The 57,418-nt window shown below is 67.8% G+C and carries 55 protein-coding genes and 4 tRNA genes (1 of these 59 cut by a window edge); 16 read left to right on the plus strand and 43 right to left on the minus strand.

The window, feature by feature from the left end; translation table 11 throughout:
• On the plus strand, positions 1-315 hold a 315-nt coding region (locus H504_RS0115760; protein ID WP_026423549.1), incomplete at its 5' end, for an integrase core domain-containing protein.
• A 9-nt stretch (positions 316-324) separates the two neighbouring features.
• Here the strand turns inward: H504_RS0115760 and H504_RS35380 are convergent.
• The 10 genes from H504_RS35380 to H504_RS0115810 form a co-directional block, all read right to left on the minus strand.
• A complete protein-coding gene (locus tag H504_RS35380) occupies positions 325-3,030 on the minus strand; it encodes a lantibiotic dehydratase (protein WP_051385918.1) in 2,706 nt (901 codons plus the stop codon).
• Between the two features lie 80 nt (positions 3,031-3,110).
• A complete protein-coding gene (locus H504_RS0115770) occupies positions 3,111-3,335 on the minus strand; it encodes an FxLD family lanthipeptide (RefSeq protein WP_051385919.1) in 225 nt (74 codons plus the stop codon).
• The gene (gene fxlM, locus H504_RS35385) at positions 3,332-4,600 is read right to left on the minus strand and encodes a methyltransferase, FxLD system (RefSeq protein WP_051385920.1); all 1,269 of its coding nucleotides are present in this window, start codon (positions 4,598-4,600) and stop codon (positions 3,332-3,334) included. The genes H504_RS0115770 and fxlM overlap by 4 nt, the downstream gene beginning before the upstream one ends.
• A gap of 281 nt (positions 4,601-4,881) precedes the next feature.
• Complete coding sequence (locus H504_RS35390; RefSeq protein WP_169735401.1) at positions 4,882-5,490, minus strand: AAA family ATPase; 609 nt, start codon at positions 5,488-5,490, stop codon at positions 4,882-4,884.
• Positions 5,487-6,086 carry a 3'-5' exonuclease gene (locus tag H504_RS0115785; RefSeq protein ID WP_035304506.1) on the minus strand — a complete coding sequence of 200 codons (600 nt, stop codon included), beginning with the start codon at positions 6,084-6,086 and terminating at the stop codon, positions 5,487-5,489. Before H504_RS0115785 ends, H504_RS35390 begins: the two co-directional genes overlap by 4 nt.
• A 14-nt stretch (positions 6,087-6,100) precedes the next feature.
• Positions 6,101-7,285, minus strand: a complete 1,185-nt coding sequence (locus H504_RS0115790; protein WP_245614273.1) for a radical SAM protein — start codon at positions 7,283-7,285, stop codon at positions 6,101-6,103.
• A 144-nt stretch (positions 7,286-7,429) separates the two neighbouring features.
• Positions 7,430-7,897, minus strand: coding sequence for an NUDIX domain-containing protein (locus H504_RS0115795; protein ID WP_026423553.1), 468 nt, complete (start codon positions 7,895-7,897; stop codon positions 7,430-7,432).
• Positions 7,897-9,213 (minus strand): helix-turn-helix domain-containing protein, encoded by a 1,317-nt coding sequence (locus H504_RS35395; protein ID WP_084467766.1) that lies wholly within the window; start codon positions 9,211-9,213, stop codon positions 7,897-7,899. Before H504_RS35395 ends, H504_RS0115795 begins: the two co-directional genes overlap by 1 nt.
• 1,573 nt (positions 9,214-10,786) lie before the next feature.
• Positions 10,787-10,858: transfer RNA gene (locus H504_RS0115805), tRNA-Val, on the minus strand.
• A 50-nt stretch (positions 10,859-10,908) separates the two neighbouring features.
• On the minus strand, positions 10,909-11,319 hold the full coding sequence (locus tag H504_RS0115810; RefSeq protein ID WP_026423554.1) for a TIGR02611 family protein: 411 nt from the start codon (positions 11,317-11,319) through the stop codon (positions 10,909-10,911).
• A 395-nt stretch (positions 11,320-11,714) separates the two neighbouring features.
• On the opposite strand from H504_RS0115810, the gene H504_RS0115815 reads away from it, so the two are divergent.
• The 4 genes from H504_RS0115815 (at position 11,715) to H504_RS0115830 (ending at position 12,521) form a co-directional block, all read left to right on the plus strand.
• Positions 11,715-12,140 (plus strand): SsgA family sporulation/cell division regulator, encoded by a 426-nt coding sequence (locus H504_RS0115815; protein ID WP_018687187.1) that lies wholly within the window; start codon positions 11,715-11,717, stop codon positions 12,138-12,140.
• Positions 12,141-12,248: 108 nt separating this feature from the next.
• Positions 12,249-12,321, plus strand: a tRNA-Gly gene (locus H504_RS0115820).
• A 52-nt stretch (positions 12,322-12,373) separates the two neighbouring features.
• Positions 12,374-12,445 (plus strand) — tRNA-Cys (locus H504_RS0115825).
• 1 nt (position 12,446) lies between these two features.
• Positions 12,447-12,521 (plus strand) — tRNA-Val (locus H504_RS0115830).
• 50 nt (positions 12,522-12,571) lie between these two features.
• Here the strand turns inward: H504_RS0115830 and H504_RS0115835 are convergent.
• The 5 genes from H504_RS0115835 to H504_RS0115850 form a co-directional block, all read right to left on the minus strand.
• Positions 12,572-13,762, minus strand: a complete 1,191-nt coding sequence (locus H504_RS0115835; protein WP_026423555.1) for a tyrosine-type recombinase/integrase — start codon at positions 13,760-13,762, stop codon at positions 12,572-12,574.
• A 125-nt stretch (positions 13,763-13,887) separates the two neighbouring features.
• A complete protein-coding gene (locus tag H504_RS44040; RefSeq protein ID WP_084467768.1) occupies positions 13,888-14,340 on the minus strand; it encodes a helix-turn-helix domain-containing protein in 453 nt (150 codons plus the stop codon).
• A gap of 77 nt (positions 14,341-14,417) precedes the next feature.
• Entirely contained in the window at positions 14,418-14,912 is a 495-nt protein-coding gene (locus H504_RS0115840; protein WP_084467770.1) for an XF1762 family protein, read from the minus strand.
• Complete coding sequence (locus tag H504_RS35400) at positions 14,909-15,817, minus strand: DNA methyltransferase (RefSeq protein ID WP_051385923.1); 909 nt, start codon at positions 15,815-15,817, stop codon at positions 14,909-14,911. Before H504_RS35400 ends, H504_RS0115840 begins: the two co-directional genes overlap by 4 nt.
• Complete coding sequence (locus H504_RS0115850) at positions 15,814-16,821, minus strand: hypothetical protein (RefSeq protein ID WP_026423557.1); 1,008 nt, start codon at positions 16,819-16,821, stop codon at positions 15,814-15,816. The genes H504_RS35400 and H504_RS0115850 overlap by 4 nt, the downstream gene beginning before the upstream one ends.
• A gap of 487 nt (positions 16,822-17,308) precedes the next feature.
• On the opposite strand from H504_RS0115850, the gene H504_RS35405 reads away from it, so the two are divergent.
• The 7 genes from H504_RS35405 (at position 17,309) to H504_RS0115890 (ending at position 27,307) form a co-directional block, all read left to right on the plus strand.
• The gene (locus H504_RS35405; RefSeq protein ID WP_035304509.1) at positions 17,309-18,304 is read left to right on the plus strand and encodes a hypothetical protein; all 996 of its coding nucleotides are present in this window, start codon (positions 17,309-17,311) and stop codon (positions 18,302-18,304) included.
• Positions 18,295-18,705, plus strand: a complete 411-nt coding sequence (locus H504_RS0115860; protein WP_342668778.1) for a pilin — start codon at positions 18,295-18,297, stop codon at positions 18,703-18,705. Before H504_RS35405 ends, H504_RS0115860 begins: the two co-directional genes overlap by 10 nt.
• Before the next feature lie 146 nt (positions 18,706-18,851).
• Positions 18,852-21,146, plus strand: coding sequence for an ABC transporter permease (locus H504_RS38730; RefSeq protein WP_051385924.1), 2,295 nt, complete (start codon positions 18,852-18,854; stop codon positions 21,144-21,146).
• Positions 21,143-22,246, plus strand: coding sequence for a PrgI family protein (locus H504_RS35415; protein ID WP_051385925.1), 1,104 nt, complete (start codon positions 21,143-21,145; stop codon positions 22,244-22,246). Before H504_RS38730 ends, H504_RS35415 begins: the two co-directional genes overlap by 4 nt.
• The gene (locus H504_RS0115880) at positions 22,239-24,083 is read left to right on the plus strand and encodes a VirB4 family type IV secretion system protein (protein WP_026423559.1); all 1,845 of its coding nucleotides are present in this window, start codon (positions 22,239-22,241) and stop codon (positions 24,081-24,083) included. The genes H504_RS35415 and H504_RS0115880 overlap by 8 nt, the downstream gene beginning before the upstream one ends.
• Before the next feature lie 48 nt (positions 24,084-24,131).
• Positions 24,132-24,884, plus strand: a complete 753-nt coding sequence (locus H504_RS35420; protein WP_169735403.1) for a GP88 family protein — start codon at positions 24,132-24,134, stop codon at positions 24,882-24,884.
• 41 nt (positions 24,885-24,925) lie between these two features.
• Positions 24,926-27,307, plus strand: a complete 2,382-nt coding sequence (locus H504_RS0115890) for a type IV secretory system conjugative DNA transfer family protein (protein ID WP_084467784.1) — start codon at positions 24,926-24,928, stop codon at positions 27,305-27,307.
• A 46-nt stretch (positions 27,308-27,353) separates the two neighbouring features.
• Here H504_RS0115890 and H504_RS40145 read toward each other — a convergent pair whose 3' ends face one another.
• Entirely contained in the window at positions 27,354-28,592 is a 1,239-nt protein-coding gene (locus H504_RS40145) for a restriction endonuclease (RefSeq protein ID WP_084467772.1), read from the minus strand.
• Positions 28,593-28,802: 210 nt separating this feature from the next.
• Here H504_RS40145 and H504_RS0115895 point away from each other — a divergent pair, with 210 nt between their 5' ends.
• Together H504_RS0115895 and H504_RS0115900 are read left to right on the plus strand one after the other, a co-directional pair.
• Complete coding sequence (locus H504_RS0115895) at positions 28,803-29,756, plus strand: replication-relaxation family protein (RefSeq protein ID WP_245614277.1); 954 nt, start codon at positions 28,803-28,805, stop codon at positions 29,754-29,756.
• A complete protein-coding gene (locus H504_RS0115900; RefSeq protein WP_026423562.1) occupies positions 29,753-30,718 on the plus strand; it encodes a C40 family peptidase in 966 nt (321 codons plus the stop codon). The genes H504_RS0115895 and H504_RS0115900 overlap by 4 nt, the downstream gene beginning before the upstream one ends.
• Positions 30,719-30,779: 61 nt before the next feature.
• Here the strand turns inward: H504_RS0115900 and H504_RS40150 are convergent, their stop codons facing one another.
• The 7 genes from H504_RS40150 to H504_RS0115935 all read right to left on the minus strand — a co-directional run bounded on the left by H504_RS40150 (position 30,780) and on the right by H504_RS0115935 (position 36,581).
• Entirely contained in the window at positions 30,780-32,210 is a 1,431-nt protein-coding gene (locus H504_RS40150; RefSeq protein WP_157440451.1) for a hypothetical protein, read from the minus strand.
• Between the two features lie 162 nt (positions 32,211-32,372).
• The gene (locus H504_RS0115910) at positions 32,373-32,678 is read right to left on the minus strand and encodes a hypothetical protein (protein ID WP_026423564.1); all 306 of its coding nucleotides are present in this window, start codon (positions 32,676-32,678) and stop codon (positions 32,373-32,375) included.
• Positions 32,679-32,812: 134 nt separating this feature from the next.
• Positions 32,813-33,592 carry a M48 family metallopeptidase gene (locus tag H504_RS0115915; RefSeq protein WP_026423565.1) on the minus strand — a complete coding sequence of 260 codons (780 nt, stop codon included), beginning with the start codon at positions 33,590-33,592 and terminating at the stop codon, positions 32,813-32,815.
• Positions 33,589-34,467 (minus strand): DNA-processing protein DprA, encoded by an 879-nt coding sequence (locus H504_RS35425; RefSeq protein ID WP_084467773.1) that lies wholly within the window; start codon positions 34,465-34,467, stop codon positions 33,589-33,591. The genes H504_RS0115915 and H504_RS35425 overlap by 4 nt, the downstream gene beginning before the upstream one ends.
• 22 nt (positions 34,468-34,489) lie before the next feature.
• Entirely contained in the window at positions 34,490-35,716 is a 1,227-nt protein-coding gene (locus tag H504_RS35430; protein WP_157440452.1) for a hypothetical protein, read from the minus strand.
• A gap of 55 nt (positions 35,717-35,771) precedes the next feature.
• The gene (locus H504_RS0115930; protein WP_026423566.1) at positions 35,772-36,200 is read right to left on the minus strand and encodes a YkvA family protein; all 429 of its coding nucleotides are present in this window, start codon (positions 36,198-36,200) and stop codon (positions 35,772-35,774) included.
• Positions 36,201-36,203: 3 nt separating this feature from the next.
• Positions 36,204-36,581 (minus strand): ArsR/SmtB family transcription factor, encoded by a 378-nt coding sequence (locus H504_RS0115935; RefSeq protein ID WP_026423567.1) that lies wholly within the window; start codon positions 36,579-36,581, stop codon positions 36,204-36,206.
• Positions 36,582-36,707: 126 nt separating this feature from the next.
• On the opposite strand from H504_RS0115935, the gene H504_RS0115945 reads away from it, so the two are divergent.
• Entirely contained in the window at positions 36,708-37,772 is a 1,065-nt protein-coding gene (locus H504_RS0115945) for a cation diffusion facilitator family transporter (protein WP_084467775.1), read from the plus strand.
• Between the two features lie 77 nt (positions 37,773-37,849).
• Here H504_RS0115945 and H504_RS0115950 read toward each other — a convergent pair whose 3' ends face one another.
• From H504_RS0115950 to H504_RS0116000, 12 genes are all read right to left on the minus strand, one after another.
• Positions 37,850-38,764, minus strand: coding sequence for a hypothetical protein (locus H504_RS0115950; RefSeq protein WP_035304511.1), 915 nt, complete (start codon positions 38,762-38,764; stop codon positions 37,850-37,852).
• A gap of 99 nt (positions 38,765-38,863) precedes the next feature.
• Complete coding sequence (locus H504_RS0115955) at positions 38,864-39,289, minus strand: hypothetical protein (RefSeq protein WP_026423570.1); 426 nt, start codon at positions 39,287-39,289, stop codon at positions 38,864-38,866.
• A 314-nt stretch (positions 39,290-39,603) separates the two neighbouring features.
• Positions 39,604-40,038: a hypothetical protein gene (locus H504_RS0115960; protein ID WP_026423571.1), complete on the minus strand. Its 435-nt coding sequence runs from the start codon at positions 40,036-40,038 to the stop codon at positions 39,604-39,606.
• Complete coding sequence (locus H504_RS35435; protein ID WP_211239332.1) at positions 40,035-41,549, minus strand: hypothetical protein; 1,515 nt, start codon at positions 41,547-41,549, stop codon at positions 40,035-40,037. Before H504_RS35435 ends, H504_RS0115960 begins: the two co-directional genes overlap by 4 nt.
• A gap of 57 nt (positions 41,550-41,606) precedes the next feature.
• Complete coding sequence (locus tag H504_RS42560; protein ID WP_211239333.1) at positions 41,607-42,146, minus strand: hypothetical protein; 540 nt, start codon at positions 42,144-42,146, stop codon at positions 41,607-41,609.
• Positions 42,143-43,981, minus strand: a complete 1,839-nt coding sequence (locus H504_RS0115970) for a hypothetical protein (protein WP_211239334.1) — start codon at positions 43,979-43,981, stop codon at positions 42,143-42,145. Before H504_RS0115970 ends, H504_RS42560 begins: the two co-directional genes overlap by 4 nt.
• The gene (locus H504_RS0115975; RefSeq protein WP_026423573.1) at positions 43,978-45,417 is read right to left on the minus strand and encodes a tyrosine-type recombinase/integrase; all 1,440 of its coding nucleotides are present in this window, start codon (positions 45,415-45,417) and stop codon (positions 43,978-43,980) included. The genes H504_RS0115970 and H504_RS0115975 overlap by 4 nt, the downstream gene beginning before the upstream one ends.
• A gap of 215 nt (positions 45,418-45,632) precedes the next feature.
• Complete coding sequence (locus H504_RS43145; protein WP_245614279.1) at positions 45,633-45,809, minus strand: hypothetical protein; 177 nt, start codon at positions 45,807-45,809, stop codon at positions 45,633-45,635.
• A gap of 483 nt (positions 45,810-46,292) precedes the next feature.
• The gene (locus H504_RS0115985) at positions 46,293-46,604 is read right to left on the minus strand and encodes a hypothetical protein (protein ID WP_026423574.1); all 312 of its coding nucleotides are present in this window, start codon (positions 46,602-46,604) and stop codon (positions 46,293-46,295) included.
• Entirely contained in the window at positions 46,601-47,182 is a 582-nt protein-coding gene (locus tag H504_RS0115990; protein ID WP_026423575.1) for a hypothetical protein, read from the minus strand. The genes H504_RS0115985 and H504_RS0115990 overlap by 4 nt, the downstream gene beginning before the upstream one ends.
• 117 nt (positions 47,183-47,299) lie before the next feature.
• Entirely contained in the window at positions 47,300-48,100 is an 801-nt protein-coding gene (locus H504_RS35440; protein WP_051385928.1) for a class II glutamine amidotransferase domain-containing protein, read from the minus strand.
• Complete coding sequence (locus H504_RS0116000; protein ID WP_245614281.1) at positions 48,088-49,122, minus strand: amidoligase family protein; 1,035 nt, start codon at positions 49,120-49,122, stop codon at positions 48,088-48,090. Before H504_RS0116000 ends, H504_RS35440 begins: the two co-directional genes overlap by 13 nt.
• Positions 49,123-50,754: 1,632 nt before the next feature.
• Here H504_RS0116000 and H504_RS38735 point away from each other — a divergent pair.
• Complete coding sequence (locus tag H504_RS38735) at positions 50,755-51,168, plus strand: winged helix-turn-helix transcriptional regulator (protein ID WP_169735404.1); 414 nt, start codon at positions 50,755-50,757, stop codon at positions 51,166-51,168.
• A gap of 18 nt (positions 51,169-51,186) precedes the next feature.
• Here the strand turns inward: H504_RS38735 and H504_RS0116010 are convergent, their stop codons facing one another.
• The 8 genes in view from H504_RS0116010 to H504_RS0116045 are tightly spaced (at most 19 nt apart) and all read right to left on the minus strand, a layout consistent with a single transcriptional unit that may run on beyond the window.
• Positions 51,187-53,820 (minus strand): BTAD domain-containing putative transcriptional regulator, encoded by a 2,634-nt coding sequence (locus H504_RS0116010; protein ID WP_026423577.1) that lies wholly within the window; start codon positions 53,818-53,820, stop codon positions 51,187-51,189.
• A gap of 14 nt (positions 53,821-53,834) precedes the next feature.
• Positions 53,835-54,293, minus strand: a complete 459-nt coding sequence (locus H504_RS0116015) for a TadG family pilus assembly protein (RefSeq protein WP_035304513.1) — start codon at positions 54,291-54,293, stop codon at positions 53,835-53,837.
• Positions 54,294-54,295: 2 nt separating this feature from the next.
• A complete protein-coding gene (locus H504_RS0116020; protein WP_051385930.1) occupies positions 54,296-54,736 on the minus strand; it encodes a TadE/TadG family type IV pilus assembly protein in 441 nt (146 codons plus the stop codon).
• On the minus strand, positions 54,736-55,158 hold the full coding sequence (locus tag H504_RS0116025; protein ID WP_026423580.1) for a TadE/TadG family type IV pilus assembly protein: 423 nt from the start codon (positions 55,156-55,158) through the stop codon (positions 54,736-54,738). Before H504_RS0116025 ends, H504_RS0116020 begins: the two co-directional genes overlap by 1 nt.
• Positions 55,159-55,166: 8 nt before the next feature.
• Positions 55,167-55,352 (minus strand): hypothetical protein, encoded by a 186-nt coding sequence (locus H504_RS0116030; RefSeq protein WP_026423581.1) that lies wholly within the window; start codon positions 55,350-55,352, stop codon positions 55,167-55,169.
• A 19-nt stretch (positions 55,353-55,371) separates the two neighbouring features.
• Positions 55,372-56,265 carry a type II secretion system F family protein gene (locus tag H504_RS0116035; protein WP_026423582.1) on the minus strand — a complete coding sequence of 298 codons (894 nt, stop codon included), beginning with the start codon at positions 56,263-56,265 and terminating at the stop codon, positions 55,372-55,374.
• Entirely contained in the window at positions 56,262-57,149 is an 888-nt protein-coding gene (locus H504_RS0116040) for a type II secretion system F family protein (RefSeq protein WP_026423583.1), read from the minus strand. The genes H504_RS0116035 and H504_RS0116040 overlap by 4 nt, the downstream gene beginning before the upstream one ends.
• Positions 57,146-57,418: the final stretch of a TadA family conjugal transfer-associated ATPase gene (locus tag H504_RS0116045; protein WP_051385931.1), read on the minus strand. Its footprint extends 1,098 nt past the window's final position; 273 of the gene's 1,371 nt are visible here — the last part of the coding sequence; its start codon lies off the right edge, out of view — the gene reads right to left on this strand; it ends in the stop codon at positions 57,146-57,148. The genes H504_RS0116040 and H504_RS0116045 overlap by 4 nt, the downstream gene beginning before the upstream one ends.

Raw genomic sequence — 57,418 nt, forward strand, 5'->3', positions numbered from 1 at the left:
ATAGTGCACACCGACCGCGGATCGCAATTCCGATCAAGAAAATTCGTCCGCTCGCTCGCTCGCCACGGCCTGACCGGCTCCATGGGCCGGGTCGGCGCCGCCGGAGACAACGCCGCGATGGAGAGCTTCTTCGCGTTGCTGCAGAACAATGTTCTCGACCGGCACACCTGGCCTGCCCGCGATGAACTGCGGATCGCGATCGTGACCTGGATCGAACGCACCTACCACCGCCGCAGACGCCAGACCGCCCTCGGCAGGTTGACCCCCGTCGAATACGAAGCAATCATGACCACGCCAGCCAGCCAGGCTGCGTGACTACCACTGTCACCTACTCGTGCAGCAGACCCGGCCGCTCGCTTGGGGTAGGCAGCGGAGCAACGAGCGGTATCCGACCTGACGATCTGCCGCGAAGTATGCGGCCATGTCCGCCATCGAGACTGCCGCGAGGGCCTGGGCGGGGATATCGGAGTCCCTAGCTGATGCGATCTGGGCCAGGGCGGCAGCGGTGTCCGCGGCGAAGACTCTCTCGGCCGCAGTTGCAGCAGGACCGTCGCCATAGCGGGCCGGATGCTGCGGTGTTGAGGTCAAGGTGAGTTGGCCTGGTAGCCCGTTGCGCTCCAGCTCGGACGCGAACTCGGCGACACGAGTGGTGACGACGCTGAACTGGCCAGGGTCGGCGAGGCGCAGGAGCACGGCCAGGTGGTGATCAGCGTCGAGACGGATCATGTCGCGGTGTCGCCGAACCCACCAGTGGTCGACCAACTCGCCGAGGCTCGTGGCGAAGGCCGGTAAGTGGGTGGTCAGGATCTCGTCGAATCGCGCAGGGTTGCCGGTGATGCGGACTTGAACGAGCGTCGAGCCACCAGGCGTAAGGACCGCGGCCGGAGCGGTAGTGCTTGGCAGTGGGCGCGGGACCGGGTTGGTGGCAGTGAGTGGGATCAGCAGTTCGGCGGGTCGCCCGATCCAACCGTCGCTGTTGGGCGGGCCGTCTTCGTGCAGTTCGACGCGGTCGGCTCGGTCTAGTCGGCCCTGTAGTAGTGAGCGGTCGAGTGCGTGGTCGAGGTTCAGTGGCAGGCGAAGTTCGCCATCGACCAGCACGACGCGGTTCGGCACGCGCCAACGGTGTTGCCATGCCTGCAATGTGGTGTCGGTGAGATCCCTGGGGGTGAGTAGCCAGCGGGCGGAGGCGAGCACTGTGCGCCGGTAGCGGATGCGCGGAACGTAGGGCAGGGTCCGGGCGGCGCCGAGGTCGAAGCTGCGGAAGACCGCGGTGCGGGCGTTGGCGACTTCGGCGAGGAACCTGGCTAACGGCGGCGTCTGCGCGGTGGTGTCGAGGGCGTGCGTGATCTGGGGAGCCACGCGGCGGCCGGTGGTTTGGTGGACCAGGTACAGCTGGTCGTCGTCCGCAGTGACCGCCAGCTCGTTGATGCTGACCGTCGCGACTGCTGCGGCAGGATGCTCGGTGAGGTGCAGGACGGTCGGGAGTTGTGGCGCGACGCGGGTGACGTTCTCGTTGTGGGGGCGTCGGGGTGGAAAGGACAGGTGCACGGCCAACGCGTCGTCGGTGGTGTAGGTGGCTGCCAGCCGGGCGCGGTCTTCCTTGTCGAGAAGGTGAGCGAAGCGACCGGCCATGCTGGTGTGGGCGCGAGGTGCGGCGGTGACGCGGAGTTGAAAGTCACCGCGGTTGATCGCCTCAGTGGAAGGAGCATGGATCGCGACTCCGAGTTCGACCCGTTCAGGGGGAACTGCGGTGGTGTGGTCGCCAACGGTCAGCGTGTTGACGTCGGCTTCGCTCAGGACGACTTCGTCCGCGCCGGTGAGAGTGGCCTGTTGGATCAGGGCAAGTAGGGCGGCGTCGCGCTCGGTGAGGGTTCGCCAAGCCGGTCTGGCTCGTGGTGCACCGAGGTATCCGGATGGGTAGCCCAGCCCGGCATCGGAGACCAGTTCGAGAACGGGAACCAGCGCGCCAGGGCCGTAGCGAGCGCGGAAGCGTGCGTGGTAATCGAGCCAGGATGCAGATCCGAACGGCTGTGTTGTGGTGCGCACGAGGACGCTGGCGGCTGAGGCGGCTTCAGTCAGCACCGTCGCGGGGATGACAACTCGCGCGTCGAGTGCCACATCGACCGCCAGTACAGGCCCAGGCGTCCGCGCCACCATCCTGTCGGCGAGTTGCGCACGCAGCCCAGCGCAGTTCTGTTCGTTGTGGCTCCGTAGCAACTCATGGATCTCGCCCAGGCCAGAGTCCGCGCCTGCTGTGCGAAGTACCTGAACCAGGTGGGTCAGGCTGTCAACGGCGGTCATCGGTGCTCGGAGACTGGTGATCAGCAGGCCGGTGTCTATCAGCCCATGAAGCAGCGTGCGCACCTTCTCCAAAGAGGCCGTAGGGAACCGCGCACTCACCTCGTCGACGAGCGTTTCTAAGCCGATCGGTGTACCTGCCGCGGCGAGGGCGAACCCCACGGGCTGTGTCAGACGCACCGAGGATTCCCGCAGGGCACCAGGCGAGCTGGCGCCGATTGGGGCGCGCTTGTGGGTAATCACGCGGCCACTGCGAACGAAGCGGGTGTTGTCGGCGACCACTGTGAGGCGGTCGCGTAGCGCCGGGTGTTGTTCAAGCTGCTCGACCTGATTGAGGACCCACTCGGCGTCTGCTCGCAGTTCGACGCGGTGTTCGACCCCGACCTTGGCAACGGCCGGACCGATAGAGGCTGTGCCGACTCCCGCGAACAGACCGAACGGGGTAGCGCGGCGTTGCCAGCGGAGCAGGTACGAGGCCATGGACGTCACGGCCCGCCGGACCTGCTTGGGCGAACTGGGGCCTTGGAGAATCTGGTCAAGCCGGGCCGTCAAAGCCGGGCTCGCCAAGCGCAGGGCGTCTCGGACTTCGGAGCGAGCCCAGACTGCGGCGAGCCAGGTGCGTCCGCGCTCGATTGCTGTCGGGTCGGACAGGTCCAGGTCTGGTGGCGGGTCGAGGTCTCCGGGGTAGGTGGTGGCGCGGACCAGGACAACGCCGGTGTGCCGGTAGCGCATCGTTCGCTCCTCTCCGCTCGGCTGGTGGGACCGCCGTTGGCGCCCGCGTGGTGCCGGGCGCCAACGGCGGGGTCAGGGGGCTAGAACGGGTCGGCCGAGTTCGTGCTGCAGGCGCTGGTGCTGCAGGTGTTGCCGCACCCATCGCTGGTGTCGCAGGTGGTGATCACCAGACGGGTAGCGGACTCCACGACGCGCATGTCCAGCTCGAACTCCGTGTCGTCGATGACCGGGGCGTCGTCGACAAGGGGTTGGGCAAGGTCGAGGCCGAGCGGGGCGGCGGGTCGGTCGAGGATCAGGACGGTCATCGGTTCACCTCTCGTGGGGTTGCCTGGTCGGGTGTCGGCCAGGTGATCGTGAGCAGGCCGTGGGTCTTCTCCAGCACGGCCGTGTCGTCGCTGGCCACGGGGCGGGTAACGCCGTGCGGCCAGTAGGCGTAGGTGGGTTCCGGGCCGCCGCGAGCGAGCCGGTCCCAAGCCTGGATCTGTTCGACCATCGCCGCGGCGACTTCGGTGCCGTTCGGCCCGTAGGCGCGGGCGCCGAACTCGACGCCACTGTCGAGGCGGCGGATGGCGAGGTAGGCGAAGGAGTCGCCGCGGACGACGCCGAAGGGGAACCAGTTCTTGCGGTCGGCGGCCATCTCGGTGCCCTCGTCGACGGCGATCTTGCAGAAGCCGGGCAGGAATCCGGCGAACCACAGGTACATGTCGGCGAAGGACACCCCGTGGCTGATGGTGACCTGCGACCACACCTCGGTTCGTTCGGTGGCCAGGACGCCGTCGAGCTGGCTCATGTCCTGTGGCGGCTCTCCGTCGTCGAATCGCAGCTTGACGTTGTGTCCCTTGCCGTCCGGCAGCAGGAACACGCGCTCGTCCACCGCGCCAGCGCCTTGCATGGTGACGAACCCGCACACCTCCGACGAGGTGCTGACCAGGTGATCACCTTCGCGCCGGAAGGCGATCGACCGACTGATCCCGTTCATCCGCAGCGGGAGCACGATCGTGCCCGTTGGCGCCAACTGCTCCAGCCAGGCAGGGGCGAAGTCCCAAGCACCGACGGTCACGAGGATCGTGTCGAACGGCTCGTCCAGCCCGACCATTGGCCGTTCGGCGTCGGCGTGCAGCACAACGACCCGGTCGTCGTAACCGGTGGCCTCCAGTGCCGCACGAGCGCGCTCGACCACGTCGGAGTCGATGTCGACGCTGATCACCCGGCCGCCCGGACCGGTGACCTCGGCGAGCAGGGCGGCGTTGTAGCCACCTGAACCGATCTCCAGCACGGTCATGTCCCGCCCGAGCCGGGCCTGCTCGATCATCCGGGCTTGGATGAATGGCGCGCTCGTGGAAGAGATGATCACGCCGTCGGAGTCGCGCTTGATCGCCACCGAGTCATCAGCGTTGTAGGCGACCTCCAGCGGCGTGCCCTCGGGCACGAACCGGTGCCGCGGCACCGCGCGGAACGCTTGTTCCACCACCGGCAGGGTGATCATCCCCTGCGCCTTCAGCTTGTCGATCAGACCGTCGCGGAACTCATCCGCGCGCTCGTCGAGGTTGTCGTCTGGGAGTGTGTTCACCTGTTGCTCTTTCAGGGATTGGTTTCGTGTCTAACTTTGCGGCCAGAGGAGGGGATGCAAGTCCGGGGGAATGAGCACTGCGAGGCGGACGCCGGCGGCCTGTACTTGGCTGGCCGCGTCGTGGAATCTGGCGCATGGCCATACCTCGGCAAGACACAATGGACATGTCCGAGGAGTGCTCGCAGCGGGCAGATGTGCGGCGAGATCGTCGATCCCGCGGACAACTTGGCCCATTGGGCTGTCGACCGCGACTATGACCACTCGGCTTTCCCGCCTGCCGGTCACGGTCCCACCTGTAAGCCGGACAGGCGTGCGGTGGTGAACGCGACCGTGCGAGCCAGAGCGTGATCGTGGCCGTCGGCGGGGAGCAGTTCGTGGGGCAGGCGCATCTCGTGGAGTACGCGGTTGACGTAGTGGTCGGCCAGCACGCGGAAGTCGCTGTTGGAGTCCCGTTCTTTGTTGTCACCTATCGGGATCTCGGGGTCCAGGGTGGTGCGCAGCATCAGGTCGTAGTGCAGGCTGTGTGCCTCGACCAGAGGCTCCAGAGACGACAACGCGGCGGGATCGGGCCGCTCGTGTCGATAGGCCAACGCCGCTCGGTAGTAGCCGAGTGCGTCGGGCACGGCGCGGTCTACCAGGACGACGTCAGCGTGCAACCACGCCTCCAGCTCGTTGCTGATGCCGCGGGTGATGATCCAGAGGGTGGAGGCGTAGGTGTGGTTGAACAGGATCGGTAGCCCGATTCGCTGGGCCTGTTCTCCGAGGTCGGCGACGGTAGCGACCTGGATGTCCTGGCGGCGCAGTTCGTGGGCGAGGCGGGCGAGGAAGGTGGATTTGCCGGTGGAGTGCGTGCCGAGCACCGCCACGGTGACCGGGCGTTCGACGGTCACCACAATCCTTCCTCCTGTCGCTCGAATCCGGGCATCGCGGCGACTCGCACCAGTTCGGGCCAGTCGAGGTCGGCGTGACTGACGAGGGTGAACAGCAGTTGTGCGGTCATCCAGGTGTCGTATCCGGCGCGGTGCCGCTGGCCGGGGTACTGGTGCGTGTCGAGTTGGACGTCGTCGATGAGCCGGTCAAGGCCGTAGCCGCTGGTCGATCCGGGTCGGAGGTGCTTGGCCAGTCGAAGCGTGTCCAATACCAGGGAGGGTTGCCAGGTCGGCAGGTGAGCGGACAGAACGCGGTGTTCGACCGATGCGTTGTGCGCGATCAACACCCGGTCGGAGAGGGCTTCGGTGACCTGGTCGGCTACCTGGGACCACGTCGGGCAGTCGGTGACGTCGGCATTGCTGATGCCGTGCACCTTGCGGGTGACCAACGGGGTGATCGGAGATTGCGGGCGAATCAACCAGGTGGTGACGTGCTCGGGTTTCACGGGCTGGTCGAGGTGCAGGATGGCGATCTCCACGATCTCCGGCGGCTGTCCGCCGTTGCCCTCCACGTCGACCACCGCCAGCCGCCGACCAGCCAATGCCGCGGGGATCATGAGGAGACGCCTTCCTACTGGTTGCTGGGCCAACCGATGTCGGCCCGTCCGTGCTGATGCCGGTGGTGGGGCTTCGTGAGGTCGTGGACCTGGTAGCCGAGGTGGTGCTGCATCCGGTACCGGCGCTGTTCGTCCAGCCCGTCGACCACCACCGCGCGATCGGTGATCTCCACCAGCCTGCCGCCCAGTGCCTCAGCCATCGGCGCGACCCGCCCGACCGCTGGCGGAGACCACGCGGTCGAGCACCGCTGGAGTTGGGCGGCGGGGCAGATGTCGCATAGCTCGCGGATGCCGAAGTGGCCGTTGTAGTCCGCCAGGCCGTGGGCGTAGGTGACCGCGCAACTGGTCTTGCGGAACAGCGGCGACCCGTGTCCCCGTGTGGCCGCCGCTGCGAGGATGCGTCGTTCCAGGTCGCGGGGGAAGATTTTGCGGCGGGCCTGGTCCTCGTAGGGTTCGGGCAGACCGTGGGCGCGGTAGTAGTCGCGGATCTGGTCCTTGAAGAACAGACCGGTGAACACCGTCGCGTGTGCGTGTCTACTCAACTCCAGCGCCGACCGGATGTGGTGATCGGCGTCGTTGAGACCAGGCACGATCGGCCGCCAGTACAACACCACTCGGTATCGCTCAGCGTGCTCGAACGCCGTCTGCAACGACGCCGCGGCGATATCGGAGTCGACCGGCTCGATCCGGTCGTCGGTGATTCCCGACCGGGTGACCAGCAGGGTGACCTTGAGATGCCCGAACGAGTTGAGCACGGCGCAGTCCTCAGGCGTGACCCGCCACCGGGTGATCACCAGAACGTGGTTGGTCAACCCGCGCTCGTCCAGCAGCCGCAGAGTGTTGAACGTGTGCGGTTTGACCCGCGGCAACATCGGGTCGGTCGCCCGGTTGAACACCTGCACCGGCGTGACGTGCGGCTCGAAGAACCGGTGACCGACCAGCAGATCGACCGCGTCGGCGTCAGCCATCAACGCGCGGGGCACCTTCATCTCGTAGTTGCCGAACAGATGCCGCACGCAGTACCCGCAGTCCAACGGGCACCCGACCACGTGATTCAGGCTCAACCCGCTCTTGCGGTACTCGACGACCTCCAGCAACTCCGGCCGCAGCCCCGCCTGCTGCGTCGTACTCAGGATGGGCAGCGGGTTCCGTACGAGGTCGGTCTGTCCGTCCGAGTCCTGGCTGGTGGAGATCGTCACGGAAGCCTCCTGCTCCTCTGGCACGCAACCTTGCGTTGAGTGCCATCTGAACAGGGCTCACCGGGGCTCGGTCAGGGGGCAAACAGTCAAATGAGCGTGGACAGCATCGACTATTTGCCCCCTACCGACGATCAGGCAGGCCGGCTACCGGCCGGTGCGCGGCTGGCCATGTTCGAGGTACACAGGTGCGACTCCGCCGTGAGCCTGGAACGCCTCGGTCAAGCGGCGCTCCAGCCTCGGGATCACGAAGTCGCCGAGGCGGGAGACCGCGACCCACTCGACCTTGTCCAGCTCGACCTGGTCGAGCTGGATGCGTTGCTCGTCCTCGCCGAGGCCGCCGCAGTCGAACACGTAGAGGATCTTGTCGCCTTCTGCCCCGTTCGGCGCCCAGTCGTGGACCAGGAGGCGTTGGATCGATCTGGTCAGCCCCAGCTCCTCGCGGACCTCGCGCTCACACGCATCAGCGGGCGATTCACCGATGTCGACGTAGCCACCCGGGATGTCCCACCGATTCCCGTACGTCTTGCGCACCAGCAGGATCTTGTCGGCGTTGACGAACAACGCGCCCGCAGCGAGTCGGGGTGTGGCGAACTTGTCTGCTGGGCTGCCCATCACGCCATCCCGGTGATGTCGACTCGCTGCGCGAGCTTGTCGAGCTGCACCCCAGGCTTCCCCGGCGAGTTCTGGACCAACGTCATGACAACCCTTCTGGCTACGTGGTGCTTGCGTACGTGTTCGGGAGCCATTCGCTCCGCGCCCAGGAGCGTGCCGAGCGCGTCATCGCCTCTGCCGGTCAAACTCTGCGCACGGGCGAAGTCCAGCAGATACCGCACGCGGCGCTCGACCGGCACGTTCGCGGTGTCGATCGGCAGTCTCGTGCTGAGAACTGTCTGGAGATCACCCAGTTCCGCCGCTGTGTTGACCCGGTGGATGGCCACGTTCGTCGGTCCGAACGCCGTCCAGAGATCGTTGCCATCGCGCCCGAGCCGTCGCGCGGCCTGGGCGGCTTCGTCCAGGTAGCCAGTGGTCCGGACACCGTCACCAAAGCGTGCTGCCGCCATGGACCCGGCGAGGAACAACATCCCGTACACGGACACCGCCGCACTGCCGCGGGCCAGCTCGCCTTCCACACCTCGCGCGCCAGACTCGATGACCCGCATCGCGGCCTCGAAGCGCCCGTTCGACAACATCGCGAAGGCCACCGAGCGCATCAGCGACCCCCTGATCACAGGGTCGTCGGCCTGCTCGGCAGCGTTCAAACCGCGTTCAGCGGCTATCCACGCCAAGTCCGGATCTTGCGTCTTCGTCAGCACCGAAGCCGCCACCTGGTACGACAACGCCAGCACACCCTGAGCCGCGGATCGCCCCGAAATCGACGCCTCATGAACGGCTCGTTGCGCGTCGCCGAGCACGACCAAAGCTCTACCTGCCGCGACGGTAAAACGCGACTGCTGGTAAGCGTCGAACGCAGCTTTCAGGTCGTGCTTCACCGCCCCCAAAGTGGGTGGATCACGATCGTCACCCTGTCGCTGAGCCGGGGATGTCGCGTAACTGGTCAACGCCTCGCACAGCTCGGCCACCGAACCTGACGAGCGCCCTGCCAGCCGGGGCATCGATGAACCACGCCTGGGTTCCGAAGCGATGTACCCAACCAGCCGCGCACGCCGCTGGGTCTGGTCCTGCTTCGCCAGCTCACGGAGCCTGATCAACTCACCGCCGGCGCCCAGAGCCGCGTCCAGCGCACGAACAAGATCGACAGAGGGCAGGTTCCTCTGCGGTCGCTCAGCCAGCGACACATACTGGCGGGTGTACCCGACACGCTGGGCAAGCTGCGGCTGGCTCAGCCCGGCTGCTTTGCGAAGCCTGCGGACCTCACCAGCAAGGCGAGCAGCAGTCTCACTGGCTTCGCCCTCACTGCCGTGCGACACCCCGCCGACGCTACCAGCCGAGCCGCTACGGTCAGAAAGTCCGACAGACCTCTACGCGATCTCCAGCAGCGTCGAAGCGGCGGGGGCTACAGCGCTGCATGGGAGGGCTGCAACTCTTTAACCAGCGCTGAGCAAGATCGCGACCATCGCTCCTGCACCGAGGTAAGGCCCCAGAGGTATCGGTGAGGCTCGGTAGGCACATTTCGCCAAGCGGAGTACACCCCGGACAGCCGCCGCGATAAGCCAACCAAGGAGTGCAACAGTCAAACCGCCGTCCAGCCGTACCACCCCAGCGCGAGGTCTAGGACGTCAGCGAGTTTGAAGTCTCCGGCGCCGAGTCCACCGGTTGCGAGGGCGAGGTAGGACGCGGCGAGGCCGCCCGTTCCGAGCAGGGCACCTGTCAAGTTGGCGTGCTGCGGGTCGAGGACGGTGACAGCAGTGAGGCCGCGCCGAGTCGAACGGCCCGTACTCGTCCAAGCCGTGATCGGCGGAGCGGTGGGTCTTGTCCCCGTTCTGGTCGAACTTGAACGTCGGTGGCTCAAAGCGGTTCGACCGCACCTGCCGGGCGGCGTTGGACGAGTCCACCGGCGGCTCCAGCGTCGCCAGCAGGCCGTGCGCGATTGTCAGCGGCCCCCGGTCCGCGAGCCGACCGGCAATGTCGACCGTCTTCTCGAACCGGCTGAACGCACCGAGCAGTTCGAAGACCACAGCCTCTAACTCCTTGACGATTTGCGGCCGTCCGACCTCGCTAGCGTCATGACTACGTTGCTGAATGTCTCCCGGTGCCCCTCAACCACGCCTCAGCGAACGATATTCGCGGGTAGCGAACACCGTGGGCCTGCCGTGTGCGGCGACATCGGCGATCAACGTGACACCAGCGATCCCGGATTACGTCCTGGATACGACGTGGGTGTCCGCCAACTCCACGCGGAGGGCGGTTGAGGTGGTCGTTCTACTCGTACTTGACCAGTCCCCCGTTGAAGGACCCGTCGAGAAGACGACCGGCATGAAGTCGGACACGACACCGACACCAAGACCAAAGTGCTGGCTCGAGATTCGAGTCACCAATAGATCGCAATGAGTGACTAAGAGAGGTCGAGTCGATGGCCTAGGGGCACGCCGTTCTCGTTCCATCCTTCGGCCGCGTCCTGGTGAACCTAGACCTACCGAAGGTGGCGATGGCCGGATTGCGAGGTGTCGACCACGGTCGACGTGCCAGCAGTGTCGCCCCCAGTGAGCCGTTGTCATGATGAAGTCGAGCCCGTCGTGGCTGATCAACACCGCGTCCCCGCCTGGCCCGGCTCATCCACGGCCGCCGCCGCGACATCGACGACGACCACAGCCATATCACGAATCGCCTGGTCAAACACATGTTGATCACTTTGGATCATTGCCGGGAGCAGGGTGTGGACTGGGGGTGACCCGGAAACGACGCTGTACCAACGAAGACGGCCTGACCTCTTCGGTATGCGCGTTGGGGTCAGATCACGCTGCTCCCCACGTGCTCCCCGAAACGATCAACGCCCCACCAACGTGATCCGTTGGCAGGGCGCTGACCTGCAAATATAACCAGTGGGCGATACTGGGATCGAACCAGTGACCCCTTCGGTGTGAACGAAGTGCTCTCCCGCTGAGCTAATCGCCCGGTGTGGCCGTGGGCCACATCGACAGGGGAAGAGTACAGGATGGTCTTGGTCAGGTGAAAAGGGGGGACCCCAGCCACGGCCAGTGCACGCCGAACCAGCCGCCGACCAGGGAGAAGGTGTTGAGGAGCCAGAGGGTGGCCAGGACGACGGCGGCGGTAGCGGCGAGGACGAGGAGGCGGACGGCGAGGGGTTGGTGTTTGAGCCAGTCGGTCCAGGCGTTGTATTTGGTGCGGGCGTAGGTGAGGGCGCGGTGGGCCCAGGCGAACTCGGCGGCGAGGATGGCGAGGCCCGCGAAGACGATGAGCCAGCCGGGGCCGGGGTATGGGATCAAGACGACCCCCGCGACCAGCACGAGTCCACCGACGACGCCGACACCGGCGCGCCAGACGGTTCGGGTCGTGGGGTTGCGGTTAGCCCATTCGGGGCGCATGGCGCCTTTCTCACGGGTCCCTTCGGTCACGCTGTCACCACCTCTCGCAGACTGTTTCCCATTCTGCCGTTGGGCCGTTCGTGCGGCACGATCAAGCGTCTTGACTCACCTGTGACCTGCGGGAAGGGTGGGTCACACCACAGTCCTGGGTCACCTCCGCAGGTCAGCGCGGCATTGCCACGGGCGTGGAAAACAGGGAAGGAACATTCGTGCTCAGGGCGCTACCACGGCGGCCGAAAACCAGCCAGTATGGAGAAGCCCTACGTAGAATCATCACTCTGCGCAGTGGTGAGACAGCCCTCCGCACAGGAGTGGTGCACCGGACGGGTGATGTACGCCTGTTCCGCGTCCCGCTTGGTGCGTGGTGCCGTCACATAGAAGGGACTCAGTCGTTTGGCTGGGAGGGGAGAAGAAGGGTAGCGACGATGCGAAACGATCACGTCACGCTGCGGTCGACCGCGGTGTTCGACCTCTTGGCACCGAGGACCCCCGCGGTCCCGGTGAAGGTCGAACTGCGCTACGACACCCGTGATCCGTACGCGGTGGTCGCGGCCTTCCGCACCGGGCGCGCCGGTTGGGTCGAGTGGGTGTTCGCCCGCGACCTGCTCGCCGACGGCCTCATCGCCGAGGCGGGCGACGGCGACGTCCGCATCCGCCCGGCCGTCGACGACCCCGAGGTCGTGGTGATCGAGCTCAGCTCCCCGTCCGGCCACGCCGTGTTCGAGGCCTCCGCCCAGGAACTCGCGGACTTCCTCGACCGCACCTATGACGTGGTCGTCCCCGGCAATGAACACCTCTGGGTCGACGTCGACGAGGCCCTCACCCACCTGATCTCCACTGACCTGACCTGAGCGAACGCCGAACCGCACCCCCCGATTTGGAACCCGGTTCGGCCGTCCGATAGAGTTCTGCTCACACCACGGGGGACAACCTGAAGGCCTGGGAGCTCTCGGTGGCGTGCGGACGTAGCGCAGCTGGTAGCGCATCACCTTGCCAAGGTGAGGGTCGCGGGTTCGAATCCCGTCGTCCGCTCGGAAGCGGTTCGGCCTCTGCGCCGGCCCCCCGGGGCCACCCCTCGGGATCCGGCGGAGTGGCCGAGTGGCTTAGGCAAGGGCCTGCAAAGCCCTGTACGCGGGTTCGATTCCCGCCTCCGCCTCGGGCGATTAGCTCAGTGGGAGAGCACTACCTTGACACGGTAGGGGTCACTGGTTCAATCCCAGTATCGCCCACCAGTTATATACACTGGTCACAAGCCCCGTCCTCCACCTCGGAGGGCGGGGCTTCAGTGATCAAATGGAGACGATTGGGAGACGGCGGGATTCTTACCGTCGCGGTATTCGATCTCCAGCCTGGTGAACACCGGCTTCAGGTGCGGGAACCACGTCACCAACTGTGACCGCTCGGCGGTCGTCAACGCGATCAGGCTCGACTCCCATCGCGCCTCCAGCGCGTCGAGGATCTGCTTGCGCATGACCTCGGTCACGTGGTCGTAGGTGCGGCCGATGCCCTTCATCTTCTGCCCCAACCTGGCTCGGCGAGCGACCTCGGGAACACCGTCCTCGGTCAGCCAGGTGGCGTGGGTGTGGCGACCTTCGTGGAAGGTGAACCACGGCAGGATCGCGGGAACGTGATTCTCCGCGGTCGGAGCGTCGGGGTTCACGCCGTCCCAGGCCCTGCGCCAGAAGCGCTGGCGGAAGTTGGACCGCCGCCACGGGTGCCCTTCGGGAGTGGCGAAGGCGAACGCGCGACGGTTGCTGTCGAGCAGCAGTTCGTAGAACACCGCGATACTCGGCGGCAACTGCACCGATCGCATTCCGGCCGGTGTCTTCGTCCTGCCCTTGCGGGCGGAGAGCCCGCGGCGACGCCTGGCCGGTTGCGGCGGCGGGACGTCGACCAACGCCGTGCCGTGCTTCTTCAGCGTCCCGCCGACCTCCTTCAGCGGCGCCTGAACACTGATCTCCTTGCTCTGGTCGTCGTACTCGTGCCGCTGCTGTCCGGCCAACTCGCCCCACCGGGCGCCGGTGTAGACGTCGAGCAGGCAGAGCGTGAACCCGCCGACACCGAGGCCGGCCTCATACAGCCGCATCGCCGCCCGCAGCGCCTGCACCGGCGAGGCGACGAACCGCTCCAGCTCGTAGTCACCCGAGGACACCCGCACCCCGCTGCACGGACTGGCGGGGATGATCCGCTCCTTGACCGCCGCCTTCATGAAGGTCGAGAACGTGGCGAAGATCGACGACACCGTGGTCTGGGCGTACTCCTCGTGCAGCTCCGAAACCCACTTCTCGATCTCGACGTAGCTGTTGAAGATGCCGATCAACGGCCAATCGCCCCACTGCGGGATCAGATGGGTATCGAGATGCGACCGGTACTTCGCCGCCGTGCCCTCGGCGAGCCGAGGCTTGATCGCGGCCAGGTACCCCTCCGCGAACACACCGAACGGCGTCTCGGCCTCACGCGGGTCGATCCACATGTTCCGCCGGATCAACGCCTCTTGCTCGTCGCCGTAGTCCAGCGCTGCCTTCTCGGAGGAGAAGCCGGACTGGCTGCCCCAGGTGCCGTCGGGGCGCTTGTACCGCGATCTCCATGTTTTGCCGATTAACTCGCCATACGCCATGGGAGACCTCCCTTCCTTGTCGTTCCCGCTCTAGGTGATGCGGACTTTTGTGCTTGCTCCGCGAACCGGATGATCGCCGCGATGTCGTCGCGACTGAATCTGTAGTGCTTGCCGATCCGGCGATGAGGGATCTGTCCAGAGGCGGCGAGATCTCGCAACGTCCGTGGTGACATGTGGAATAAGTCCCCGACCTGATCGGCTGTGAGAAGTTCCTCCGCTGACACCGGTGATCTCGCCACGAGTGCGCGAACTGCCTTGGCCAACTCGTCGACACTGCTCACGAGTTCGTATCCCGTGGACTGCTCTCCCTTCTGTGTGGACGGACACGCGCAGGCATCGCTATCGGCACTGCCTTCCGGTGGTGTGGACATGACTGACTCGCCCTCGTCGGTGAAGCATCTGAAAAGGGCTGCGCCTGTACGGGAATCCGTCATCGTGATGGCCGGATTGCCAGCTGTACCATCTGTTTACCGTGCAGCGCAAACCCCAGGACCTTGCCGCCGGTCTTCCCTCAGGCGGCTACTGTGTAATCCCCCGCGCGGATCTCCCAGCGCACCCTCGCGATCCCGTCGACACCTCGGTCTTGTCGCGGTCTGCCCGGAGTGGACCACCCTGAGCGGGGGCGCAGTTCGTCGACGGCGATCAGTCCAGCAGCACGGAGACTTGCCCCGGTCTCGCCGTGCTGGGTGTAGGTGATCATGCGGTGATAGCCCATGGCGCGGGCCGCACGCCAGCAGGCGCCGTACAGCTTGGAGTTGGCACCGTGGTGGCCGAGAGTGCAGGTCCTGGTGACCTCGACGGTGCTGTCGTCGTCGAGCAACCGGGCGACGGGCCTTCCCACGGTGGCCACTCCGACAAGCTTGCCTACACGCTCCACTCCGACGGCGAACTTCATGCCCCGCGGCGGCCTGTGGTGACGGTGATGTGCCGCGATGAAGGCAGTCGCCTCCCGAAAGCTGACCGGGACGATCCGTAGCTGCAACGGTGCCGGTGCCAGGACACTCATGCGGCGGCACTTTCGGTGATCGGCTCAGCGAGTCGTCCGCTTCGCAGTCCACTTCGGCGGGATCGCGCAGCCCCGATCGCTGGCCCGCCACCATCGCGGACATCGCGAGCGGCACACGCAAGTACAGCCACATGAGCGGGGCGGAAGATCAGTACGTGGCGGTGAGCTACCAATGCGATCGGTCGACCGCTGGGGTGCGCGCGGACTCGGCGTCGTTCGGTGAGGGTGGCACGGGTGTGGACGCGGTCGTGGTGGAGCGCGGCGGTGAGGGCGATGGCGTGGTGAACGGGGACCAACCCCGTGGTGCGTCCGGCGTCGAGGATGGCGGTGGCGAGGTCGACGAGTTCGCCGCGGTCGTTGCGGGTGGGTGTGGCGACGACGGCGATGTGGCCGCCGGGGTGCAGGACTGCACGGGTGTGGTTGAGCGTGGTGGTGAGGTCGGTGACGGCGTCCGGTCGTGTGGGGTTGCGGAGGGCGGTGATGGCGAGGGTGGCGGTGCCGCGGGTGCCCGTGGCACGGATGTGGGTGAGGGCGGTGGCAGGTTGGTCGAGGACGCCGCCGTCGGACCAGGCGCCTGCGTGCTTGGCGGCGGTGATGTTGGTGCGGGCGAGTCGCCACCAACGGCGGTTTCTGGTGAGGCCGAGGGCGGGGCGTTGGTGGTGGAGGGCTTCGACGAGGGTGGTGCCTGCGCCGCAGTCGGGGTCGAGGACGAGTTCGCCGGGCCAGGTGTAGCGGGTGATGATCTCCGCGGCGATGGCGGGCGGGATGAGGTCGGGGTCGGTGGCGGTGCTGGGGTGGTAGCCGCCGTCGGTGAGTTGGGTAGTGAGGTCGATCTGTCCGGTGAGCCAAACCGAGCCGCCGCCGGGGGCCTGGTGGTCGGATGGGTCGAGGGGGTTCGTGGTCATCGGGCCTCGCCAGTGTCGGTCGTGGTGAACACGAGGAGGTCGGCGTGTTCGGTGGTGTCGGCGGGGCCAGCCGGGTCGAGGGTCCCGGGCCGGTGGCCGCGGCGTGCGGGGGCGCGTCGTGGGGTGGTGGTCAGGAGTACGACACGGTCCAGGAGGAGTAGTCCGGCGCGGATGGTCTGGGGGATGACCGTGGTGGCGGGGTCGATGAGTCGCCCGCCGTGTCTGTGACTGTGGGTGAGGACGGCGAGGGTGCCGGTCGGGGTCAGCATGGGCGCCCAGTCGGCGGGTCGCAGCCAGTCGGTGGCGCTGGGCGGGACCGTGGTGATGATCAGGTCGTAGCGGTCGACGGACCTGTCGGTCTGATCTCCGGGGCGTTCGGTCCGAGGCTCGTCGGCGGTCCGAGTCGAGTTACCCCCGCCGGTACGGGGGAGGTCCGCAGCACTCGGTCCGGGTCCGAACTCGGACTCGCTCGGGCCATCCCCGGCAGAGGCCCGACGCGAGCCAGCAACGCTGTGGCGGGTCGACGTCTCCGGCGACTTGGTGAGGTCGGCAGAGGTTGGTCCGATGAGGTGGGTCCGGGTGCCGCGGCCGAGTCGGAGGACGATCCAGGCGGCTTCGGTCAGGCCCGACAACGGGCTCGGGCGGGCCGGGCGTGGGACGCCGAGGTGGGCCTGGCCGGTGGGGTCGAACAGGTCGACGGCGCCGACGAGCAGGACCCTTTGGCCGGGTGTGGTGTAGGTGGTGACGATCTTGGCGGTGGCGGTCAGCAGCCACGGCGCCAGCCGCCCGAGATCACCCGCGGCGGCGGGTTGGGTCGGGCTGGAGGCGCAGGGCCAGACGGTCGCTGGGCGGGGCGCACGGCCGCGGACGCGGCGTCGGTGTTCCGGTCGCCGCAGCCCGGGAGGATCGGGAAGGGCGCGGTTTCGGTGGTCGGCTCGGTGTCGGCCTTCGGCCGGTGTGCGGCGGCGACGCCGGGGGTGTTCGTTGTCGGACAAGGCGGCCATGAGGATTCCTCTGCGGTGGGGTAGGTGAACGCCCCTGAACTCCGGAATCACCGCCGGTTTTGGACACGGCAGCCACGAAAATCTTGAACTATTTCAACCACGGGACACTTTGACCCGCCCAAGTAGTGCTTAGCGAACTCCCGGACCGGCCGACCGCGCCGGGACAATCTCAAGATTCTTTAGGACGTGGACGAACGATCTTGACGCGCCTGGTTGGACAGCGTGCTAGTGGGCAGTTCGACTGCGCATGAGTCGACTAGCGAGCTACTAGCGCCGCTGGTCAGCGGTGCTAGTCGGGGTGGCTGGGCGGTGCTGCCCTCGGTGGTGGGGTGATCTTGCCTGGTGGTCTGCGGTGGCGGGACTGGTCGTCTGCTAGTCGGGCGCTAAGCGTCTGCTATGCGATTGGTGGTTGTCGGCTAGCTGTTTGCTAGTAGTGGCCGTGGCTTGCTGGCGTCGTTGACTTCCTCTTCGACGCAAGGAGCCTCTGGTGTCAGACTCTCGACCCGGTTTTCGGCGGCGCTCGGGTGAGCGCAATTCACTCGATATCGCCCGTGAGACATTCGCCGCGTTGACCGCCGGACCCGGCCCGGTGTCGGTGGACTGCCGTGGGTTCCGTGGGCTGCCGGGGCGGCTGGTGCCGGTGGACGAGCTGCGGGACCTGCTGCTGGCGCGGCACTGCCCGCAGTCCACCCGGGACGCGATGTGGATGTACCTGGCGGGCCGCGCGCGCCGTGAGGGCGGCACGTGGACGGTGGTCGCCACGGGGGTCGCGCTGCCCGCGCTGACGTCGGTGGCCGCGACCCTGTCCGCTCGTTTCGCGGGTGACCCGAGTGAGATCCACGCGGAGGTGTTGCGCGGCTTCCTGTCCGCGTTGGCGGGTGTGGACCTGACTCAGCCGCGGATCATGGTCCGGCTTCGGTGGGCCGCCTACCGCGCTGGGCACCGCGCTCTGCGGGAGGCGCTGGACCGTCCGACCCCGGTCCCCGCCGGGCGCGGTTCACGCCCGCCGACCCCGCCGTGGGGACACCCGGATCTGGTTCTCGCTCGCGTGGTCGAGGCCGGGGTTCTGATCCGGCTCGAAGCCGAGGTGATCGGTGCGACCCGGCTCGACGAGATCCCGATCGTGGACTGGGCGCGCGAGCGCGGGGTCGGCGAGTGGGCCGCCTACAAGTTCCGCAGCCGCGCCGAACACCGCCTCGCCGAGTACCTGCGCGAGACCACCGTCGCCACCGACTCCGCCGACCCGGTCGCCGACCTGGTCCTCACCCGGACCACCACCGAGCCGAAGCAGGATCCCACCGACACGGCCGGAGACGAACCTCCGCACCCCGCCCCACTGTCACGCGTGGTGACCGGCAGCGAGGGCAGGTCGGTCGAAAAAGTTGGACCCGGGCTGTCCAAAAACGACCCGAAATCCGGAGTTCAGGGCCGCGGCGAAAGTCCGCGCTCCATCGACTCGCCGGAGGTCCCCCGATGCGCCTGACCAACCCCGCCAACACCCACTCCACCACGAGCCCAAGATCCACTCAGGACAGTGGTCGACCGACCGTGAAGTGCCGTCGCCTCGCCCGTGTCGCGGTCGTCGCGCTCGCTCTGCTCGTTCTGCTGGCTCCCGGTGTCGCGCACGCCGAGACGGTGGACATCGCGTTGGCGGCGAGCTTCACCGATGTGCTCAATAACATCCGCAACTGGCTCATTGGGATCTTGGGCGGTATCGCCACGGTGTTCCTGACTCTCGGCGGTGTCCGGCGGAGCATGGCCGGGGGCGACCCGGGCGAGCACGAGAAGGCCAAGGACTGCTTCAAGGCTGCCGGTCTCGGCTACGGGCTCGCGGCGCTGGCGCCGTTGGTGGTCGAGGCGCTGAAGACCATCGTGGGGCTCTGACGATGGCCGATCCCGACAACGCCCCGAGCGTTGCACCCGGCGCGCGGACGATGCTCACGCCCCGCGGACCCGCCCGCGGTCGACATCTGACACAGGCACTGCGAGGTCACGCAGGCACCCGCAGACTGCGGTGGACGGCGCTGCTCGTGATCGTTCCCCTGGCCCTGGCAACGATCTTGCTGTTCTCCGCCGGGCAGGGCACCGCCGCCTCGTCGACACCCGCGGTGAGTCTGGCCGCGGTCGCGCAGCCCGGTGGTCCCACCACCGCGCCCGACCCGTGCAATCCGTGGACCCCGACCTGCATGTTGCAGCCGCTGCCGACTTGTTCCCCGGACCTGCCGCTGCCGTCGGTGGATTGTGTTCAGCCACCGGCACCGAGCACCACGACCCGCCCGCCGTGCATCGGCCAGGACTGCATTCCCGATCCCACCGCGACCACCGCGCCGAGTGGTCCGAATCAGCCGGGACAACCCGGCACCGGCGAGCAGCCCAGCGATGACTGTGGCATTACCGATATCGGCGCGTGTATCAGTGAGGCGATCGACGGGTTCTTCCGCGGAATCGTCACCACGGCATTGAACCCGTTGTTCGACCTTCTAGGTCAGACGTTGTTGTCCACGCCGACGCCGTCGTCGATTCCTCGGGTCGGGGAGCTGTGGGCGCAGTCATGGGAAATCCTGCTTGCCTGCTACGTGGTCCTGGTGCTCATCGGCGGCATCATCGTCATGAGCTACCAGACCGTCCAAACCCGATACTCCATCAAGGAGATCGCGCCGCGGATGGCGGTCGGTTTCCTGATGGGCGCGTTGTCGCTGTTCCTGGCGACCAAGGCCATCGACATCGCCAACGGTCTCGCTGTCGCGATCCTTGACGGCGGTGTCGACCCGGGCTCGGCCGCCGGGACGTTGAAGACGTTGGTCATCAACAGTCTCACCGGCGGGTTGTGGATCATCCTGCTCGGGATGGTCCTGGCCGGGATCTTGATCGCGCTGCTGGTGACCTACGCGGTGCGGGTCGCGATCACGATCATGCTCATCGCCTCGGCCCCGCTCGCCCACATGCTCCACGCTCTCCCACAGACCGAGAGCGTCCCGCGTACCTGGTGGAAAGCCTTCGCCGGATGCCTGGCCATCCAGATCGGGCAGAGCTTCACCCTGGTCACCGGCCTGCGTGTGTTCCTCGCCCCGGGCGGGTTCACCGTGTTCGGGCCGACGGCGAGCGGGTTGGTCAACATCCTGGTCTGCCTGGCGCTGTTCTACGTGCTGTTCCGCATCCCGTTCTGGTGCCTGCGCCCCGCCCGCGGCGGTGGCGGTCGGTCGATGCTCGGCAGCCTGGCCCGCGCTTACGTCATGGGCAAAGCCTTCGGCCTGCTCCGCGGCGGCAGCTCTGCCGGCGGGCGACCGGGTCGAGGTGGACGCACGCCGGTCGGCTACGGCAGACCCCAGCAATCGGGCTCCGCGCGGACCAGTCCCGCCAGAGGTACAGCCCGGCCGCGCCGGGACCCGATCGAACGACTTGGTGCGCGGTTGACCGCGCAGCAGGCCCGGGAACGCCGCCGCGCTGGTCGACACACCGCGCCCGCGCAGCCGCGGTTCCTGCAATCCAGCCCCCAGACCCCGACCCGCGACCACGCCGCGTGGACCCCGCACCAGGACGACGCCGTGCTCACCTTCCGCCCCGCCACCCCCGACGACCCCACCACCAGCACACCCCTGTCCCCGCCCACCACCACGCCGAAACCGGCCGGGTTCAGCGCCGAGGTTCCCCCCGACATCGCCCGCCGCGCGAACCGACCGGCCACCCCGACCCGGTTCCGGCCAGAGCAGCCCCCGGTCGTGCCTCGCCCGGTCAAGGCCGACGGCGCACCCGCTGTGACCCGGTTCAGCACCGCCGTCCCCGATCACGGGCGTGAGCGCCGCGGCCACACCGCCGAGGCGGCCCCGGTGCTGTTCCAGTCCCCGGGCGGCCAGGCACGCCTGTCCCATTCCCCCGTCGATCCCACCCGCCCGGCTCGCCGAGTCGCCGCACGCAGGAACCCGGCCACGCCTCCCGTCACCCCGGCGCCCCCATGGGCCGCGGCACCTGCACCGCCCAACTCGAAGCCCATCCGCCAGGCCCCCGTCGCACCGGCACGACCTGCGGCAACCACGGCCCGACGTACGCCCCAGTCGACCAAGCCTCCAGCACAGCCGCCCACGCCCGCGGCCCCGCGGAGCCGACCGGCACCTGCCATACCTGCGGTAACCGCAGCCCGGAGCACACCCCCACCAGCCAAGCCAGCAGTACGGGCACCCAAGCCCGCGCCCCGGAACCGGCAGGCACCCCCGCCACCCACCTTCAGTTCACCCACGTCCGTCGCACCCACCCCGCCGCCAACGCACCCGGCACCCAAGCCCGCGTCCCCGACGTCGTCTCGCCCCACTGGAGGTGAACCCACATGAGCCAGGTCGTGCGTATCCCCGCTGATGTCGAGATGGCGGACAAGGTCCTCGGACCGTTCACCGCCCGCCAACTCCTGCTGCTGACCGTGCCCGGCCTCTTGCTGTACGTCTCCTATGGGGCCACCAGGTCGTGGTTGCCGCTGCCGATCTTCCTGGCGTTCGCCATCCCGGTCGCCGGGGCCGCGGCGCTGCTGGCCCTCGGTCGTCGGGACGGCATCGGCATGGACGCGTTCGTTCTGGCCGCGATCCGGCAGCGGATGAGCCCATCCCGCCGGGTCGCCGCCCCCGAGGGGGTGCGCCCGGCACCGGAGTGGGTGACCGCGTCCCAGGGGGACGACGCCGTGCCCGCGGTGTCGCCCGCGCCGCTGCGGCTACCGGCCGAGGCGGTGACCGATACCGGGGTCATCGACCTGGGTCGGGACGGGTTGGCCGTGGTGGCGGTGTGCGGATCGGTGAACTTCAGCCTCCGCACCGGCACCGAGCAGGAAGCTCTCGTGGCCACGTTCGGCCGCTACCTGCACAGCCTCACTGCCCCCGTGCAGATCCTCATCCGCGCTGAACGCCTGGACCTGTCCGGACAGATCAGCGAGCTGCACGAGCGGGCGGGTGCGTTGCCGCACCCGTCGCTGGAGGCCGCCGCCCGCGAACATGCCGACTACCTCGCCCACCTGTCCGCGACTACCGACCTGCTGCGCAGGCAGATCCTCCTGGTGCTGCGCGAACCCCTCGGCACCCTCGCCCAGGCCGACACCGACGGCCGGTCCGTGCTGGCCGTCCTCGGCGCCAGGCGGCGCAAGCGTTTGGCGCAGCAGTCCGAACAGGACGACGCGGTGCGCCGCGCCGCCGAGACGCGGTTGGCTCGCCGGTTGGCCGAGGCCGCGGAACTGCTCACTCCGGCGGGGATCACGGTGACGGTGCTGGACGCGGGGCAGGCCACCAGCGTGCTCTCCGCTGCGCTCAACCCGGACTCGCTACTCCCACCCTCCAGCGGCCTCGCCGGGGCCGACGAGGTCATCACCACCGCCGCGGGCAGCGACTGGGACGACCACGACGAGCACCAGGCGCACGGCGACTACGAGGGGAAGTACGGCCATGGCTAAGCGACACGGCAACACCACCAGACAGCAGCCTGCCAGCAGTGCGAGTGCGTTCACCCCGGACGCCATCTCGGTCGGTCCCCGGCACCTAGAGGTCGGGGGTGGTGACTTCGTAGCGAGCTTCGCCATCACCGGCTACCCCCGCGAAGTCCACGCCGGATGGCTCTCCCCGCTGCTGACCTACCCGGGCCGAGTCGACGTGAGCCTGCACATCGACCCGATCGACCCCGCCACCGCCGCGACCCGCCTGCGTAAGCAACTGGCCAAGCTGGAGTCCGGCCGACGGCACACCGCGGACAAGGGCAGACTGCTCGACCCCTACGTGGAAGCCGCGACCGAGGACGCCCACGACCTGTCCCACCGAGTCGCGCGCGGTGAGGGGCGGTTGTTCCGGCTCGGGCTCTACCTGACCGTGCACGCCGCCACCGAACAAGCCCTCGCCACCGAGGTCGCCGCGGTCCGCTCGCTGGCCGCGTCCCTGCTGCTCGACGCCAAGCCGACCACCTACCGCAGCGTCCAGGGCTGGGTCACCTGCCTGCCCATGGGCCTGGACCTGGTGGGCATGAAGCGCACCTTCGACACCGCCGCGCTCAGCGCGTCCTTCCCGTTCACGTCGCCCGATCTCCCGCCGCCGGACCCGACCTCGGTCGCCGCACCTGCGGGGGTGCTCTACGGCTACAACCTCGGCTCCTCGGGACTGGTCCACCACGACCGGTGGGCCTTGGACAACCACAACGGCGTCGTTCTCGGCCGATCCGGCGCGGGCAAGAGCTACCTGACCAAGCTGGAGATCCTGCGCTCGCTCTACCGCGGCGTCGAGATCCACGTGATCGACCCCGAGGACGAGTACGCCCGCTTGGCCCACGCCGTCGGCGGCACCTACGTGCACCTCGGCGCCGAGGGGGTACATGTCAACCCGCTTGATCTGCCCATCCACACCCGCGCCGACGGCAGGCGCACCGCGCCCCGGGATGCACTGCTGCGCCGGAGCCTGTTCCTACACACCGTGCTGGCCGTGCTGTTCGGCGAGGAACTGTCCGCGTCCGAGCGCGCCGCGCTGGACCGAGCGGTCGCGGCCACCTACCAGCAGGCCGGGATCACCGCGGACCCCCGCACCTGGACGCGCCAAGCGCCCCTGCTCGCCGACCTCGCCGCCGCCCTTGCCTCCAGAACCGAGCCGGGGGCGCACGAGCTGGCGGCGCGGCTGGCCCCGTTCACCGAGGGCGCGTTCTCCGGCCTCTTCGCTGGGCCGACCACCACCCGCCCGGAAGGGCACCTGGTCGTGCACTCCTTGCGGGATCTGCCCGAGGAGCTGAAGCCGATCGGGACTCTGCTGACGCTGGACACGGTGTGGCGGCAGGTGTCCAACCCTGCCATCCGCAAGCCCCGCCTGGTTGTGGTCGACGAGACGTGGTTGCTCATGGCCACCGAGGCGGGCGCCCGATTCCTCTACCAGATGGCCAAAGCCGCCCGGAAACGCTGGGCCGGTCTGCTTCTGGCCACACAGGACATCCTCGACTTCCTCCGCTCCCCGCTGGGTAAAGCCGTGATCGCCAACGCCGCGACCACCGTCCTGCTCCGCCAAGCGCCACAGGCCATCGACGAGATCGCCGAGGTCTTCAACCTCAGCAAAGGCGAACGCCAGTTCCTCCTCGCCGCCGACCGCGGCCAAGGCTTGCTCTCCGCCGGCCTGCAACGAGTCGCGTTCCAGTCACTCGCATCACCCACAGAGGACTACCTGATCACCACCGACCCCGCGCAGCTCGCCGCGTTCACCGACGGCGATGCGGAGTCCGAGTACATCGACGTCGCCGACGACGTCGAACTCGACGCCGCCTGACACCAGGCTCCTTCACTCCACTCTGCTTGCTCACTCCCGGGAGACTCCTTGCCACACGACGCCGCCCCACCACGGTTACTCACCCAGAACCGCCGCCTGCGCGCCGTCGGCGTGCACAACTGGACCCTGCCCGCCTGGGCCGGGCGGCTACCCGACGGGCGCACCTACAACACCTGCCCGTCCGCCGGGGTGTGCCGGCAGGTCTGCTACGCCCGCCACGGCACCTACACCTGGCCGGTCGTCCGCGCCCGCCACCAAGCCAACCTGTCGCTGGTGCTCGATGACCTGACCGGGTGGGAAGCCCGGATGATTGCCGAACTCGGCCACTTGCGCTTCGCCGCGGGCGCGTGGGTGCGTATCCACGACTCGGGCGACTTCTTCTCCGACCATTACCTCGCCGCCTGGCTGCGCGTCTGCCGCGCCAGGCCCGCGGTGACTTTCTACACCTACACCAAGGAGGTCGACCGATTCCGCAGGCTCGTCGAACCCGACCCGCCCCCGAACCTGCGATGGGTGTACTCCCTCGGCGGCACCCAGGACGCCGCGATCGACCCCGCGGTGGACAGGGTCGCCGACGTCTTCCCCGACGAAGCCGCCATCACCGACGCCGGGTGGCACTCCCAGAGTTCATCCGACCTGCACGCGGTCCAAGGGCCGCGACTGGTCGGCATCCCGGCAAACCGCATTCCCGCTGCCGTGAACCGCATGAACCGACGCAGGTTCAGCGAGTGGCAAGCCGAATCAGGCACGGGACACCTGCGGATCGTCCCCACCGAGAGCACCGAGCGGGAGGCCGCGTGAACTCCTGGCTGGGGCGCTACCTGCGCGACCCGTTCGGCGCTATGCAGCTCGTGCTGGCCCACCTGCGGGCGTGGGCGGTGGTATGGGGGCCGATCGCCGGTCCCGCGTTGGTCATCGCGGTCACCATCCTGGTCGCGGTCCGACGGCGGATGCGCGAGCGGTTCCACCAACGCCTGGTCGCCGACGCCCGGGTGATCACCATCCTCGCGCCACCCGTGGTCGACCCGCACGGCGCGACCGCCCTGTGGTCCAACCTCCTCGGCCTCATCCGCCCCGGCTGGCGCAGGGCACTGCGCGGGCAACCACACCTCGCGTTCGAGTACCGCTTCCGCGCCGACCAGGTCGACATCCGCGTCTGGGTACCCGGTGTCATCCCGCCCGGCATGGTCGAGCGCGCGATCGAAGCGGCCTGGCCCGGCGCCCACACCTCCACCACCCCCGCGAACCCGCCGCTCACCCACGGCACCGAGACCATCGCCGCGGGCGGCGAGCTGCGCCTCGCCCGACACGAGGGCTTGCCGTTGCGGGTCGATCACCCGGTGGACCCGATCCGCGCGCTGCTGGGCGCCCCGGTCGGTATGGCACCTGGTGAGCAGGCGTGCGTGCAGATCCTGGCCCGCCCGGTCGCCGGTCGACGGGTCACCCGAGCTCGTGTCCAGGCTCGCCGACTGCACCCTGGCCGCTCCACCAGCCGAGCGCGCAGAGTCCTGGACCTGATCACCCCAGGCGCCCGGCGCCATCCGGGCGCCCGGTCGACAAGCATCGTGGACGCGCAATCGCGGCTGGAGTTCGGCGCGCAGGACCGGGCGATCGTCGACAAACTCCGCGGCGCCCAATGGGAAACCCGTGTCCGCTACGCCGTCACCACCACCGCCCACGACCCCGACGCCGTCACCGCCGCCCGAGAGGTGACGGCAGGGCGAGCGCACGCCATCGCCTCGGCGTTCGCCGCCTATAGCGGCCACAACCGCTACCGCCGCGCCCGCCTCACCCACCCCTCCACCACCCTCGCCGCCCGCCGGATGAACCGCGGCGACCTGCTGTCGGTGCCCGAGCTGGCCGCGCTCGCCCACCTACCCACAGACGACGCCACCCCCGGCCTGCAACGCGCCGGAGCACGCGCTGTGCCCCCGCCGCCCGGTATCCCCACCACCGGGGAGCTGATCAAGCCGATCGGTCGCAGCGACTCTGGGCACTCCCGGCCTGTCGGCCTGCACGTCGCCGACGCCCGCCACCACGTCCACATCCTCGGCGCCACCGGCTCCGGCAAGTCCGAGCTGATGGCCCGGATGATCCTCGCCGACGCCGAGGCAGGCCGCGGAGTGGTCGTCATCGACCCCAAAGGCGACCTGGTCAACGACGTCCTCGCCCGGCTGCCCGAACACCTCGGGTCGAAGGTGACCCTGTTCGACGCCGACTCCCGTTCGCGCCCGCCGGTGATCAATCCGCTCCAGGGCGCCGACCGGGAGCGCACCGTCGACAACCTCGTGTCCATCTTCAGCCGCATCTACAGCTCGTCGTGGGGACCTCGCACCGAGGACATCCTGCGCTCCGGACTGCTCACCCTCACCGCCATGCCCGGCACCCCCGGACTCATCGACCTGCCTGGTCTGCTCACTGTCGAGTCCACCCGGGCCCGCGCCATCGCCCAAATCGACGACCCCGTCCTCGCCGGATTCTGGCAGTGGTACGACAGCCTCTCCGAATCCTACCGAGCACAAATCATCGCCCCGTTGATGAACAAACTCCGCGGCCTGCTACTACGCCCGTTCGTCCGCGCCGCCATCGCCCAGGGACAATCCACAGTCGACTTCGACCACGTTCTCGACGGCGGCATCTGCCTGGTCCGCATCGGCAAAGACGCACTCGGCATCGAAACCGCCTGCCTCATCGGCTCCATCATCGTCGCCCACACCTGGCAAGCCGCCACCCGCCGCGCCCGCCTACCCCAACACCAACGCCGCGACGCGAGCATCTACATCGACGAGTGCCACAACTTCCTCAACCTCCCCTACAGCCTCGAAGACATGCTCGCCGAAGCCCGCGGCTACCGACTCGGCTTCACCATCGCCCACCAATACCTCAACCAACTCACCCGCGACCTCGAAGAAGGCATCAGCACCAACGCCCGCTCCAAAATCATCTTCAACGCCTCCCCAGAAGATGCCCGCACCCTCGCCCGGCACACCACCCCACGACTCGGTGACCACGACCTGTCCCACCTCGACGCCTTCCACATCGCCGCCCGCCTAGTCGTCAACGGCGCCGAAACCCCCACCTTCACCGCCATCACCGAGAAGTTGCCGCCCGCCATTCCCAAGCGAGCCCATGCCATCCGCGCCGTTGCCAACAGGAGCAACCTACAGCCTGTACCGCCAGCCAACACACCTCAGAACATCAACGACCCACGCCGTGTTGCGTAGGAAAATTGCCCAGGGCGGTCGTGCCTTGGCGCTCGCGTCAAGCAGTTCATAGCGGTCGCGTCAGCCAGTCAAGACGTTGTGTCCATTGTGGGCCGAGATGTTCATTCAGAAGTACTGCCAGCCCAGAGCCGTCTACAAAGTCGAATCGAGCGTTCTCCTGGGCCAGGACGTGAACACCTCTCGTGCCGCGTCCGGTTGTGATGAGCACGCCACCCGTGGCGCCTTCGTTGGACACGACTCCCAATAGGGCTCGCGCCTCTCTGACTGCAACCTTGCCGCTGTACTGCTTGCATTCGATGAGCAAGTTTTGCTTACCGCCAGGTATCGCCTTTTCTGCCTCAATATCTCGTCCGCCGTCACGGCTTGGCGGCGTCAAAACAACTTCAAAGCCCATCGAGGAGTAGAGTCTGGCGACCAAGCATTCGAACTGTCGCGGAGTGATGCCGAATAGAGCCTCGCGCCATGGCGTCGCACAGTTGCCGATGTAATACGCGTTGATGACTGCCACGGCATCCAACAACCCCTCGACTCGCCCTTGTGGTAGACGGCCTTCGTGTGCTCGCACGTAAGACTCCGCAACGGAGGCGGCGCGAGACGGCGCTTCTGGGAGCAGGTCGATTATCCACCGGACGCCAGCATGGGCGCGCGTGTTGGGTCTTATCAGGTTTGAAAGTCGCCGGAAATACTCGGACCTCTCTTGGAGTTCTTCAAATTTGTTCCAATCCTTCGTCAACTCCATTAAGAGGTCCTCGTCAAACCCGAACGTGCTGACGTCGAAAAGGAGATGTCGAAGTATATTTCGGACATCACTTTCTGGGCGGCCGGCGATTGATTTCAAGTACTCGTCCAGTAGTCGACGGGTCGGAAATGACCATGCTTGGAAGTCTGTTGTCGCGCGAGGGTGGTCTGGATCTACTTCTAGAATAGTGGACAGCCATTCCTCTAACTTTCCGTCCCAGTAGACGCCGATGCGCATGGGTTTGGTTCCATCGGAGTCGTCAGGTCCCTGCCCAAGCCTGATTCCCCTCGTCCTTGAGGCCCGTATCGAACCAAGCTGACGACGGATCGGCCAGTCCTTGACCGCAGTCGGGGGCGTTCCCTCGATCCACCTCTGAAAGTCTTCATCGTCACTACAGTCTGAACAGATATGTGGGAAATCTTTGATCTGTTCGCTTCTGGCATGCGACATTGCTGGATACTGCTTCGTTCTACGTCCGCATCTAGGGCAGGCCCAGGATTTGCCTGCATCCAGAAGCCTGTACACATCCACTTCCGTTTCGGACATGTCGCAAGTCTGGCATATGCCCCCGACAGCCCCTGCTAGGCGGATGTCTGGTGCGCGATCGCCGAGTCCGTGGAATCTTCCTGCCCTTGTCCGCAACGTCTATACGGAGGAACCTTGATCACCAACGCCACGCCCCAACGCGCTCTGCGTGGCCACATGCTTCAACGACCGACACCCCGAACCGCGACCAGCGGCGAACATCACGCCCGATTGGCTAGACACCTCACCCTCCGCGACCGGTGGCTGACCCACATGTTGTGGGAGCACAAGGTCCTCACCACCCACCAGATCGTCGAGTTGGCCTGGAGCACCGCTGCCCGCCGCACTGCCAACGAGCGGCTCCGCAAGCTCTACCAGTGGCGTGTGCTTGACCGGTTCCAGCCGTTCGTCACAACCGGGTCGGCGCCGATGCACTACGTGCTCGACATCGCCGGAGCCGCCGCGCTCGCCTACGAACACGGCCTCGATCCCAAGGAACTGGGCTACCGCCACGATGCCGCGATCGGCATCGCCCACTCCCTGCGCCTGGCGCACACCGTCGGCTGTAACGGCTTCTTCACCAGCCTCAGCAACGCCGGCCGTACCAACGCCGACACCGGCCTGCTCACCGCCTGGTGGTCCGAGACCCGATGCAGGCGGCTGTGGGGAGACATCGTCCGCCCCGACGGCTACGGCCGCTGGGCCGAACACGGCACGGAGGTCGAGTTCTTCGTCGAGTTCGACTTCGGCACCGAGGCCCACCGCATCCTGGCCGCCAAACTCCACGACTACCACCGCCTCGCGGTCAGCACCGGCATCATCACCCCGCTGCTGCTCTGGCTGCCCACCGCACAACGTGAAGCCACCGTCCGGCGCGCACTCGCCGACGCCCACGCCACCCTGCCCCGGCCCGAACTCGTCCCGATGGCCACCAGTTCACCGCAGCAACCAGCCACCAGCGACGACCCCGCCGCCGACCGGTGGCTCCCCCTGCCCGCCACCGTCGGCTCCAGCAGGCGAGTCCGGCTCGCAGAGTTCGCCAGTCGGTGGCCCCGCCGGACTCCCGCCGCCGACCTGGTGCACCGGCTGACCACCGCGGTACCGAACCCGGCTCGGTCACGACTCGACAGCCCACCGCCCACCCCACCGGACGGCCAAGACCGCCAACACTGGAGTGCTGCTTGAGGTTGGCGCTTATCGGGGCCGCAGCCGTCATCGCCATCCCCGCGATCATCGGCGCCATCGGCAACGGCCTGGTCACCGCCCTGTTCGGCGGCGACGACCAGCCCAACCAGCAAGCCATCGTCGACATCCCGTCCGACTACCTCGACCTCTACCTCGCCGCCGCCCCCACCTGCCCTGGGCTGAGCTGGAGCATCCTTGCCGCGATCGGCAAGATCGAAACCGACCACGGCCGCAGCCGACTGCCCGGCGTGCGAGAAGGAGAAGAGAACAACAAGGGTGCGGGCGGCCCGATGCAGTTCCTCCAAGCCACCTTCAGCAGCGTCACTGCCCGCTACACCCTGCCCCCAGGCGGCGCCACACCACCCTCCCGCTACAACCCCCACGACGCCGTCTTCGCCGCCGCCCACCTGCTCTGCGACAACGGCATCAACCGCGGCGACCTCAACGCCGCCATCTACTCCTACAACCACGCAGACTGGTACGTCGCCCAAGTCCTCGCCCAAGCCCAGACCTACTCCAGCACCATCGGCCGCGGAGCCGACACCTCACCAGCTTCCGCCGCCCAACAGGCCATCAACTACGCCACTGGCCAGCTCGGCCTGCCCTACCAATGGGGCGGCAACGGACCAGACGCAGGCGACGCTGGATTCGACTGCTCGGGTCTCACCACCGCCGCCTACGCCTCCGCCGGGATCACCCTGCCCAGAACCGCCGCCACTCAGTACCGCGCAGGCCCTCGCGTCCCCGACGGAGAACCCCTCATCCCCGGCGACCTCGTTTTCTACGGCACCCCCAGCCGCATCCACCACGTCGGCCTCTACATCGGCAACGGCCAGATGATCCACGCGCCAGACTTCGGGCAGAAGATCAAAACTGCTCCGTATCGCTGGCGAGGAGACGACTATGCTGGCGCTACTCGACCGCAGGCGCCAAGGCCATCGGCCAACACCGCACGTGATTGAGTGATCGACAGGACGACGTCGACTGAACCGCAAAATGTCAGACGCTAAGAGCACTTGTCTTCTACGGCTTCGGCCTGACTTGCGGCGGGTTGGCCATCTGCATGATTCGGACGTTCGACCGTAGCTCATGGGGACGCCCAGGGAACTCTCTCACAGCATCAAACAAGTCGCGGTCTTCACGCCGAGTCAACTTTGGCTCAAGCAGAGTGAGTAGTTCCTGCCATTTCCCTTGGGCGACGGTTGTCTGTAGCCGACTGGAGATGGTCTGATCGGTGAAGGCTCGCAACGCTAAACGAGCCTGACGGGTATCCAGCCGCTCCAGCAGTCGCCGGTAGATTGGGTCCGCCTCCCACGATACGCCGCTTCCGTTGCTGAGAAATACTTCAACCAGCGCCTTTGCATACTTTGTCGACACGGGAAGGGGGACCAGTCCTAGGTCGCCAACCAACGCCTCTAGCTGTCGAGCCGGTCCAGGTTCGGTGGAGAAGTTGTTCCAGCCGTGATGCGCCTCCAACAATGCGCCTAGTGCCATGTCGATTTCGGCTGCACGTACCGGCTCGGGCAGATAGGAAGCACCGTCCACCAAGTCGAACAGTTGACGACCCCGTGCAGACTGCGCGAGGTCCGCATTCGCGACGAAACGACCGATGCGCACTCCAAAGCCGTATCGAGTGTCATCAGACATGTACGGCCATAGTTCAGGCCATAGCGTTCGGACATTGTCGGCGATATCGGGCGTAGTCGATGGGTTGGTGTAAATGCCGAACAGTCCGGCCGCCAGGGCGTGTGCTCGGTCGCCTGGAAGCTGGTCGAAGAACGCCGAGGTGGCCGCCACTTCGTCTGCGCTGAGACGTTGCTGCTTGATGTTTCGCAGCAACTTCCCGGTTTCGGCAGTCACGGTGTCAAGCGGGAGGGTGATGACCTGGAGAATGCAGGTCTCCAGCCAAGTGACGAGTTGCAATCCAGATATTTCGGCCTGGTTCGGATGCGCGGCACTAGCGTGGTTGCGCATGTAGCGCACGCCATCCAATTGTGCGTGACCGATGTCGCTGAGCAGCCCAATGTCGCGAGCTGCACGCAGCAGGTCGATATCCTGAACCAAGGCAAGGTCGTGGGCATTGCTCAGATGCTTGCGCTTCTCCGGCGCGGGGACAGCCACATCGAAAAAGTAGGACAGATCGTAGTCGGCAACTCGCCGTCGAAGCTCTGCGATCGTCTCGTCCCACAGATAATTGAGTGCTGCGTCGAATAGGCCAGCAGCAGCGACGGCGATCATTTTGCTGATGTAGTAGGAGCGCGCACGTTCTGCATCGCCCAGTCGATCCAAGGCGCCGTCCAGGTTGGCGAGAACTCGCCGACGCTGAGTCATCTCCACGAGAACACCGTTGGTAGGAAGTCCTACTGCCTCAATGTTCGCCAGCAACGCATTCTCGAACCGTTCTAGGCCCGCGACAAGGGCACCAGTGTCGGCGGGGTGCTCCAACTCGCTCATGGGGACATGATAGCCGTCGATCAAGCCGAGAAGGCCGAATTACGCTCATTAGAACGACTAGCAACGGGCCCGGTCAAGCTGGTGATAGGCTTCACCATCGCGAACCAGGCCAGTGCCACCGCGAACGGTGAGGTGCGCAGAGGTCGCCGTAGCTGCGTTCGCTTAGGTGTCTTTGCCTTCGAGCAGCTTGTAGAGATTGGTGCGGTCCATGCCCAATCGGCTGGCTGCGTGGGACTTGGGAATCTTGGCGTCGAGAGCTGCGGTCAGACGCTTGTACCGCAAGTCGCGTGCCTCCTTGAGGTCAGCGTGGATCTCAACCCGCTCAGCCTGAAGCGCTGCTTCCTTCTTGCGGATCCTGTCCAACCGGTCCAGGAGCGTCTTGATCTCGGCTGCGCTCGTTTCGAGCAGTACGAGGTGCTGGTCCTTGGTCAGCTCGTGCTCGTCGGGGTCGTTCGCAGAGCTGGTCATGCATCCCTCACACCGTGTCGAACCATGCCGTTGACGACAACACTCCCGTTCCACACGTGGCGGGCCTCGTGCCGAACCAGTCCGATGCTATCTCGTTCGGCCCGAGACCCGCCTGGATGGGCAGTCCGTATGGCTTATGACCTGCGGTTCCAGTTGCCGAGCCACGCGTGGCGGCCCACCTCCTCCAGCTCAGACTGGCGCAGTTGCCAGTCGGGCATCCACAGGCTCATCCGTCGTTGCCATGGGCGCCCGTGGGCCGTGCCTGCGGGCTGGGTGGCGTGGGCTTGCTCGTGGACCAGCACGTACTCGATCAGCCTGGTCGGCAGGCCGAATGCCGCCCAGTGCAGAGTGGTGGTGTGGACGGAGGACGAGGTGTAGATGCCCCAGCGACGGCGTCCGAGGTCGCGGACGGCGTAGCTGAGGCCGATGATCCGGCCGTTGACCTCGTAGCGACGACCCTCGCGACGCAGCCACGCGAGTCCGACCTGCCGGTACAGGCCGATGACCGCGCGACGCACCAGCTCCGGGCGCTGCGTCCGCGCGTACAGGACACCATCCGCGGTGATCGCCGGGAGCTGGTCGACGCCCGGGGGCGGCGTTGTGACGAGACGGAGTCGGTAGCTGCGCCCGAGTAGGTTGAACTCCTCTCCGTCGATGAAGTCCTTCACCGCGTGGTTGGGAGCGAGACGCGTGGCTGTGTCGACGTGCTCGGAGATCCGGTGGCGGTGCCGGTCGACGAACCGGGCGATGTCGTCCGGTTCGGCCGTCGGTGGGACCAGGATGACGACGGTGCCTCCGGGGTGGATTTGGATTGCCGCAGTGCGGCGCCGTGGGCGGATCGTCACGTCCATCCGCCATGCGGCGGGCAGGTCGAGCGCTGCTAGCGCGGTGTGGAAGTGGTGGGGGTTGGTCATCGGAGTCCGTCCTGGTAGTTGATGTGTTCGACGGAGCTGGCCAGGGTTGCGGCGCCGGTGCGCAGCAGCTCGTGGACGCCTACCGACGTGGCCGAGTTGATGGGGCCGGGCACGCCGTAGGCCCGGCGGCCGAACTGGGTGGCGGCTCGGACGACGGCGAAGGCACCGCTGCGCTGGCCCGCTTCGACGATCACGGTCGCCGCGGTGAGGGCGGCCAGCAGTCGGCACCGGGTGTGGAGTCGGACGCGAGATGGTCGCGCACCGAGCGGGTACTCGCTGACCAGTAGCCCGCCGTTGTCGATCACGGACTGGAACAACTGGGCGTGTGCGGAGGGGTAGGTCTGGTCGACCCCGTGGGCCAGGACGACGATGGTCGGCCCGTGGGCTGCGAGGGCGCCGCGGTGGGCGGCGGCGTCCACACCGAACCCGCCGCCGCTGATCACGGTCACCCCTGCTTCGGCGAGGTCGTAGCTCATCTCCGCCGCGATCGTCTCCCCGTAGGAGGAGGCGGCGCGGGCGCCGGTGATGGTGACGGCGTGGTGGGTGAGTGCGGCAAGGGATGCGTCGCCGCGCATCCAGAGGGCCAGCGGGGCGCCGCCACCTGGCAAGGAGGTCAGGCGACCGGTGGGCCAGTCGTTGTCCTCGGGGGTAATGACGCGTGCCGTGCCCGCGTCGAGTGCGCGTAGGTCGTCGCCTATCTGCGCTGCCGGGCGGGTGATCTCGTTGAGGACCGCGGCGGGGGCGCTGCGATCCCAGATGTGTTCGACCGTTTCGACCACTCCGTGAACGGCAACGTACTGGTGAAGGGCAGGCGCCGGTGGTTCGGCAGCCCGGAGGAGAAACAGGCGGGCGCGTAGGTCGTCGAGAACGGTCATGGTCGGTTCCTTGCTGGGTGTTTCAGGCCGCGGTATGGCGGGCTTGATGTACGGCGGTGATGGCCACGTCCGCGCGGTGTTCCAGCCGCGCGAGGACGGGGTCGGTGTGGTTGGCCCACGTGGCGGCGAAGGTGGGCAGCTCCTTGTCCTGCGCTAGGGCGGGAGCGACGGTGTAGAACTCCTCCAAGGTGGGGAAGGTGCTCTCGCTGCGTCTGCGCAGCCAGAGGCGCGGGTGGATGTCGCGATCACCGTCACGGACGGGTGCTCCGGCGATCTGTTCGTTCCTGGTCAACGCGATACCCGCGAGTCGGCCGATCTCAGCCAGTTCGGTGTGGATGGTGCAGTGTCCCGCGAACAGAACCCGGTCGACGGACCGGATCGCATTCGCGGGAGCGTGGTAGAGGCGGCGCACGCGGTAGATCGCCCACGGCATCGTCTTCATTCGCGCGACAGCAAGGGTGATGGGCTCTGTCACCTGGTCGCGGCGGAGCCGCGTGATGAGCGACTTGCCGGGGCCGAACAGGCCCGACCGCGGGTTGAGGGCCAGGCACACGTACTCGTCGATGACGTGCTGCGCCGCTTCCGCGGGCAGCGCGGCGAACCGGGCACGTTGTTCGGGCCAGCCGAGTCGGTTGCCCGCGTACGGGCAATGGCGGCAGCAACTCTTCGGCCACACCACCCCCAGCTCTCGCAGGAGGTAGTCGACACAGTCCTGTCGGGTCCATCCCCACTCGTGAATCGGATAAGTCGGGATGCGCTGTCCGCCCATGGAGTACGCGGCATCGCGCGTGATCCTGGCGCCTTCATCGGCGTTGAACCCGATGGCGTGGAGGTAGGGCTGGTCGCCGAACTCGCGGGCGCGCCACGCGTCCAGCGGGGAGCCCTTGGCCTTCTGGCTGCATTTCCGAACCCCTCCGAGCTGAGGCATGGTGCCGGTGACGCGGTTCTCGCGCGAGAGCTTGTAGAACCCATCAAGGTGCAGCCGGTAGGGCTGGCGGGTGTCCTGGAGAACTGCGACACCGTCCGCCTTCCTGGGGCCGCTGCGGGCGACCTCGACCAGGCGGACGTGGCGACGGCGCAGCAACGGCAGGATGTAGTGCTGCACGAGCCTGCCCGTGGTGCTCCACTCGTCCCCGGTTTGGGCGATCACGACGATCAGGTTCGAGAAGTCCGGCGCGATCGTGTCGGGTCGCGCGGTGGGATCGGTGAGCATCCGCAGGAGTCCCGCTGTTGTTATGTAAACAGTCAAGCTGTCGCAGTTGAGTCGGTGTCGCAGTGCGGCCAGCGCCGCCGGGTAGTCGCGATTATTCGGAGTCGACGGGCCGGGCCAAGCCGGTGAGTCTGACCAGGGCGGTGAAGCCGTCATCGGTGCCGGGCCAGTGTGCGTGGACGGCGTCGAGTCCGGCTCGGCGGACGACGCCGCGCAGGACGGCGGTGACGATGATGGCGTCGTCGGCGTAGCCGAGCACGGGGATGAAGTCAGGAATCAGGTCGATGGGCATCGCCAGGTAAGCCAGTAGCAGCCCGAATCGGAGCCGGACACCACGCGGCAGGGTCTTGTCTCCGGCGAGCTGGTGGATCAGGCGCAGCACGTCGGGCAAGATCCGTAGCGCTTCACGCAGCAGGCCGTCGCGGGGCCGAATGATGGCCAGCACGGCCACGAGGACCAGCCATGTGAGCAACAAGGCGACGGCGATCCCGATGAGCAGATCCAGCCAAGGCAGACCGGTCACGACTCAGGTCCCGGTCGGGCGGTGCGGCAGGGCCTGCGCCGCGGCATGCTCGGAGGGGATGTCGCGGTCGATGTGGTCGGCGTGGAACAGCGCCTGCGCCAGCAGTGTCCGCACGTGGTTGTTCGCGGCGGAGTAGTAGACGAAGGTGCCCTCGCGGCGGCCTTTGACCAGGCCGGCGAGCCGGAGTTTCGCGAGATGCTGGCTGACCGCGGTCGGGGCAGCGCCCGCGAGCTCGGCCAGACACGCGACCGAGGATTCCCCTTGCAGCAGCGCCCAAAGGACCTTGATGCGGGTCGGGTCGGCCAGCAGCCGGAACGATTCGGCCGCGAGGTGGACCTGTTCGTCTCCGGGCATGTCGAACTCCGGCAGCGACGTGTGCATGTCAGCGAGCATACCTGCTTGCCCTGCTGACTACGTATCTGCATGCCTACGCAGATACGATGCTAGCCTGGTCGTTGGCTGTCGTGTTTGTCGGCGCCGTCACGTGAGCACGAGGTAGGGACATTCATGACCGAGCAGCACGACCACGCCGAGCACCACGGCCACGGTCATGGCCACGCGCACGGACACGGTCATACCGGCCGGTCGGGTGTGCTGGCGTCGGTGTGGAGGCATGTGCGGCATGCGGTCACCCCGCACAGCCACGACAGCGCCGATCGGCTCGACACCGCCCTGGAGACCAGCAAACGCGGCACACGCACGCTGATCTGGTCGTTCGCCGCGTTGTTCGTCACCGCGATCGCGCAGCTGGTGATCGTGGTGTTCACCGGCTCGGTGGCGTTGCTGGGCGACACTATCCACAACTTCGCCGACGCCCTGACTGCCGTGCCGATCGGTATCGCGTTCGTCCTCGGTCGCCGCGTGGCGACCCGGCGCTATACCTACGGCCTGGGTCGTGCCGAGGACCTCGCCGGCGTGGTCGTGGTCCTGATCATCGCCGGGTCGGCCGCGTTCGCCGGGTACGAATCGGTGCTGCGCCTGATCAATCCGCAACCGGTGAGCCATCTCTGGGTGGTCGCCGCGGCCGGGGTGATCGGGTTCGCGGGCAACGAGATCGTCGCCCGCTATCGGATCACTGTCGGGCGCGAGATCGGCTCGGCCGCGCTGGTTGCCGATGGCCTGCACGCCCGCACCGACGGGTTCACCTCGCTCGCGGTGGTCCTGGGTGCCGCCGGGGTCGCGCTCGGGTTCCCGCTCGCCGACCCGATCATCGGATTGGGGATCACGGTGGCGATCCTGTTCGTGCTGCGCGACGCCGCGAAGGAGGTGTTCCGGCGCCTGATGGACGCCGTCGACCCCGCCACCGTCGACCTCGTCGAGCGCACGGCCGGTGAGGTCGACGGCGTGCTGGGCGCGGGGCAGGTCCGGATGCGGTGGATCGGGCACAGCCTGCGCGCCGAACTCGCCGTCACCGTCGACGCCGCACTGACCGTGGACCGGGCGCACCATCTCGCCCATGAGGTCGAGCATCGCCTGGTGCACACCGTGCCGCGACTGACCGCCGCGATCGTGCACACCGAACCCGGCGACGGAGCACAGGAAGCACACGACACCCTGGCCCGTCACCAGTGAGCGACTGATCGGGCCGACCCAGCGCCGGATACGGAGACACGGGGTGGATTCTCCCGGCGCCGGGCCGCCCCCGATGCTCAGGCGGTCAGGGTGACCGTCGCGGTGCGCAGGGTGCCCCCGGTCTGGAACTGCACGAACAACCGCCAGTTCCCCGCCCTCGGAAGTTCGGCGTGGAAGGACAGCGTCGGGCCGCCGTGATCCCCGTTGACCGTGCCTTGCGGGTGCAGGTGGGCGAAGGCGAGATCGCCCTCGTGGAAGGCGGTCAGGTGCGCGTAGGTGTCCAGGTAGGGCTGCAGGTCGGTGACCGGCTTCCCGCCCTGGGACACCGCCACGGTCAATGTGCCGGCCATGCCGCTCTTGACGTCACCGGACAGCGTCAGGGTGTAGCCGTCGACCTGGGTGGTGGTCGATGCCGCTGGCACAGGCTGTGTCGAGGCTGACCCGGGCACGGTGATCTGCTCGCTGAGCACCAGCGGCACCGCCTTGCCCGTGCTGTCCTTGGTGATGAACGACGTGTAGGCCCGGTAGGTACCGGCTTGCAGCGGCGCGACCGGCGCGGTCCAGGTGCCGTCCGCGGCCATCTCCGGGTGGATGTGCTGGAAGCCGGTCAGGTCCGACCGGACGAGGTAGAAGTGCATCAGCTTCGTCTGATCCGACTCGAAGGCGGTCACCGGCTTGCCGTCGGCGCCCTGGATCTGGAACCGCACCGACGCCGCCTGGTTCGCGGGCAGCGACGACACGCTGGGAGCGAAGCGGAAGCCGGACGCTGAGGCGGTCAGCCCATCTCCGGTCGGCATGTCGCCGTCCATGCCAGGCATTCCGGGCATGGAGTGCTGGCTGGCGGAGGTGGAGGGGTTTGTCGAGCCGTGGTCCATGCCGGACATCCCGGTGGACGAGTCGCTGCCGCAGGCGACCGCGGCCAGGCCGACGACGGCTGCGAGGGTGGTCGTGGTGATCGCGCGGCGAACGCGCAGGGGTGATGACGTGTGCATCAGATCAGTGCTCTCTCGGACGGCGCGCAACAGACGCGCGCAGTGAACGGGGGACGTCGTGGTTGCCCGGCCGGAGAAGGCCGGGTCACCGAGTCCCTGTCACGTCCGAGACACGCACAGGCTGATCAGCAGGGCGGGACCGGCACGGGGTACCGCGCCGCCCACTCGCGGCATCCCCAGGTTGGATTGTCCGAGGACGATCGGTTCCGTCAACGCGGTGGCAGAGGGCGCCGCTGGGGCGGCCAGCTCGCCCCGCGGGGGTGTGGAGACACACACCGCGCCGTGCCCGCCCAGGTGGGGCGTCGTCGCCAGGAGAGCGGGACCAGGCGCGGTCGAGGTGGTCTCGGCCATCAGTGCCTGGTGCCCGGCCGCTGGTGCGGCGGCCGGGTTCATCGGGGCGGTACCGCCGGAGCAGCCGGTGCCCATTGCCGGGCCGAGACTGTGCATGAACACGAGCCCGAGCAGCACGGCACACGCGGTCAGCGCGCGGGCTGTCACCCGCGCCACCGCGCTCACCTCGCCCACCGCGTCGCTCCGCTCATCACTTGGCCGGGTTTCTCCCGCCACCCTAGCCACGAGGAGGTGTTACCACTGGCCAGGGCGTCCCTCTGTGACGGCGGGGACGCGACGACCATTCCCCGCTGGCAGGCTCCCTGACGAGCACACCGTGTTGTCACTGACACGATTCGCTGCGGTCCGTGGTTGACCTTCTCGGCCCCGGGGGTTGCCGAGCCGCTGCCACGAACAGGGGCAGCGCAACGAAGATTCGAGCGCTGGTCCATCGACTCGCTGCGGGTCTCCTCGCACGAGTTGATGTGGTGATCGTTCTGTCGATGTGGTCAGGAACGGTCGGGCAGTGGGATCACATCGGGATCGGCGTCGGCCAGCCGGCGGTGGAGTTGCCGGGCCTGATCCTCCAACTCCGAGTTGCGCAGGGCAAGGACCTGGATCTGGTTGGCGTAGACCCTGTTCGTCTCCTCCAGTTCCCGCGCGGTCGCGGCGTGGTCGCTGGCAGCCTGTTTGCGTTCCCGCTTGAGGGCGGCGATCTCCTCGCGCAGCGCGACGAGTTCAGGTTGCTGGGCTTCTCGGTTCGCTTGTGCCGCAACAACGGCGTCCTTGAACTCCGGGGGCGAGCGGTAGAACGAGTCACGGCCCACTCCGGCTTCCCGGCAGAGGTTGGAGACCGTCAGCTCGCCGTCGGACGCGGTCGGCTGGCCGGCGAGCAGCCGGGTCAGCGCCTGCTCCAGGCGGGCTTGGGTGGCGGCGCGGGTCACGCCTGCGCCTCCTCGCTGTCGAGATCACCGATGAGCTGGTCGAGCTCGGTGATGTAGCCGGTGAGTGCGACCTGCTGGAGTTTCGGGACCGGACCGGCCTTCTCGCAGGACGACTGGAGATCCAGGGCCTGATCGCGGGCGGCGGCCAGCCGGGGACGGTGCACTGTGGACCGTCGGGCGTTCGGACAGCGCAGGCACATGTTGTGCTGCGGAACGGGCTGGCCGACGATCTTGGCGCGCTTGACGCAGACCGCGGTCGCCGCGTTGAAGAAGCAGTCGTTGAGCACGCCGGGATGCAGCGTCTTGGTGAGGTGGCGCAACATCGTCCGCAGCCGCAGCTCGTCGGACACGACGCCGGCCAGGTCACCCAGTTCGCGTCGGATGCGCTGGAATTCGGCGTTGATCCGCTCGGCGGCCCCACCGCCGGACTGGGCGCCGGTGTTCCAATCCCGGTAGAGATCCTCCACGTAGTCGAGCATGGCGACCGCCTCCTCGGCGGCGACCTCGGCGGCGAACCCGGAGGCTGAGGTTCCGGCATAGCCCTCGAACATGGTCACCTTGGCGTGGTGGTACTGCCGGGCACCGGCGACCACACCGAAGGGCTGGTGTGCGATATGCCAGGCCAGACTTCGCCGGAACTGCCTGGTGGTGAACACCCACTGCTGATCCCCGTCGGCGGGGATGAACGCTTCGGCCACCCCGCCGGACGAGTGGGTGCCGAACAGGTCGTTGACGTGGTCTCGGAAACCACCGAGGCGCTCGGTGAGCTTGTTCGCCAGCCGTGGCTTGCTGGTGGGCCAGAGCCGGTAGCCGAATAGATGCGTGGGGTCGTCGTTGATCTGCAGCAGGACGTCGATCGCCTCGTGAACGTGGTCGAGCACGACCCACTCGGCCTCGTCACCGGTGAGCTTGCGGCCCTTGAAGACCCGGCCGCGCAGCTTGTGACGGGTCCGGCCGTCCACAGCGGTGGTGGTGACCGCGCAGTCCCGCGCCAGCTCCAGGACCTCCATGTCCCGAAGTCCTGACAAGTACGCCACCAGCACCCAGCAGGCGGTGCGCAGGTGGTGCAACTCGTCATGCAGGCTGCGGTGGTTCAGCCGCCCTCGCCAGGGCCGCCCGGTGTCCGGCCACGTCGAGATCGGTGTGTCCAGGCCACCCTCTTCGTAGCCGAGCTCGGCGCCGGCCTGCTCCATCAGTCGTGTCGGATGTCCCTGGAAGCTGTTGGTTCCGCTCATCAGGGCGACGAGTGCGGCGTTCGGGGCTTGCACGACGCCGTCGACAACCGGCGCGGTCGGGCGCTGAGCCAGGCAATACGGCGGCAGTGCGGGAACGCCCCGTCCCTGCTGGCGGCGGCGGTCCAGGAACGCCTCGATCTTGGTGACGGCCTCGCCGTGCCAGCACCGGCCGCCTGCTCGGGCCTGTTCCAGGTCTGCGATTTCCCGTTGGGCGGCCAGGAGGTCCCGGCTGGCGGTCTGGACGTAGAACAGGGCGGCGCGCAGCAGTGGAGCCATGATCGGCTCGGGGATGCGCGGGGTGCTGTTCTCCTCGTCCGGTCCCCGCCCGGCGACCTAGGTGGCCGGGCGTCCCTTCCAGGGTACGACGGTGAGGCGGTCCGCGGTCAGGTGCGGGCTGTGCGCCTCCAGGTGCTGGATGACGCCGATCCGGACGGCCAGCGTGTTCGGCACACAGGTCTCACCCCAGGCGCGTGCGGTCGCGTCCAGGTGGGATTGGCGGGCCTGCGCCAAGCGCGTCACGCCCTGCTTGCCGAGCTCGGCGAACAGTTGACGCACGATGATGAAGTCCTTGTAGGTGTTGGTGATCTTCATCGGCCGGGCGGTCCGCGATCCGTAGGACAGCGGGACCACGCGATGGATGCGGGAGTAGATGAACTCCTTGGCCGTGAGCGTCGCGATCTCGTCGGGTAACTCGGTGAAGTCCAGCCGGAGGTAGCCGTTGCTGCGCGGCGCGAACGGCCGGAAGTCCCAGATGTCGTCGCTGAACCGGGGGCCTCGGCCGGTTGTCTCGGTGGTCAGGGACTCGGGCAGCACCCAGGGATCGGCCGAGGGCTCCGGCGCGGCGGACGGGCGTGGTGCGGGGGCGCGGGTCACGCGACGGCCTCCCAGAACTCGGGCGGCAGCAGCAACCGTGCCCCGCCGCTTTCGGCGATCGTTTGCGCGGTGGTGATCTGCTCGTCTCGGAACTTGGCCCGGATGCCGCGCACGATCCGGTCCCAGGCCAGGCCGTAGCGCACGTTCCACTCGGCGACGGGGTACTCCTCCCGCTGACGCTCGATGAAGTCCAGGAAGGTCAGCACCTGCGGCAGATGCCGGGTGGTGAACACCGCGTTCGGGCACTCCAGGCAGCCCCACAGCGACACCGGGCACGGCTTGCCCTTCGCCCCGAAGGGCGAGTCGTAGAAGTCGCGGCAGGAGGCCAGGAACACGTCGCTCTCGCGCGACAGCAGCGCCTGCACCTGCTCGGGCGGCAAGTCCTCTCCGCCGGCATCGAGGCGGGTGCCGTCCTCGTCGAGTACCACCGGCGGCGGCAGCGCGACATCCAGCGCTTCGCGCAGGCCGTTCTCCACGGCCTGGTCGTGCACCTCGTCGTGGGCGGGGATGTTGGCGTAGTGCTGGGCGGCGACGTCGGTGGTGTGGCCCTGGGTGAAGTCGGCGAGCACACCGGTGGCTTTGAGGTATTGCTGGGACTTGTAGGTCTTGCGCAGCCGCCGCAGATCCAGCCGTACCAGGGTGCCGTCGGTGTCGGTCATCTGGTCGATGCCGTGTCGTTTCTGCCAGTTGTCCACGTGACCCCACGGCCCTTGCCCGCCGAGCGGGAAGGAGTCGCGCAGGCCCTTGTCTCCGTAGTCGACCCACAGATCGGTGCTGCCACTGAACTCGCGGGCTCGCGCGGTGAGCCGCAGCGCCAGTCGGATCAGGCCGCCGGGATGGTGCAGGGCACCGCCATCGCTGACCCGCGTGGATTTGGAGATCCGGCGCCCGTGTGCTCGTCGTTTGACGTAGTTGATGCTCACGAACCCGCGGGCGGGGTTGGTCAGGCAGTCGGCCTGCAACCGCTTGGCGCATTCCGGCTCAAGCCCGGTCATGCAGATGAGCAGGATCAGGAACACGACGTTGTCCTCGCGGGTGAGGAGGAGCGCCGCGTTGAGCGGGCGCCCGTTGCCCAGTCTCTTGCCGACCATGGGGCGCAGGAACTGCATCGTGACGGGCCCGTGACGGGCGATGTGCCACAGCACGTTCTCGATCACGTCCCAACCGCCGACGTTCGGGTCCTGGCCCGTGGCGGCACGAGCTTCGCCATCCTGTATCCGGCGCGCGATCGCGCGGACATCCGCCAGCGCCGCGTTGCGGATCGCCTGGAAGACGTTCTGCGGGTAGGCATCCAAGGGTCTGATCTGACGGGCACGGGTTTCCCGTCCGAGGAACCTCAGCCTGATAGCCAGGTCGGGATCGAACGTCGTGGGGCTGGCGTCGAACGCCACGCGGAGCAGCCGGACCACCACGCCGATACTGATGCGCGGCTGGTCGCTGTCCGATCCGTACTCGGCGAGCAACGCCTGCTCGAAAGCGTCGATGTGCTCGGCCTCCAGGTCACTGAACTCGACCTCGGTGGCGTTCTGCGATTCGGCTCCGGCGATGAACCGCACGAACTTCCGCACCGAGAACAGGTTCACCTTGAACGCCTGGTAACTCGATCCGGGTCCGTCGGCGGCCACCGTGCGCAGCGTCTCGGCGAGCTGGCGGGTCAGCCGCGGGCACGGCCACGCGGACATGTCGAACGTGCGGTCGTCGCCATCCAGGTGCAGCCGGAGCACCAGCGGACCGATGTCCGGGACAGGAGCGGGTGGCGCGGGCATCTGCTCCTCGGTCGGGAAGGACGCCCAGCGGCCACGGCGACCGGAGCCGGCTCCCTCGATGCGGCTCACGCGGCAGCACCGTCGGAAAGCCGGACCCTGCTCAGCGCCTCGGCTTGTTCATCCCATTCGCGCAGCGCGGACAGCACGATCTCCTGCGCCTCGTCCAGGACGTCGAGGTAGACGAAGACCGTCTCGCGCTGGCGATGGCCGAGCAGTAGCTGCAACTTGCGCAGCGGGTCGCCGACCAGCAGACGTTTCACCTGCTGGCTCATCAGGGTCTCGCCGGGCTCCATGCGCAACGCGCGGACGGTCTGGCGCAGCAGCAGCCCGAGCATGTGCACGGCGAAGGTGTGACGCAGGGCGTGGGGATGGACCACCAGGTCAAGGCCGAACCGGGCGCACCGTTCGTTGGCTCGTCGAAACACCGCCTGCCAGGTCGACCGCGACAGCGGCAGACCGTCCTCACCAAGCCATAGCCACAAAGGACCACCCAGACCGTCATCGCCAACCCGGCACAGTCGCTGCCGTTCCTCGATCGTCACCCGCGAGTACGGCCGCGAGCGGCCATCCTCGACGAGGGTCAGTGCAGTCTTGCCGGCGGAGCGAACTCCCATCCAGTCGTCCGCACACCCGTAAGCCCCTGCTGCCCGGCGGCGCTCGACCAGCTCGTCGCGTTCGATGTCGACGTAGTGGTGCAGGTCGCGCAGCACGCGCCGTGACACGAACACCGTCCTCGGCCGGCTGCGCTTGGTGATCGTCGCGGGCAGGTTCAGGTCTCCGGTCAGCCGCCGCTGCGCCAGCGGCGGCACCTCGGTGACCAGCAGGCTCGACGCCTCCCTCAGCCGCATCCCGGTGCAGACCAACAGGTCGGCGAACACCGCGTTGCGTTCGCCGTGCCGACCGCGCCAACTCGGGTCCGGCGAGCCGTCGGGTAGTTGGCCACGCAACCCGACGTCCCGCCACGCCAGGTAGTCCTCGTAGGCCAGGAACCGCACCGGCCCGGCGCTGTCCTCGACCTCGCGCTCGGCATTGAACAGCACCCGTACCAACCCGCGGGGCGTCAACACCGTCTTCTCCACCATGCGGAACGGCTGGGCCTCGATCAGCTCCTCGTGCATCGCCCACTTGACCCACTTGTCCAGCGCCGCGATGAACCTGTTCCAGGTCGACGCGGACACCGTGAAACCCTTCGTCCGCCGACGCGCCCGCTTGTAGGCGCGCAGATCGTCCTGGCTTGCGTCCCTGATGGACCGTCCACCACGGTGCTCATGGAGAAAGCGGCCGAACAGCATCAGATCACGCGCGTACGCCTCCCTCGTGTGCTCCGAGCGCACACCCCACCCATCCAACTCGCGCACGAACCGGTTCAACTCCAGGTCGTACGAGCCGTCGGGGCCGAGCAGGAACGGCAGCCCGTCGCCTACACCGGCACGACGGAGCACTTGGGCTTCGTCACCGCCGAGCCCAGGCACGTCGAGAGCTCTCACCGGTGACGTCTTGTACATGAGCAAAGTCGAGATCCTCCAGGATCTAAACACGCCGAACACGCCGAACCTGGCGTTGGCTAGGGACTTCTGCGACAGCAGTGAAGTGTCACCATAACTGTCGACTCGGCGCCCATCCCGTAGGACCAGACGTAGAACCTCGGGTAGCAGCGGCTGGCGGGTGTTCGAGTACAGGTCATGCCGCTCTCCGCGGTGATGTCGTTGTGGTTCAGCGGCTAGAGCATCGGCGGGAATCGCCAGGTGATGGGCCGGAACCGCAGGGGTGTCGTGCCCGCGTAGGAGGCGGCGAGGTTCCCGTGGTCGGTGATCACTCGGTATCCGGCGATCCACACCGCGAACCACGGTTCCGCGGCGGCGCCGTGGCGAGCCGCCGCGTCGGGGGCGGACACCATGTTGGTGTCCAGCCGGGGCGCGGACGAGCGGTAGTGGTCAGGCGGCCGTTGATCATGGGGCAGGCTTGGATGGTGTAGGCCGCGCACCAGGGGTGCAGGGCGGGTTCACTGGAGCACTGGCGGACCACGTCGGACATGCGCATCATCAGCACCGCGCGGTGTTCCAGCGGCAGGCCGCAGACCCCGCACAGCCGTCCGTGTAGGGCGTGGTCCACGCGGTCGCGATCGACCGATCCGAACAGGAATCGCCCATCGGCTGTGCGGGGCGTAACCCAGGGAACCACCAGCCCGCCCACGGTGGGGAGCTGTCGCAAGGGCTCAGGGATAGGCGGGACGGCAGAGGTAGTCATGATCTTCTTCTTGCTGTGTAGTTGGTCGACCACGTGCACTGACGCGGACGAGCCCGGAACGTGTCGGGTCAGGTCCGCGGCCTGACCCCGGTGTTCGACACCCGGGGGCCAAGCCGCGGAGGTGGGACCCGTGTCAGTCGGGCCAGGAGGGTTGAAACTCGCGCGGTAGCCCGTCGAACCGCCAGCGCCCGAAAACCTCGTGCCGACCGTCGCGCCATCGGACATGCGCGCGTGGCACGCAGTAGTTCGGCCCGGAGGTCGTTTCATCGCCGTGCTGGTGGCGACGTCGGGTGGCGGTGATCGTGATCTCGATGTTGCCGTGAGCCGTGTAGCCGGTCACCTTGGCAGGCACGAGACCGACCAGGTACGCGTCAAGGAACACCAGGTCCCCGACCCGCACCACGGTGGGCTCGACCGGCCCCGCGTCGCGACCGGACGCGCTCACGGAGTCTCCTCCGCTCGCTGGTGGGCGAGCATGAGGTACACGACGGGGGATTCCCCTACGTGGTGCCGCTGTCCGGTGTCATCCGTCCAGACCGGGCCGTCGAACAGTGGGGCCGTGCCGTGTCTGGTGATGTGTGAGGCGAGCGCGGTGAGCGTCGCCTCGAATCGGTCCCACGGCGCCAGGTAGCCCTGCGCTCTGCGCAGCAGCAGGTCATACCGCGCCCGCGTGCCCTCATCGAGTTGGTCGTACAAGCCCATGAGCCGGAACCGGGCGTCAGCGACCGGCGTGATGTGCTCGGACACGTGGAACGACCGGACGTGTTCCTCGGAGTTCAGGAACATGACCACCAGCTCGGTGTACGTGCTGGCTTTCGGGTTGTTCCAATACAGGTAGTCCCGTTGGGGGTCGGTGGTCTGCGACATGAAGCGTTGCAGCCTCCGATGCTTGCCTCTCTTCCCGTTCTCGACCCAGTAACGGATCTGGCACCGCAACGTGCGTCCGTAGGGGTAGTCGTCGACCAGGTATGCGGTGTCCGGGCTGGTGTGGCCACGGAGAATGTTGACGCGCTGGATATCCATACTTGCGACTTTCTTTCGAGCGGCGTGCCGGACGCCCCGCGCACGGGACGTCCGGCACACGAATACAACACTGTGAGAGAAGAACGGACGTCCTATGAGGACTGGCTAGTGGGCGGCTCAATCGAAGAGGGATGGCGGCTGGTCGAAGGTCTCCCACGCTTGGCCGCCCACATCGTCGGAGCTGGTCGCCCAGCCAACGGGGAGATAGCACACGCAGTGGCCGTCCAATTCTTCGCAGTCCATACAGGTTCCGCAGACCCGGCAGAAGCCGGTCACGAAGTCGACGGTGTCGAGTTCAAGGCATCCTGTGCACTGGCCATCCAACAGGAACGGGTGGTCCGAGTCCGGTTCCGCCTGATAGCTGCCGTTCGAGTACCAGATGCCGCCATCCCACGTCCCGCTGTCCTCACCGAGGATGTAGGCGGACCTGCGGTATCGGGGGTTCACGGTCAGGATCACGACCTTGTTGGACGCGCCTAGCCACCGTTGGAACGCCGTTCGCCCCTGCCGGGTCGTCAACGAACCGAACGGTTGGCGAGGTAGGAAGTCCTCCGCCGCGATCCGGGTATCGCACCGCCCGTCACGGCCCCGCGGCCACAGCTCCGACGGAAGAACCCCGTTGTGCGCCAACACCGTGCGGGGGTCGTTCCCCAGGGGGAACGGGTGGCAGTTACGGGTACCTCTCGTGCCCCCGGTCGACAGGCGGGAGTGGAACAGCGCCGGACCGCCGGGATGTTGTGCCCGGTCGCTTTGGAACTCGCCGATCAGTGCATCGGGGTTCATCCCGTGCCGCACGATCAGGTGCCGGTCGGCTGTGACGATGGCGTAGCCGTGCCCATCCTCGTTCGCTTGCGCTCCGCGTGCCAGTGCGGCGACGTCGGGTTGGACCCCTTCCGGGAAGAACGTCAGCAGGCACACGCCAGGGCCTCCATCTCCGACGCGAGATCCGGGTAGATGCCCTGTCCGGCAACCCATGCGGCGAAGGTCTCCCACTCCCACCCCTTGCCGTCCACGATGTCCCGGACGGCAAGGGCGCGGGTGTACTCGACCGACGCGGCTGCCAGTGCCAGCGCGGCTTTCACCTCGGTTTTGTTGACCGTGCCGGCGAAGATGCGCAGCTCGAAGGTGTGTTCGTTCTGCACGTTGATCGCCTGGTACCTGTTGGTGCATTTGCCGCCCTTGGCCGCGTGCTTGGCGTATCGCCGTCCCTCGGGTGAGAAGGGCGCCCACTGGTTGGACTCGCGGCGCGCGATGCCGATGACCTCGGTTTGGTTGCGGTAGATCAGTTTCAGCCACCGGAACACGTGGGCCGGTTCGTCGAACGCGGCGCGGCTGACGTGGACGTGCAGCCCGTTCCCGTCACCGCTTGCACCCAGTGCGGCCAGTTCGTCCAACATGCCCCATGGAAAGTGGCCCATGGCCCAGTCGTAGGACATCGGGTGAGTCACGATCTCAAAGCCGCGACCGATCGAGCAGTCTTCCTTGAGGTAGCCCACCGACCCGAGATGATCAGTCGCTGTCTCGGCACAGTAGCCAAGATCCGGAGTGTTGATCTCCAGTTCGACCCCGAGGTACAGCGGTCCGGTGCCGTGAAACTCCGGCGCCGGACGGTAGTCGTAGCAGTGGACGTAGTCGGACCCACCGTCCGCCTGCTCCGGCTCGCACGACTCGCAGTAGTCGCCATTCCGGGTGAGGACGTAGCAGTTCTCGCACGACCAGTACGCATCACTGCACGGGTCGCACACCTCGCCACCACTGTCGGTTGATCGCGAGTCTTCGGAGAGCGTGTCACATTCGACGCATGTCGACATGCCGTACGCGCACTCATCGCAGACCGAACGGCTAATGTCCGTCTCAGTCAGCGACGATGCGTATTCACCGCATCGGTCGCACTTTTCATAGCCGGTGAGGCAACCGGCACAGACTTCACTGCCGTCCACCGTGACGGTGGTGCGACCGGTCTCAACACCGCACCCGTCGCACTGGACTACGGGCACGGGCGGGGCAAAGGGTAGAGTTAACGTAGGCATAGCGGGCTTACTCCCGTGGTGCCAAGAGGCCGGTAGTGGGCGGCAACCCGCTACCGGCCTCGCCAACGCAAGCTAGGGGCCAGAACGCGCCCCAGACAACGGCAGGCAGCCAAGACTCGGCGTGCCTGCCGGTCTGGCATCAGGCCAGACCCGTATACGCATGTGTTCGCCTAAGCAGGCGTGGCCACACACGGTCACCCACAAGGGAAGACCGTGTATGACCACGCGCACTCAGAAGTGCACGAATCAAGAGATAAAGAAGTGACGTTGTGTCTAGCGCGCAATGCAGGGAACTATGCCCGTAAGGGTGTGGCGTGCTATAGGCACGTGAGAGCGAAGCCCTCAGCATCGAATGCCCAATGTCGGCAACCGCCTGAGACAACCCCGAACGCCCACGCATCGCGACGTCTGTCGGTGCTAGACCACCATGGAGTTATCTTGGGACACACCTGTAGTAGGTATGCGTTTATGCGCGCTACTCCGCTCTATAGCAAGAGCTTTACGTAGTGAAGCTGCAAGCGCAGGTACTATACATCCCAGACTAGGAATGCGCGTTTGGCTACGCGTCGTTCTTCACGCTGCTCTGCACGGTTTCGCTGCTGTCCGCACGGCCCAAGCCGCTGCCCGCGCTATGCGGGACTTTGCATCACCTGAACATCGAAGAGGCGATCAACCGCCCGGAAAGGCTCACGGGGACGTTGCGCCCCGGTCTTTCGCCTTCCCGCTCGGAGTGTTGCCTAGTTTCTGTTGTGGATACACGTATAAGTACACCCTGTAGGTCTACACATCGCAAGACCTTCGCTGCCGCCGTTACTTAGCTGTTACTTGCGGGCCGTGCTGGCTGTTTCCTTATCTGACGCGAAGAAACTGCCAAGATCGACCGGCCCGGCTGTCGTTGCGCAGGCGGCGTGAAGGTCGGAGGCTGGCGGAGGCAATTGCGCGGCATTGTGGAGCGGCGGCGCCAGGCGCCAACATTCATGAAGCGCGCCGCGCCCGCGGCGCGCCGTCCGCATGGGTTTCTCGGCAGAATTGTCGAGAAACCCCATGCGGACGACTTCGGCAGCCAGGCAGCAAGCCACGCCGGGGACGGCGGGGACCGGTCATGCACTGCCTAGCCGACTTGCACCATGCTGGCTTGCTGCCGAGTTGGCCGACATGCAGGAGGACTCGGGACGCCTCTCACCAGCGGGGACACGACTTGCGGCCTCCCCCTGCCTAGTGGGGGGAGCCGCGAGCGTAGGTGCGAGGGGAGGGGGTGCGTCGACAACTGCCCGGATCGACTCGGTCACGTTCTGCTGAGATCCCACCGCTCCTGTCACTCAGGGAGATCGAGCGTCTACGCAAGTAGAGAATTGTTCTCGAAAAGGATCATTATCCATAGTATGTTGACGGCCACGCCCGGTGAGGATGCATCTCGCAACCTCCGAAACCGGAGCCGAGAGGAGATGTCGATATTGATGCCGTCACGCCCGCGAGCGGTCGACCAGTCGATACGGCTGGGCGTTTATTGATCACGGAGTGAGAGAGATGACGATGGGGGATATGGATATTCTGCGCAGGTCGAGAGACCTCAAGCATATCCTCGAATACGATTGGCTGAGTGATGTTCTTGTCGCACTCAAGCCAGGTCGGCTCAACTATTCGGTGTTGTTGAAGCGTATTCAGGCGGATGCGCCGTTCGATCCGTGGTCGGGGCGGAAGGCGGTCATCCAGCCGCGGAGCTTGGCACGGACGTTGCTGCGGATGGTGGAGAACGGGTTGATCGTCCGCCACGAGGTGCAGCGGACGTTCCCGCGGTCGGTGTCCTACGAGCTGACGCGGGCCGGGGACGACCTGCTGTCCGAGTTGAGCGCGCTGGCCGGATGGGCGGTCCGGCACGACGAGGTGATCGCCGAGGCGCGGACGCGGTATCGGCAGCGTCGGGGGCTCGTCGACGACGGCAGCGAAGCCCGCTGACTCAACTCGGGTAGTCGGTCAGCTTGCCTCTGCGTCGGGTTGGGCGCGGCGTTGCTGGAGGAACCGCATCAGGTTGAGCGTGTCGGGGCTGGGGCGTTGGTCGATGTCGGCGAGTGTGGTGCGTAGCAGGGCGAAGGTGCGGGCGACGGCGTCGTGTTGGCCGAGGGTGGCCTGGAGGCGGGCGATCTGGCAGTACAGGGCTTCGTTGACCGGGTCGAGTGTGCGGGCTTGTTCGAGGGTGGCCAGGGCGGTGTGGGGCTGGTCTGCGTGGTGGAGTGCGCGCCTGCTGAGGGCGTCGAGGACGTCGCGGCGGAGGCGTTCGCGGATGGGCTCGATCCAGTCGGTGCTGATGTCGTGGGCGAGGTCGCCGCGGTAGAGAGCGGCGAGGTCGGTGTCGGGCTCGGGGTGGGCCAGCGCGTGTCGGAGCTGGTGGTAGTCGATGTGGACGAGGGCGGGGTCGAGTCGGTAGCGGCCGTCGTCGGTGAGCACGAGCTGGCCGAGCTGGTCGTCGCTGGCTTCGACCAGGCGTTTACGCAAGGTGGACACGGCGTTGTGTAGGGCGTTGAACGGGCGGGCGCGGGGAGCGTCGGGCCACAGGGCGTCGTTGAGGACGTCGCGGCGCACGCCGTCGGGGTGGATGGCGAGGTAGGCGAGGATTTCGCGGTGCTTGGGGCTGATCGCCGGGACGAGTTCGTCGCCAGCGGTATGCAGGCGTAGGTCGGTGTTGCCCAGCACGGCGAGCCGCCATTGGGCCACAACGGCGTCGCGCTGCTGGTGTTCGGGGAGAGCCACCAGCGGTGGCGGAGTGTCGTAAGAGATGGGTTCGGATGGCGGCCTTGTCTCGGTGGCGGGCTTCTCGGTGAGGTGGTCGGGTTCCTCGGTGTCGTCGAGTTCGTCGGCTGCTTCGGCGAGGAGCTGGAGGAGGGCGGCGGTGTCAGTGGAGTCAAGGTGGTAGAGCCGGGTGCCGGTGAGCGTGGTGGCGGGGCCTGCGCTGGTGGCGCCCACGGTGCCGTCGGAGTGGACGCGCAGGGTGATGCCGGGGCGCCAGTGGCCGATGAGGATGGCCGCGATCCCCACGGTGGAACCGAGGTCGATGATGTTCTGCGCGCGCCGCTCGGTGTGCGGTGCCGGGGTGGCGAGCAGGACCAGCGGCGGGAGGTCAGCGCGGTCGCCGGGGTGCTGGTGGGTGCGGGTCAGCAGTTCGGTCTCGGCTTCGTCGAGGACGTCGTCCAGGGTCGGCAGCACGCACAGCGAGGCAGGTGCCGCGGCGGGCGGGAGGCCGAGCAGGGCCAGGTCGGGCTCGGGGATCAGGACCCTCGTGGCGCGACCGCGGTGCTGGGCGAGCAGGTGCAGGAGCATCGCTCGTGCGGTCGCCGCCGCGCCCGGCCCGGTCAGGCCGATGCCGCGGGTTCGCGCGAGGTCGATGGTGAGGTCCAGGCTGCGGCCTGGCGGTGCCGTTCGGGCTGTCGGCACGAGCATCGCCGTTGACGGTGCGGACTCGTCGGGAACCGCGGGCAGCAGGCCGACCTGGGCCTCGGCGGCGTCCGGCCCTGGGGCCAGATCGTGGTGGGTGCGCATCGCGCGGACGACCGGGGCGATGGGGCGGGCGAGGTCCGAGCGGTCCCCGCTGCCGGGCCGGTACCGGCGTCGACGAGACATCCGGAGCGCCACCACCAGCGTGCTGATCGCGGCGATCAACCCCAGGCTGACGTAGGCGCCGGTGGTCAGGGTGCCGACAGGTTCAGTCGACTCCGAGGATTCGAGGTCCGCAGGCGCGCGCGGAGTTGTCGCGGGCGCGTTGGGGGTGGGGGTGGGTCGGGCGTGGGTGGACTCTGTGGTCACTGGCGCCGGAGGTGTGGACGGTGTGTGGGGTGTCGTCGGCGCGGGCACCGGTTGCTTGGGGACAAGGGGCGGCGGGTCCACTGGCGTTGCCTGGGGCTGGTTGGCCGGCTCGTGGGCGGGGATGAAGGCGGTGATGATCCAGCCGGGTCGGATCACGCCGGGGTTGGTGAGGGCGCGGCCGTCGGCTTGGCGGACGCCGCGGTTGGTGGTGAGCAGTTCGGGCCAGCGGTTGCCGTCGCCCAGGAGGCGGTCGGCGACGCGCCAGAGGCTGTCGTGCACACCGTGTTGCGGGAGGCGCACGGTGTCGGCGATGGCCACCATGCCCGGCGGCGGCGCGACCAGCGGGACCGGCGTGGCGGGCGCCGGCTGGATGGGGGTGGCCGCGGCGCTGATCGAGGTCGCGGGGGTCGCCAAGGCGGTGAGGGCGACGTGCGTGGGTGCTGCGGGCGTGCGGGTGGCGAACAGGGGCACCAGGAGGCTGCCGACCAGCACGACCGCGGCGGCGCGCATCGGGCCCGCGGGTGGGAGGTCGGGCAACGACAGTCCGCGGAGCACGTCCCGGGCGGCGCGCAGGACGTCGAGGGTGAACAGGGCCCAGATCCACCAGGCGAGGCAGGCGAGGATGTCCAGGACGAGGCCGGTGCTCATCGGGGCCAACAGGGTCCCGGTGATGTCGTTCCAGGTCGGGACCCGGGTGGGCAGGGGCCAGCCGATGTAGTGGGCCAGCGCCCAGGGCAGGCCACCGAGGACCAGTGCGAGCACCTCGGCGGCGGCGACGCTGCGAGCGAGAGCGGACATCCGGTTGGTCATGGGTGCCTCGTGGTTCACGGGTCGGCGCGGGTGACGCCGCGTTCGGCCTCGGCGGTGCCGGTCGCGGTCGCGGTGACCGATCCGACGCCGAGGAGACCGAGCAGTTGGGTGGGGCGGGTGATCGTGACGGTCACGGTGACCCGGTTCCCGGCGACGGTCACCGTGCCGCTGTGGCCTGCGGTGGCGAGGAAGGTGCGGGCGGCTTGATCGGCCCTGCCCGGGTCCAGGCGCAGGACGCCGCCGCGGTAGGCACCGAGGTCGACCTGTTGGGCTCCGGCGCGGGCGGCTTCCTGGGCTTGGCCGAGGGCGTCGACCTTGGCGGTGAGGGCGATGCCGCCGTCGAGGACTAGTCCGGCGACGAACAGGCAGGCATTGACCATGACCACGGCGAACGCGGTGACGCGCCCGCGGTCGTCGTGGCGCAACCGGCGGGCGTTGGCGGCCAGCCTGCGGAGGGTGGCGGGTGGGGGCATGGTCAGGTTCCGCGGTAGGTGTCGATGGTGGAGGTGTAGGTGGCGGTGACCGTGCGGTTGCCGGGCACGCCGAGGAGTCCGAGGTCGGACAGGCCGACGGTGCACGAGACGGTGACGGTGACCGCGGCGCCGGGGCGCAGGCCCTGGGTGTCGGTGGCGACCGTGAGGTTCTGGCAGGTCACCCCGGCTTGGGCGAGCGCGGTCGCGGCGGTGGTGCGGGCGTTCTGGTCGGCTTGGCCTGGTGTGCGGGAGATGGAGGCGGAGCGTGCGGCCTGGTGCGCGGCGTCGGTCACCCGCATCTCGGAGGCGGCCAGCCGTCCGCAGAACACGACGAACAGCACCAGCATCACGGCCACCGGGGTGAACAAGGTCAGTTCCGCTGCGGCCGATCCGCGCTCGTCGAGCCGCAACCGCTGCCACCGTGATCTCAGCAGGACGTGCATCAGCCGCCTCCTCGGAAGACCTCGACCGGGCCGTGGGCCTCGGCGTGCACGGTCAGGGCCAGGAAGGGCACCACCTGCACGGCTGTACCGGTGATCGCGACCGACACGTCTGCGGCGGTCCGCGTGGACGTGATCGTGGTTCCGCCGAGGACACCGCCGCCGAGAAGATCAAGCGCGCGCCGCGTCTCGGTAGAACCGGACTCGGCCGTGCCGCCCGACACGCGAGCCGCCGAGAGCCCCTGCGCCGCAGCGCTTTGCGCGACGTGGCAGGCGTGCAAGTACAGGCCGAACTGGATCACCGTGAGCAGCAACAGGATCAGCACCGGCGTCGCCATCACGAGTTCTACCGAGACCGCGCCGCGGTCATCCCGAGCGAGTCGCCGCAGACGTGCCCGCAGAGTGTGGGTTGGGGTTGTGGTCATGGGCGGGGTCACATCGTGATGCCGTTCGCCTTCTCGGTCACTTTCGTGGCGATGATGGCGAGCACGGCGAGGGCCAGGACCACGAGCAGAGCGGTGACGAGGACGGTTTCGGTGCTGTAGCCGTTCTCGTCCTCGCGTAGGCGCTGCCAGTTGGCGCGGATTCGGGCGATGAGGACGATCAGGTTGGAGTTCATGGGTTCTCTCTTGGTGGGTTCAGAGTCCGATGAGGACGCGGGACATGGCGGGGAATCCGAGGAAGATCAGGAATCCGAGGAACAGGATCAGGACGGGCAGGCTCATGCGTTCGGTCGCGGACTGGGCCTCCCCTTCGGCGTGGGTGAGTTCCCGAGTGCGCATCCCGCTGGCCTTGGCGGCCAGGGACGCGCGGACCCGAGCGCCTTCGGTACCCGCCAGCGACAGCGAAGCGGCCAGTTCGGACAGCTCGGAGACGTCGAGTTCCGTGCCGAGCTGCCCGAGACGGGCCCACGGTGTGGTGCGGGTCGCAGCGGCGGTGGTCAACGCGCGCCGGATCTGCGCGAACGCCCATCCGTTGCCGACCTTGACCGCGTCGGTGAGCGCGCCGTCGACACCCGCGCCACCGGCGAGCAGGACGCGCAGCAGGTTGAGGTAGGCGCCCAGCGAGTGCCGGAACGCGTCGCGGCGACGGGCGGCCTCCTGCCGGACGGTGAGGTCGGGGACGAGGAGTCCGACGATGCCGAGGATGAGTCCGGCCAGGGCGGGCATCTGCCACGGCATCGGGATGTCGGCGACCAGCAGTAGCGCTTGGGCGAGGGTGGGAAGGACCAGGCCGGCGATGCCGTAGACGGCCATCTCGGCGAGGTGGTGCTGCGGGGACTTGCCGATCACCGCGAGATCCCGCCGCAGCCGCGGTGTCGGCAGGCCGAGCGAGGCCAACGGGCGGACGAACGGCTTGCCGATGCGCAGGCTCCAGCCCGCGGAGTCCGCGGTCAGCAGCGGTACCGGGGCGGGTCCGGCGGTGATCGCGGTCAGCGTCGCGTGCAGTCCGGGCCGCGGTGGCGCGATCCAGGCGACAAGAGCCCACAGCCCTGTGCCGAGTCCGGCGCCGAGGAGGAGTCCGGTGATCATGGTTGGGCCTCCGTCGCACCGGTCGGGAGTTGGGTGAGACCAGTGAGGACCCGCGCGGCGGGGCGGAGCCGGGCGATGCGCCCGAGCCAGACGAACGACACGGCGAACAGGGCACCGACGAGCAGCAGCATGAGCTGGCCGAACGCGGTGTCGTAGGGCTCCAGGTAGGAGCGGTTGAACACCACCAGGCCACCGGCGAAGGCGAGGGTGGTGATCAGGATGACCCGCACGCTGGTCCTGGTGCGCGCACGCCCGGCTTCCACGCGCATCCGCATCGCGGCCTGCTCCCGAGCCTCGGCGGCGAGTTCGCCGAGGAGTTCGGCGAGCTGGCGGGCCTGGTGGTCGGCGGCGAGCACGAGCGCGGCGAGCACCAGGTCCGCGGTCGGGTCGGCCAGGTCATCGGCCAGCAGCCGCAGGGAGGGGCCGAGCCGGTCACCGCGGTCCAGCCGCTTCGCCAGGTCCTCGATCTCGGCGCGGATGGCTTCCGGGGCGGTGGCGGCGGTGGCGAGGATGGCTTGCTCCAGCCCGGCCGCGGCGGCGATGACATCGCGCAGCATCTCCGTCCACGACGCGATCCCCTCGATCCGCGCCAAGGCCCGGTCGTGCCCGCGGGTGCCGCCGAGCACCTGCGGCAACCCGGCCACAGCCAGCGCGGTCAACACCCCGCCGACCAGCCACCCGGTGACCATTCCCGCGACCAGCCCGGCCAGCACCGCGGCGGCGAGCAGGCGAGCGTGGCCGTGCCGGCGCAGGCTCGCGATCCAGAGCTGGGCCTTGGAAGGGGTGTCCGCAGTTGTGACGCCGCGGGCCCCGGCGATGATCAGCAACACACCCGCGGCGGTGCCGACGCCGAGCAGCGCGAGTAGTGCGGTGGTGGCGGTCATGGCTGCCACCACCCGTCCGGGTTGTCGAGCAGATCCGGCTCGAACCCGGCGTCCACCAACAGCTCCATGGTCTCGGTGCGGATCGGGGCACCGGGGACCGCGCGGCGGTCGCTGCCGGGCCGCCAGATCTCGTTCGAGACGACCTGGGAGCCCTCGGCGTCGACGACTTCGCGGATGGAGGACACGACCCGGCGGTGGGGTTCGCCGCGGGGCTTGTCCAGGAACACCACCAGGTGCAGGGCGGAGGCGATGAGGATGTTGGTCTGGTG

Source organism: Actinokineospora inagensis DSM 44258 (assembly GCF_000482865.1).
Lineage (GTDB): Bacteria > Actinomycetota > Actinomycetes > Mycobacteriales > Pseudonocardiaceae > Actinokineospora > Actinokineospora inagensis.

Coding starts and splice junctions, on each gene's coding strand:
- H504_RS35380 (WP_051385918.1), bottom strand. CDS start 3,030: ATGCGCTACCGGCACACCGGCGTTGTCCTGGTCCGCGCCACCACCTAC.
- H504_RS0115770 (WP_051385919.1), bottom strand. CDS start 3,335: ATGACCGTCCTGATCCTCGACCGACCCGCCGCCCCGCTCGGCCTCGAC.
- H504_RS0115785 (WP_035304506.1), bottom strand. CDS start 6,086: ATGATCCCCGCGGCATTGGCTGGTCGGCGGCTGGCGGTGGTCGACGTG.
- H504_RS0115795 (WP_026423553.1), bottom strand. CDS start 7,897: ATGGGCAGCCCAGCAGACAAGTTCGCCACACCCCGACTCGCTGCGGGC.
- H504_RS0115815 (WP_018687187.1), top strand. CDS start 11,715: ATGCGAAACGATCACGTCACGCTGCGGTCGACCGCGGTGTTCGACCTC.
- H504_RS0115835 (WP_026423555.1), bottom strand. CDS start 13,762: ATGTGGATCGACCCGCGTGAGGCCGAGACGCCGTTCGGTGTGTTCGCG.
- H504_RS44040 (WP_084467768.1), bottom strand. CDS start 14,340: ATGACGGATTCCCGTACAGGCGCAGCCCTTTTCAGATGCTTCACCGAC.
- H504_RS0115840 (WP_084467770.1), bottom strand. CDS start 14,912: ATGAGTGTCCTGGCACCGGCACCGTTGCAGCTACGGATCGTCCCGGTC.
- H504_RS35400 (WP_051385923.1), bottom strand. CDS start 15,817: ATGACCACGAACCCCCTCGACCCATCCGACCACCAGGCCCCCGGCGGC.
- H504_RS0115850 (WP_026423557.1), bottom strand. CDS start 16,821: ATGGCCGCCTTGTCCGACAACGAACACCCCCGGCGTCGCCGCCGCACA.
- H504_RS0115860 (WP_342668778.1), top strand. CDS start 18,295: ATGCGCCTGACCAACCCCGCCAACACCCACTCCACCACGAGCCCAAGA.
- H504_RS35415 (WP_051385925.1), top strand. CDS start 21,143: ATGAGCCAGGTCGTGCGTATCCCCGCTGATGTCGAGATGGCGGACAAG.
- H504_RS0115880 (WP_026423559.1), top strand. CDS start 22,239: ATGGCTAAGCGACACGGCAACACCACCAGACAGCAGCCTGCCAGCAGT.
- H504_RS0115890 (WP_084467784.1), top strand. CDS start 24,926: ATGCAGCTCGTGCTGGCCCACCTGCGGGCGTGGGCGGTGGTATGGGGG.
- H504_RS40145 (WP_084467772.1), bottom strand. CDS start 28,592: ATGTCCGAAACGGAAGTGGATGTGTACAGGCTTCTGGATGCAGGCAAA.
- H504_RS40150 (WP_157440451.1), bottom strand. CDS start 32,210: ATGAGCGAGTTGGAGCACCCCGCCGACACTGGTGCCCTTGTCGCGGGC.
- H504_RS0115910 (WP_026423564.1), bottom strand. CDS start 32,678: ATGACCAGCTCTGCGAACGACCCCGACGAGCACGAGCTGACCAAGGAC.
- H504_RS0115915 (WP_026423565.1), bottom strand. CDS start 33,592: ATGACCAACCCCCACCACTTCCACACCGCGCTAGCAGCGCTCGACCTG.
- H504_RS35425 (WP_084467773.1), bottom strand. CDS start 34,467: ATGACCGTTCTCGACGACCTACGCGCCCGCCTGTTTCTCCTCCGGGCT.
- H504_RS0115935 (WP_026423567.1), bottom strand. CDS start 36,581: ATGCACACGTCGCTGCCGGAGTTCGACATGCCCGGAGACGAACAGGTC.
- H504_RS0115945 (WP_084467775.1), top strand. CDS start 36,708: ATGACCGAGCAGCACGACCACGCCGAGCACCACGGCCACGGTCATGGC.
- H504_RS0115950 (WP_035304511.1), bottom strand. CDS start 38,764: ATGCACACGTCATCACCCCTGCGCGTTCGCCGCGCGATCACCACGACC.
- H504_RS35435 (WP_211239332.1), bottom strand. CDS start 41,549: ATGGCTCCACTGCTGCGCGCCGCCCTGTTCTACGTCCAGACCGCCAGC.
- H504_RS0115975 (WP_026423573.1), bottom strand. CDS start 45,417: ATGTACAAGACGTCACCGGTGAGAGCTCTCGACGTGCCTGGGCTCGGC.
- H504_RS43145 (WP_245614279.1), bottom strand. CDS start 45,809: ATGGTGTCCGCCCCCGACGCGGCGGCTCGCCACGGCGCCGCCGCGGAA.
- H504_RS0115990 (WP_026423575.1), bottom strand. CDS start 47,182: ATGGATATCCAGCGCGTCAACATTCTCCGTGGCCACACCAGCCCGGAC.
- H504_RS38735 (WP_169735404.1), top strand. CDS start 50,755: ATGGATATTCTGCGCAGGTCGAGAGACCTCAAGCATATCCTCGAATAC.
- H504_RS0116010 (WP_026423577.1), bottom strand. CDS start 53,820: ATGACCAACCGGATGTCCGCTCTCGCTCGCAGCGTCGCCGCCGCCGAG.
- H504_RS0116015 (WP_035304513.1), bottom strand. CDS start 54,293: ATGCCCCCACCCGCCACCCTCCGCAGGCTGGCCGCCAACGCCCGCCGG.
- H504_RS0116020 (WP_051385930.1), bottom strand. CDS start 54,736: ATGCACGTCCTGCTGAGATCACGGTGGCAGCGGTTGCGGCTCGACGAG.
- H504_RS0116025 (WP_026423580.1), bottom strand. CDS start 55,158: ATGACCACAACCCCAACCCACACTCTGCGGGCACGTCTGCGGCGACTC.
- H504_RS0116030 (WP_026423581.1), bottom strand. CDS start 55,352: ATGAACTCCAACCTGATCGTCCTCATCGCCCGAATCCGCGCCAACTGG.
- H504_RS0116035 (WP_026423582.1), bottom strand. CDS start 56,265: ATGATCACCGGACTCCTCCTCGGCGCCGGACTCGGCACAGGGCTGTGG.
- H504_RS0116040 (WP_026423583.1), bottom strand. CDS start 57,149: ATGACCGCCACCACCGCACTACTCGCGCTGCTCGGCGTCGGCACCGCC.